This window comes from Allobosea sp. (genome assembly GCF_017308015.1).
Lineage (GTDB): Bacteria > Pseudomonadota > Alphaproteobacteria > Rhizobiales > Beijerinckiaceae > Allobosea.
This window is the reverse complement of sequence record NZ_JAFKFW010000003.1, coordinates 1-55,643: the sequence shown is the minus strand read 5'-3', so window position 1 is coordinate 55,643 and position 55,643 is coordinate 1. Positions and strand designations below refer to the sequence as shown.

General features: G+C 65.3%; 54 protein-coding genes (1 of these 54 running past the window's edge). 27 read left to right on the top strand and 27 right to left on the bottom strand.

Features of this window, described 5'->3' with window-relative positions; translation table 11 throughout:
• The 4 genes from J0I42_RS03315 to murI form a co-directional block, all read right to left on the bottom strand.
• Positions 1–334: the 5' portion of a hypothetical protein gene (locus tag J0I42_RS03315; protein ID WP_291652798.1), read on the bottom strand. The gene continues 38 nt to the left of window position 1, outside the view; the window shows 334 of its 372 coding nt (coding positions 1–334); its start codon is at positions 332–334; the stop codon falls past the left edge of the window.
• A 45-nt stretch (positions 335–379) separates the two neighbouring features.
• Positions 380–997: a 30S ribosomal protein S4 gene (gene rpsD / locus J0I42_RS03310; protein ID WP_047576477.1), complete on the bottom strand. Its 618-nt coding sequence runs from the start codon at positions 995–997 to the stop codon at positions 380–382.
• Positions 998–1,200: 203 nt separating this feature from the next.
• Positions 1,201–1,437 carry a hypothetical protein gene (locus J0I42_RS03305; RefSeq protein ID WP_291652793.1) on the bottom strand — a complete coding sequence of 79 codons (237 nt, stop codon included), beginning with the start codon at positions 1,435–1,437 and terminating at the stop codon, positions 1,201–1,203.
• A 63-nt stretch (positions 1,438–1,500) separates the two neighbouring features.
• Positions 1,501–2,367, bottom strand: a complete 867-nt coding sequence (gene murI, locus J0I42_RS03300; RefSeq protein WP_291652791.1) for a glutamate racemase — start codon at positions 2,365–2,367, stop codon at positions 1,501–1,503.
• Between the two features lie 135 nt (positions 2,368–2,502).
• On the opposite strand from murI, the gene J0I42_RS03295 reads away from it, so the two are divergent.
• A complete protein-coding gene (locus J0I42_RS03295; RefSeq protein WP_291652789.1) occupies positions 2,503–3,441 on the top strand; it encodes a bifunctional helix-turn-helix transcriptional regulator/GNAT family N-acetyltransferase in 939 nt (312 codons plus the stop codon).
• 6 nt (positions 3,442–3,447) lie between these two features.
• Here J0I42_RS03295 and J0I42_RS03290 read toward each other — a convergent pair whose 3' ends face one another.
• Positions 3,448–4,782 carry a flavin monoamine oxidase family protein gene (locus tag J0I42_RS03290; protein WP_291652787.1) on the bottom strand — a complete coding sequence of 445 codons (1,335 nt, stop codon included), beginning with the start codon at positions 4,780–4,782 and terminating at the stop codon, positions 3,448–3,450.
• A gap of 303 nt (positions 4,783–5,085) precedes the next feature.
• Here J0I42_RS03290 and J0I42_RS03285 point away from each other — a divergent pair, with 303 nt between their 5' ends.
• Positions 5,086–7,356: a TonB-dependent hemoglobin/transferrin/lactoferrin family receptor gene (locus tag J0I42_RS03285; protein WP_291652785.1), complete on the top strand. Its 2,271-nt coding sequence runs from the start codon at positions 5,086–5,088 to the stop codon at positions 7,354–7,356.
• Between the two features lie 56 nt (positions 7,357–7,412).
• Here J0I42_RS03285 and J0I42_RS03280 read toward each other — a convergent pair whose 3' ends face one another.
• The 3 genes from J0I42_RS03280 to J0I42_RS03270 all read right to left on the bottom strand — a co-directional run bounded on the left by J0I42_RS03280 (position 7,413) and on the right by J0I42_RS03270 (position 11,080).
• Positions 7,413–8,237 (bottom strand): RNA methyltransferase, encoded by an 825-nt coding sequence (locus J0I42_RS03280; RefSeq protein ID WP_291652783.1) that lies wholly within the window; start codon positions 8,235–8,237, stop codon positions 7,413–7,415.
• Positions 8,238–8,418: 181 nt separating this feature from the next.
• Positions 8,419–9,558 (bottom strand): dipeptidase, encoded by a 1,140-nt coding sequence (locus J0I42_RS03275; protein WP_291652782.1) that lies wholly within the window; start codon positions 9,556–9,558, stop codon positions 8,419–8,421.
• A gap of 271 nt (positions 9,559–9,829) precedes the next feature.
• Positions 9,830–11,080, bottom strand: coding sequence for an NAD(P)/FAD-dependent oxidoreductase (locus J0I42_RS03270; protein ID WP_291652779.1), 1,251 nt, complete (start codon positions 11,078–11,080; stop codon positions 9,830–9,832).
• Between the two features lie 265 nt (positions 11,081–11,345).
• Here J0I42_RS03270 and J0I42_RS03265 point away from each other — a divergent pair, with 265 nt between their 5' ends.
• The 5 genes from J0I42_RS03265 (at position 11,346) to J0I42_RS03245 (ending at position 15,879) form a co-directional block, all read left to right on the top strand.
• Positions 11,346–12,317 (top strand): hypothetical protein, encoded by a 972-nt coding sequence (locus J0I42_RS03265; RefSeq protein ID WP_291652777.1) that lies wholly within the window; start codon positions 11,346–11,348, stop codon positions 12,315–12,317.
• A gap of 44 nt (positions 12,318–12,361) precedes the next feature.
• Positions 12,362–13,045, top strand: a complete 684-nt coding sequence (locus J0I42_RS03260; protein WP_291652775.1) for a glutathione S-transferase family protein — start codon at positions 12,362–12,364, stop codon at positions 13,043–13,045.
• A gap of 36 nt (positions 13,046–13,081) precedes the next feature.
• Complete coding sequence (gene rpe, locus J0I42_RS03255; protein ID WP_291652773.1) at positions 13,082–13,765, top strand: ribulose-phosphate 3-epimerase; 684 nt, start codon at positions 13,082–13,084, stop codon at positions 13,763–13,765.
• A gap of 38 nt (positions 13,766–13,803) precedes the next feature.
• Positions 13,804–15,111 (top strand): adenylosuccinate lyase, encoded by a 1,308-nt coding sequence (purB, locus tag J0I42_RS03250; protein ID WP_291652771.1) that lies wholly within the window; start codon positions 13,804–13,806, stop codon positions 15,109–15,111.
• Between the two features lie 189 nt (positions 15,112–15,300).
• A complete protein-coding gene (locus J0I42_RS03245; RefSeq protein ID WP_291652769.1) occupies positions 15,301–15,879 on the top strand; it encodes an RBBP9/YdeN family alpha/beta hydrolase in 579 nt (192 codons plus the stop codon).
• Between the two features lie 301 nt (positions 15,880–16,180).
• Here the strand turns inward: J0I42_RS03245 and J0I42_RS03240 are convergent, their stop codons facing one another.
• The 7 genes from J0I42_RS03240 to J0I42_RS03210 all read right to left on the bottom strand — a co-directional run bounded on the left by J0I42_RS03240 (position 16,181) and on the right by J0I42_RS03210 (position 23,553).
• On the bottom strand, positions 16,181–17,698 hold the full coding sequence (locus J0I42_RS03240) for a hypothetical protein (RefSeq protein WP_291652767.1): 1,518 nt from the start codon (positions 17,696–17,698) through the stop codon (positions 16,181–16,183).
• 301 nt (positions 17,699–17,999) lie between these two features.
• Positions 18,000–19,115: a branched-chain amino acid ABC transporter substrate-binding protein gene (locus J0I42_RS03235; protein WP_291652765.1), complete on the bottom strand. Its 1,116-nt coding sequence runs from the start codon at positions 19,113–19,115 to the stop codon at positions 18,000–18,002.
• A 129-nt stretch (positions 19,116–19,244) separates the two neighbouring features.
• Positions 19,245–19,619 carry a DUF6867 family protein gene (locus J0I42_RS03230; protein ID WP_291652764.1) on the bottom strand — a complete coding sequence of 125 codons (375 nt, stop codon included), beginning with the start codon at positions 19,617–19,619 and terminating at the stop codon, positions 19,245–19,247.
• A gap of 2 nt (positions 19,620–19,621) precedes the next feature.
• A complete protein-coding gene (locus tag J0I42_RS03225; RefSeq protein ID WP_291652762.1) occupies positions 19,622–20,377 on the bottom strand; it encodes an ABC transporter ATP-binding protein in 756 nt (251 codons plus the stop codon).
• The gene (locus tag J0I42_RS03220; protein WP_465247637.1) at positions 20,374–21,174 is read right to left on the bottom strand and encodes an ABC transporter ATP-binding protein; all 801 of its coding nucleotides are present in this window, start codon (positions 21,172–21,174) and stop codon (positions 20,374–20,376) included. Before J0I42_RS03220 ends, J0I42_RS03225 begins: the two co-directional genes overlap by 4 nt.
• A 65-nt stretch (positions 21,175–21,239) precedes the next feature.
• Entirely contained in the window at positions 21,240–22,625 is a 1,386-nt protein-coding gene (livM, locus tag J0I42_RS03215; protein WP_291652758.1) for a high-affinity branched-chain amino acid ABC transporter permease LivM, read from the bottom strand.
• 4 nt (positions 22,626–22,629) lie between these two features.
• On the bottom strand, positions 22,630–23,553 hold the full coding sequence (locus J0I42_RS03210; protein ID WP_291652756.1) for an ABC transporter permease subunit: 924 nt from the start codon (positions 23,551–23,553) through the stop codon (positions 22,630–22,632).
• 805 nt (positions 23,554–24,358) lie between these two features.
• Between J0I42_RS03210 and J0I42_RS03205 the strand changes: the two genes are divergently transcribed.
• Positions 24,359–24,874, top strand: coding sequence for a flavin reductase family protein (locus tag J0I42_RS03205; protein ID WP_291652754.1), 516 nt, complete (start codon positions 24,359–24,361; stop codon positions 24,872–24,874).
• Between the two features lie 14 nt (positions 24,875–24,888).
• Here the strand turns inward: J0I42_RS03205 and J0I42_RS03200 are convergent, their stop codons facing one another.
• Together J0I42_RS03200 and J0I42_RS03195 are read right to left on the bottom strand one after the other, a co-directional pair.
• Complete coding sequence (locus tag J0I42_RS03200; RefSeq protein ID WP_291652752.1) at positions 24,889–25,299, bottom strand: aconitase X swivel domain-containing protein; 411 nt, start codon at positions 25,297–25,299, stop codon at positions 24,889–24,891.
• A 5-nt stretch (positions 25,300–25,304) separates the two neighbouring features.
• Positions 25,305–26,564, bottom strand: coding sequence for an aconitase X catalytic domain-containing protein (locus J0I42_RS03195; RefSeq protein WP_291652750.1), 1,260 nt, complete (start codon positions 26,562–26,564; stop codon positions 25,305–25,307).
• A gap of 147 nt (positions 26,565–26,711) precedes the next feature.
• Between J0I42_RS03195 and J0I42_RS03190 the strand changes: the two genes are divergently transcribed.
• Positions 26,712–27,164: a CoxG family protein gene (locus J0I42_RS03190; protein WP_291652748.1), complete on the top strand. Its 453-nt coding sequence runs from the start codon at positions 26,712–26,714 to the stop codon at positions 27,162–27,164.
• Between the two features lie 112 nt (positions 27,165–27,276).
• Here the strand turns inward: J0I42_RS03190 and J0I42_RS03185 are convergent, their stop codons facing one another.
• Entirely contained in the window at positions 27,277–28,632 is a 1,356-nt protein-coding gene (locus J0I42_RS03185) for a methyl-accepting chemotaxis protein (protein ID WP_291652747.1), read from the bottom strand.
• Positions 28,633–28,919: 287 nt separating this feature from the next.
• On the opposite strand from J0I42_RS03185, the gene J0I42_RS03180 reads away from it, so the two are divergent.
• From J0I42_RS03180 to J0I42_RS03130, 11 genes are all read left to right on the top strand, one after another.
• Positions 28,920–29,420: a (2Fe-2S)-binding protein gene (locus J0I42_RS03180; RefSeq protein WP_291652746.1), complete on the top strand. Its 501-nt coding sequence runs from the start codon at positions 28,920–28,922 to the stop codon at positions 29,418–29,420.
• 93 nt (positions 29,421–29,513) lie between these two features.
• Positions 29,514–31,877 (top strand): xanthine dehydrogenase family protein molybdopterin-binding subunit, encoded by a 2,364-nt coding sequence (locus J0I42_RS03175; RefSeq protein WP_291652745.1) that lies wholly within the window; start codon positions 29,514–29,516, stop codon positions 31,875–31,877.
• 17 nt (positions 31,878–31,894) lie between these two features.
• Positions 31,895–32,698, top strand: coding sequence for an FAD binding domain-containing protein (locus tag J0I42_RS03170; RefSeq protein ID WP_291652743.1), 804 nt, complete (start codon positions 31,895–31,897; stop codon positions 32,696–32,698).
• A 5-nt stretch (positions 32,699–32,703) separates the two neighbouring features.
• A complete protein-coding gene (locus tag J0I42_RS03165; protein WP_291652741.1) occupies positions 32,704–33,435 on the top strand; it encodes an HNH endonuclease in 732 nt (243 codons plus the stop codon).
• A gap of 18 nt (positions 33,436–33,453) precedes the next feature.
• Positions 33,454–34,362: an AAA family ATPase gene (locus tag J0I42_RS03160; RefSeq protein ID WP_291653145.1), complete on the top strand. Its 909-nt coding sequence runs from the start codon at positions 33,454–33,456 to the stop codon at positions 34,360–34,362.
• A gap of 32 nt (positions 34,363–34,394) precedes the next feature.
• Positions 34,395–34,739, top strand: a complete 345-nt coding sequence (locus J0I42_RS03155) for a nuclear transport factor 2 family protein (protein WP_291652737.1) — start codon at positions 34,395–34,397, stop codon at positions 34,737–34,739.
• Positions 34,736–35,935, top strand: coding sequence for a vWA domain-containing protein (locus J0I42_RS03150; RefSeq protein WP_291652736.1), 1,200 nt, complete (start codon positions 34,736–34,738; stop codon positions 35,933–35,935). Before J0I42_RS03155 ends, J0I42_RS03150 begins: the two co-directional genes overlap by 4 nt.
• Before the next feature lie 41 nt (positions 35,936–35,976).
• Positions 35,977–36,300, top strand: a complete 324-nt coding sequence (locus J0I42_RS03145) for an XdhC family protein (protein ID WP_291652734.1) — start codon at positions 35,977–35,979, stop codon at positions 36,298–36,300.
• Between the two features lies 1 nt (position 36,301).
• On the top strand, positions 36,302–36,931 hold the full coding sequence (locus J0I42_RS03140) for a LysE family translocator (RefSeq protein WP_291652732.1): 630 nt from the start codon (positions 36,302–36,304) through the stop codon (positions 36,929–36,931).
• Between the two features lie 3 nt (positions 36,932–36,934).
• The gene (locus J0I42_RS03135) at positions 36,935–37,627 is read left to right on the top strand and encodes an XdhC family protein (RefSeq protein WP_291652730.1); all 693 of its coding nucleotides are present in this window, start codon (positions 36,935–36,937) and stop codon (positions 37,625–37,627) included.
• A 10-nt stretch (positions 37,628–37,637) separates the two neighbouring features.
• Entirely contained in the window at positions 37,638–39,239 is a 1,602-nt protein-coding gene (locus tag J0I42_RS03130) for an NTP transferase domain-containing protein (protein WP_291652728.1), read from the top strand.
• 7 nt (positions 39,240–39,246) lie between these two features.
• Here J0I42_RS03130 and bcsS read toward each other — a convergent pair whose 3' ends face one another.
• Positions 39,247–39,978, bottom strand: coding sequence for a cellulose biosynthesis protein BcsS (bcsS, locus tag J0I42_RS03125; protein WP_291652726.1), 732 nt, complete (start codon positions 39,976–39,978; stop codon positions 39,247–39,249).
• 159 nt (positions 39,979–40,137) lie between these two features.
• Between bcsS and J0I42_RS03120 the strand changes: the two genes are divergently transcribed.
• The gene (locus J0I42_RS03120; protein ID WP_291652724.1) at positions 40,138–40,407 is read left to right on the top strand and encodes an usg protein; all 270 of its coding nucleotides are present in this window, start codon (positions 40,138–40,140) and stop codon (positions 40,405–40,407) included.
• Positions 40,408–40,526: 119 nt separating this feature from the next.
• A complete protein-coding gene (locus J0I42_RS03115; RefSeq protein WP_291652722.1) occupies positions 40,527–41,126 on the top strand; it encodes an exopolysaccharide biosynthesis protein in 600 nt (199 codons plus the stop codon).
• 28 nt (positions 41,127–41,154) lie between these two features.
• On the opposite strand, the gene J0I42_RS03110 is transcribed toward J0I42_RS03115, so the two are convergent.
• From J0I42_RS03110 to map, 8 genes are all read right to left on the bottom strand, one after another.
• Entirely contained in the window at positions 41,155–43,332 is a 2,178-nt protein-coding gene (locus tag J0I42_RS03110; RefSeq protein ID WP_291652721.1) for a putative bifunctional diguanylate cyclase/phosphodiesterase, read from the bottom strand.
• Positions 43,333–43,467: 135 nt separating this feature from the next.
• Positions 43,468–44,217 (bottom strand): proteasome-type protease, encoded by a 750-nt coding sequence (locus J0I42_RS03105; protein WP_291652719.1) that lies wholly within the window; start codon positions 44,215–44,217, stop codon positions 43,468–43,470.
• A 67-nt stretch (positions 44,218–44,284) separates the two neighbouring features.
• Positions 44,285–45,112 (bottom strand): transglutaminase family protein, encoded by an 828-nt coding sequence (locus tag J0I42_RS03100; protein WP_291652717.1) that lies wholly within the window; start codon positions 45,110–45,112, stop codon positions 44,285–44,287.
• Between the two features lie 52 nt (positions 45,113–45,164).
• The gene (locus J0I42_RS03095) at positions 45,165–46,106 is read right to left on the bottom strand and encodes an alpha-E domain-containing protein (protein ID WP_291652715.1); all 942 of its coding nucleotides are present in this window, start codon (positions 46,104–46,106) and stop codon (positions 45,165–45,167) included.
• A gap of 73 nt (positions 46,107–46,179) precedes the next feature.
• Positions 46,180–47,595, bottom strand: coding sequence for a circularly permuted type 2 ATP-grasp protein (locus J0I42_RS03090; protein WP_291652713.1), 1,416 nt, complete (start codon positions 47,593–47,595; stop codon positions 46,180–46,182).
• 208 nt (positions 47,596–47,803) lie between these two features.
• Positions 47,804–48,172: a DUF488 domain-containing protein gene (locus J0I42_RS03085; RefSeq protein WP_291652710.1), complete on the bottom strand. Its 369-nt coding sequence runs from the start codon at positions 48,170–48,172 to the stop codon at positions 47,804–47,806.
• Between the two features lie 33 nt (positions 48,173–48,205).
• Positions 48,206–48,943: a RadC family protein gene (gene radC, locus J0I42_RS03080; RefSeq protein ID WP_291652708.1), complete on the bottom strand. Its 738-nt coding sequence runs from the start codon at positions 48,941–48,943 to the stop codon at positions 48,206–48,208.
• Positions 48,940–49,764 (bottom strand): type I methionyl aminopeptidase, encoded by an 825-nt coding sequence (gene map, locus J0I42_RS03075; protein WP_291652706.1) that lies wholly within the window; start codon positions 49,762–49,764, stop codon positions 48,940–48,942. The genes radC and map overlap by 4 nt, the downstream gene beginning before the upstream one ends.
• 205 nt (positions 49,765–49,969) lie before the next feature.
• On the opposite strand from map, the gene J0I42_RS03070 reads away from it, so the two are divergent.
• The 5 genes from J0I42_RS03070 to gpt all read left to right on the top strand — a co-directional run.
• Entirely contained in the window at positions 49,970–51,151 is a 1,182-nt protein-coding gene (locus J0I42_RS03070) for an HD domain-containing phosphohydrolase (RefSeq protein WP_291652703.1), read from the top strand.
• 63 nt (positions 51,152–51,214) lie between these two features.
• Positions 51,215–52,066 carry an FkbM family methyltransferase gene (locus J0I42_RS03065; protein ID WP_291652701.1) on the top strand — a complete coding sequence of 284 codons (852 nt, stop codon included), beginning with the start codon at positions 51,215–51,217 and terminating at the stop codon, positions 52,064–52,066.
• Between the two features lie 95 nt (positions 52,067–52,161).
• Entirely contained in the window at positions 52,162–52,932 is a 771-nt protein-coding gene (locus J0I42_RS03060; RefSeq protein ID WP_291653143.1) for a competence/damage-inducible protein A, read from the top strand.
• A gap of 318 nt (positions 52,933–53,250) precedes the next feature.
• Positions 53,251–55,050: a methyl-accepting chemotaxis protein gene (locus J0I42_RS03055; protein WP_291652699.1), complete on the top strand. Its 1,800-nt coding sequence runs from the start codon at positions 53,251–53,253 to the stop codon at positions 55,048–55,050.
• A 119-nt stretch (positions 55,051–55,169) separates the two neighbouring features.
• On the top strand, positions 55,170–55,643 hold a 474-nt coding region (gene gpt, locus J0I42_RS03050), incomplete at its 3' end, for a xanthine phosphoribosyltransferase (protein WP_291652697.1).

Here is a 55,643-nt window from a genome sequence, read left to right as displayed (position 1 = left end):
CGCGACGGCCATCCGAGCGCCAGACGCAGCCCGAGCGTGCCGGAGTGCGATCATACAGATGAATCTCTGCACGCCGCTTGCGGTTGAAACTCCGGTTCGAAAAGTCGTGTCCGCCGACGCGGACATTGCGCCCGAAGCGGACTTCGGCCGAGGCCGCTGACGACAGCACGAGGTTCCATCCGACGGCCATCACGAGCAGGCATGCGACTGTCGCCCCTGCGCCGACCGTCGCTTTCAAAAGCCTCATGCCATTCTCCCGGCCGCGATCGGCGGCCCACCATGCCGGCAAACCCGACAGGACCCGGAACGAAAAAGGGGACGGCCCGAAGGCCATCCCCTGAACTCTCTCCGCCCCGGAAGGCGAGGGCGTTGCCGCCGATCAGCGCGAGTAGAACTCGATGACCAGGTTCGGCTCCATCTGCACCGCGTAGGGCACGTCCGACAGGGTCGGCGTGCGGGTGTAGGTGGCCGTGGACTTGCCGTGGTCGGCATCAATGTAATCCGGCACGTCGCGCTCGGCGAGGGCGGCCGACTCGATGACGATGGCGAGCTGGCGCGAGCTCTCCTTGACCGCGATCACGTCGCCCGGCTTGACCTGATAGGAGGCGATGTTGACGCGCTTGCCGTTCACGGTGATGTGGCCGTGGTTGACGAACTGGCGGGCGGCGAAGACGGTCGGGACGAACTTGGCGCGGTAGATCACCGCGTCCAGACGACGCTCGAGCAGGCCGATCAGGTTCTCGCCCGAGTCGCCCTTCAGGCGGATCGCCTCGGCGTAGTAGCGGCGGAACTGCTTCTCGGAGATCGAGCCGTAATAGCCCTTCAGCTTCTGCTTGGCGCGGAGCTGCGTGCCGAAGTCGGACGGCTTGCCCTTGCGGCGCTGGCCGTGCTGGCCGGGGCCGTATTCACGACGGTTGACCGGGGACTTCGGACGGCCCCAGATGTTCTGACCGAGGCGGCGGTCAATCTTGTACTTCGCCTCATGGCGCTTCGACATGTCGCGTGTCCTCTCAGGTTCGCGAGTTGAGGACCGCGCCCTCCTGCTCCCCGGCATTGGCCGGGGCGACAGATCCAGCTTCCGAAGAAGAGCGGATCACGGGTGCGGAAAAAGCCACGCGGCCCCGTGAGGAGCCGCGCGACGAGAGGGCGTATGGCGGAAAGCCGGCTTCGAGTCAATTCCGGGAAGACGAAAAGCCGCAATCAGCGCCAGTAGCCATAGGGTCGATCATAATGATGGCGGCGTGGACGGTGCTTGTACCAGCCATAATGATTGCCGCGATTCCAGCCGTAATGCCGGCGTGGGCCGTGACGATAGAAGCCGTGATGCCCATGGCCCTTGTGCCAGCCATGCGGTTTCGCCTGCGCTTCCGTGCTCGTTCCCGCGCCACCGAAGGCGAGGCCGGCGGCAAGCGCCCACAGCAATAGCAATTTTCTCATGATCTCGCATTCCTCCGCGATGACGAGCCATCGCAGGAACGCGCGGGGGAAAGGGCAGGTTCCTCAGTTTGCCAAGGGCATGGGCTCGACGACGATCTGTGCCAGGCCGTAACCGGCGAGCGCTATCCGCAATGGGCCGGTGAGGCCGGAGCCATTGGTGAAGACTGCCGTGGCTTCCGGGCACGCAAGATCGGGCTCACGGGCGCCGGACAGAAGATCGGTAACGCGCCGCGCGATTGCAGGAGCCGGGTCGATCCATTCCACCGGCCAGGGCGCGATTCGCTTCATCCGCTCCAGCAGCAAGGGATAATGCGTGCAGGACAAGGTGACGACGTCGGTGCGACGGCCGCTGGCCTCGACGAAACAGGGGGCGATCTCGGCGGCGAGAACGGTGTCGTCGACCGCCTCTCCCTTCAGCGCCTGCTCGGCGAGGCTGGCGAGCCGCGTCGCGCCGACGAGCGTGACGCTGTGGCTGGCCGCATAGGTCTCGATCAACTCGCGGGTGTAGTCGCGTGCCACGGTGCCGGGTGTGGCGAGAACCGAAATCATGCCGCTGCGGGTCGCTGCCGCAGCCGGCTTGATGGCGGGTACGGTGCCGATGAAGGGAATGGCGAAGCGCGCCCTGAGCGCCGGCAGCACCAGTGTCGAGGCCGTATTGCAGGCGATGACCGCGAGATCGGGATGGAAGCGCGTCATCAGGCGCTCCATCACGACGAGGACGCGGGTGACGAGCTCGTCCTCGCTCAGGCGGCCATAGGGAAAACCGGCATCGTCGGCGGCATAGACGATATCGGCGCCCGGGCAGGCCTGGGTCGTGCGCCCGAGCACGGTGAGGCCGCCGAGACCGGAATCGAAGACGAGAATTGTCGGCCGGGGCCTGGGGATTGCGATGGGGCGGTGGCCCGTGCCGGCGAGGAGATCGACTTGCATGACTGTGCCGCGGAATTCCAAAGCGTGACTCCGCCAGAGACCGGTTAAGGGACGGTCAACGATGGGTTCCGCTGCTGTCTCGAATTTAGTTGACTTTGTCCATTAAATCGCCTGGCCTGATGACGGAGGTGAGTCATGGAAACCACCGATGCCGCCATCGCCGCGATCCGCCGCTTCAATCGCTTTCACACGCGCTGGGTCGGGGCGCTCGGAGGTGGGCTGCACGGCTCGGGCCTCGCGCTTACAGAGGCGCGCGTGCTCTACGAACTGGCGCAGCGGGACGACTGGCAGGCGGCGGAGATGGCCAAGGCACTGGATCTCGATCCGGCCTATCTCTCCCGTATCCTGAAGCGCTTCGCGGGGGAGGGCTGGCTCGGACGGAGCCGTTCGACGGCTGACGGGCGGGCCTGGCGCCTGCACCTGACGACGAAGGGCCAGGCGGCTTTTCAGCCGCTCGATGACGCTTCCAGCAGGCAGGCAGGAGCGATCTTGCAGCGTCTTACGCCGTTCGAGCAGGCTCGTCTCGTCGATGCGCTCGCCGATACCGAGCGGCTTCTTTCGGGAGAGGCGTACGAGCGTCCGGCCCCGCTTATCCGCGAGCACCGCGCCGGCGACATGGGTTGGGTGATCGGCGCCCATGGCCGGCTCTATGCCGAGGATTACGGCTGGGACGGGACCTTCGAGGCGCTCGTCGCGGAGATCGCCGCCAAATTCCTCCGGGAGTTCAGGCCGGGCCGCGAACGCTGCTTTATCGCCGAGCTCGGTGGTCAGCCGGTCGGCTCCGCCTTCGTGATGCAGGAGGATGGAGCGACCGCCAAGCTCAGGCTCGTTCTGGTCGAGAAGCGGGCGCATGGAATGGGGCTGGGCAAATGCCTCGTCCGCGAGGCGATCGGCTTCGCCCGGAATGCCGGCTATGAACGCATGGTGCTGTGGACCAACGATATTCTGCATGCGGCGCGCGGCATCTATGTCGGCGAGGGTTTTCGGCTGGTGGCCGAGGAAAAGCACCGCTCCTTCGGCCAGGATCTCGTCGGGCAGAACTGGGAACTGGTGCTGCGGCCGAGCACGACCTGACGCCTGTCAGGCCTTCAGGCGAGCAACGGTGGCCGCTGCGGTGCGCCCGGCGAGCGTCGCGCCGCCGACCGTCATCGCGCCACCGCCCGCCGTGGCCTCTCCGGCGATGAAAATCCGGTTGCCGATCGGCTGGGCGAGAGCGTCGCGCGCCGCTTCGTGGCCGGGGTCGCAGATCGAATAGGAGCCGCGGGCGAAAGGATCGGTCCACCAGGCCGGGAAGGAGACCTGCTTCACTGCCTTGCGGAAATCGGAGCCGACCATCTTCACCAGCAGGTCGACGATATGGGCGCGTGCCTCGTCGGTCCCCGCCTCGGAGAGCGTCCGGGCATAGTCGCCGCCGCAATAGCCGATGACGATGTCCTGGCCGCCCGGGAACATGTCGAGATTCATCAGGCGCTCGGGTGCGGCCGCTTCGAGGAAGCTCGCGCCCGGCGTGATGCCGAAGCGGTCGCCCTCGACCTTCAGTGCGATCTTTGTCAGCGCCCCCATATGCAGGCCGGCCAGCGCGTCGCGCGTCGCGGCGGGCAGTTCCGGGATGAAGCGGATCGCGCCGGCCTTGAGCACGCCGACCGGCACGGTGACGATGCAGGCATTGGCTCGCAATGTCCCGGAGCGGGTGGTGACGGTCACGCCCGGCCCGTCCCAGCGGATCGTCTCGGCTGGCTCATTCAGGCGGATATCGAGCCCGGCCGCCGAACGTCCGACCAGATTGCCGTAGCCTGAGGGCACGATGAGATCGTCTCCTGACCAGAGGCGCTGATAGTCGCGCGCCGAGATGCGGCTCGATTCCTCGCCGATCGAGAGCAGCAGGCCGGAGGCGGCCACGGGCGCAAGTTCCGGACCGAGATCGCCCAGCAATTCGGCGATCGACATGTCGCGCCGGGTCAGATCGACCGCTTCAAGCCGGCGATCGATCTGGCCGAATGCACTGCGGCGACGGCGGCGCTCCGGCTCCGCCATTGGCTGGCCGTCGGCGAAGACCCTGAAGCCGCTGCCCCAGGATTCGGCGGGGGTGGCGATGCCGAGGTCGCGGGCGATCTGAACCCAGGGGTTACGCTCGGCCCAGTGGATGAACATGGCGCCCGCATCATAGGCCGGGCCGAGCGAGGCATCGGTGAAAGCGCGCCCGCCGACGCGATCCCTCGCCTCGAGCAGGACGGAGCGTCGTCCGGCCGCGTGCAGAACATGGGCAGCGGCGATGCCGGCGGCGCCTGCGCCGATCACGACGACGTCGGCATCCGTGGCGGCCACCGCCCGGCCGGCAATGGCGAAGCTCGCCGCCAGGGCGCCGCCTCCGGTCAGCAGCCTGCGACGGTCGAACTGAAGATGGCGTGGGTCCATGACAGGAGAATGTGCGCGGATGCCGGCATTGCAATGGCGTCCCGGCCGGTTCCGCGCGTTACCCGATCACGAGATCGGGAGCGACGATCTTGTAGCGATTTTCTGCTCAGCGTATTTCTAGATTAGAATATTTGTTATTTGGAGGGATTCTATTGTTATCGTTGATCAGTATTCGAAATTGACATGAGTTGATGTGATCAATATTCGTGATTTTGCTTTATACGAACGTATAAGCTTCTCTTTTTACTCATTTTAAACTGTCGTCGAGCCCTCGGGCCGGCGGCGGGAACGGGGTTCGGGGCTATGGAGACTCTTTCCGGTCAGTTGCGCGGCAGCGCGGCACTCGGAAGCCTGATGCTGGTGCTTCTGGGTTCTTCCGCGGCGGCGCAGCAGCAGGGGCGGCGGACGACGCCGCCCCCGACAGCGACCGCTGCCAGCGAGGCGCCGGTCGTTCTCGACCAGATCAATGTGCAAGGCGAAGGCCAGCCTGGCGGAGCGCTGCTGGGTGGTCCGACGACGACGCGCACGACGCGCGAGGAGCTCGACCGCCAACAGATCCAGAGTGTCGCGGACCTGTCACGGCGGCTCGAGGCCGGCATCTCCTTCAACCGGGTCAACGGCTCGGTGAACATCCGCGGCCTGGACGGGGCGCGCGTGCTGACGACGGTCGACGGCATCCGCCAGCCGTTCATCCAGGACAATCGCATCGACCGCAGCATCGGCACGGCCTTCGACTTCGATGCGCTGTCGACACTCGATCTCCTGCGCGGCGGCAGCGGCAGCAGCATGCTCGGTTCGGGCTCGCTCGGCGGCGCGCTGGCGGTGCGCACTCTCGACCCGGAGGACCTGATCCGCTCGGGTAAGACGATCGGTGGCCTCGCAAAGACCGGGTTCGATACGACCGACAAGGCCTGGTTCGGCAGCGGCGCGGTGGCAGGCCGGTTCCACGATACCTGGCTGCTGTTGCAGGGCGGCTTCCGGAGGGGCCACGAGACCGACAGTCGCGGCACGAATCCGGCAATCGGGGCGGCCCGCACTGAGCCCAATCCGGCCGAGTTCAATCAGTACAGCTTCCTGGCCAAGCTGCATCAATACGTGAACGAGGCACATCGCTTCGGGCTGACCGGCGAGATCTTCAAGCGCGGCGAAAAGATCCAGACACGCACCAATGCGGTCTCGCTCACCGGCAACTACCGCCCCGGCGCGCACCAGACCCAGGAAGACGTGGAGCGCAAGCGCGTTTCGCTGACCTATGACTACAAGCAGCCCGGCGGCTTCATCGATGAAGCGCACGCCAATCTCTACTGGCAGGGCGTCACGCGGAACTCGATCCTCAATGCCTATCGCTACACGAGCGTGATCGGGCCCTACAGCCGCAACAACGAGGTCGAGGAGAAATCCTTCGGCTTCAACGGGCACCTGATCAAGAGCTTCATCACGGGCCCCGTCTCGCACAAGCTCACGCTCGGAACGGAACTGCGTGCATCGACGCTAGACCAGTATTCGGCGGGACTGGACAATTGCCGCCGTCCGTATATGGGCGCGTTCACAGCCTGCAACAACCTGCACACCAACCAGTCCGACACGCCACGCGTCGAGGGCAAGATGATGGCGTTCTATGCGCATCACCAGTTCGGTTTCCTCGACGATACGCTGCGCCTGACGCCGGGCATCCGCTTCGACCGGTATGAGGAAAAGCCGAAGGCGACGGCGGCCTATCTCGGGAGCTCGTCTTTCTCGGGGATGCCGGCCACGTCCAGCGATGATGCCTGGTCGCCGCGCGTGCGGCTGGAGTACGACATCATCAAGAACGCGCCCTATCTGAAGGACGTCACCCTGTTCGCGCAATGGTCCAAGGGCTTCCGGGCTCCGACCGCCAGCGAGCTCTATGCCAGGTTCGGTGCTGTCGGCACTTATCTGCGGGCCGGAAACCCGGACCTGCGGCCTGAAACCAGCAACGGCATCGATGTCGGCTTCCGCTTCGGCGACAAGGCGTTTGGCGGCTCCGTGACCTATTTCCACGCGAATTACCGCAACTTCATCGAGACAGTGCAGATCGCGCCGGCAGGCGGGCTGTATCCGCAGGGCGGCATTTCGGGTTACCAGAATGTGGCACGCGTCGAGATTTCCGGCGTCGAGGCCAACATGCAATACGCTTTTGCGCCTAACTGGCTGGTGCGGGGATCCTTCGCCTATACCGACGGCAAGAACAAGCTCGATGGCATCGGTCTCAATTCGATCCCGCCGGTGCAGGGCATCCTTGCGATCGCCTACGGCAACGAGAACTGGGGCGGAGAGGTGTCGACGAAACTGGCCGGGGCCCGCAAAAGCGTCGCGACAACCGGCTCGATGCAGGGCTTCCAGGCTCCGGGCTATGCGATCTTCAACGCGATGGCCTGGTGGAGGCCGATGCCGCAGATCGCGGACCTTGAGCTGCAGGTCGGCGTCTACAACATTTTCGATCGGAAATACTGGGATGCCGTGACGGTGCCGACAGGCGTTCTGGCCCAGTCTCGCGACTATTACAGCGAGCCGGGCCGTACCGTGAAGGCGACCTTGAAATACCAGTTCTGACCGGGCGTTTCGAGACCCCCCGACCAGACGAGCCGGCCTTTCGGGGCCGGCTTTTTTTATTCTTCGCTCTGCTCGCGGGTCTGCTGCCGCGCCAGGAGACGTTCCTTCTTCGGGCCTTCGACCAGCGACTTGAAGACGCCACGCAGCGTGCGGGCCTCCTGCTCGGTCATGTCGAGCCGGTGCAGGATGTCGCGCAGGTTCGCGGTCATCACCGGCTTCTTGCCGGCCGGGAAGAAGCCGCAGAGGTCGAGCTCGCTCTCGAGATAGTCGAACATCGACAGGATCATCTCGCGCTTGGCCGGCGGGGAGAGGTTGCTCTCGCGGAAGGGCGGCTCGCCGCCCGTCGTCTTGAACCACTCATACCCGTTGAGCAGCACGGCCTGGGCGAGGTTCAGCGAGGCGAAGGCGGGATTGACCGGGAAGGTCAGGATCGCGTCGGCGAGGCTGATCTCTTCATTGGTGAGGCCGATGCGCTCGCGCCCGAACAGGATGCCGACGCGCTCGCCGGAGCCGATCCGGCTGGCGAGCTCCGGCATCGCCTCGGCCGGCGTCAGCACGCGCTTCATCTGGCCGCGCTCGCGGGCCGTGGTCGCGAGCACATGGTTGAGGTCGGCGATCGCCTCGGCCGCGCTGTCATAGAGCCGGGCGTTCTCCAGGATATGCGTCGCGCCGGAGGCGGCCGCGGTCGCGCCCTTCTTGAGGCCGCCGCCGGTGGGCCAGCCGTCGCGCGGGGCGACGAGGCGCATTTCGGACAAGCCGAAATTCGCCATGGCGCGGGCGCACATGCCGATATTCTCGGCGAGCTGCGGCTCGACCAGGATGACGATGGGGGCGGGGGCCTGGACGGCCGGGCGGGTGCGGTCGGTGCCGGAACCGGTCATGGGAAATCTGGTCTTGTCTTTGCGATGAGGCTTGCTTCGCGCTCGGGAGGGCCGGGCGCGCTGGGCAAGCTCATACGTCATGCTCGCCCCCGTGGCGAGCATCTGCGTCTCGAACCCACGCCCGACAAGCCGAAGACGTGGTTGGTCGGGACAAGCCCGACCATGACGCGGCAAGGGGCGATCAGCCCGCTGCCTTCTCCACCGCACGCAGCACGCGCAGCATGTTGCCGCCGGCGAGCTTCGTCAGGTTCTCCTCCGACCAGCCGCGGCGGATCAGCTCCGCGATCACCGACGGAAAGGTCGTGGTGTCCTCGAGCCCGTCCGGATTGACCCAGCCGAAGAAGTCCGAGCCGATGCCGACATGGTCGTGGCCGATGCGCCTGGCGAGATAGTCGACATGGTCGCAATACTCCGGCAGCGTCGCCTTCGGGCGCGGGCCGGACTTGGCGGTGATCTCGGCCTCTGCCTTGGCGCTGTCGATGCCGTCCGGCGTCTTGCCGTACTGGTCCTTGGCCGGGCGGTGCCAGTCGCGCGAGGCCTGGCTGATGAAATCAGGCACGAAGGTCGCCATCACGATGCCGCCATTGCCGGCGACGCGATCGAGCACGTCGTCGGGGACGTTGCGCGGATGGTCGCAGAGCGTGAAGGCATTGGAATGCGACCAGACCAGCGGGGCGCCGGAAACGTCGAGCGCGTCATGCATCACCTTCGGCGAGACATGGGCGAGGTCGATGACCATGCCGAGCTTGTTCATCCGGCGCAGCACGTCCTTGCCGAAGCCGGTGAGGCCATTGTGGCGCGGGGCGTCGGTGGCGGAATCGCACCAGTCGGTGGTGTCGTTGTGGCAGAGCGTCATCAGGCGCACGCCGAGGTCGTAATAGGCGTCGAGCGAGTCGATCTCGCCATCGACCGCCGAGCCGTTCTCGATGGTCATGAACAGGGCGATGCGCCCCTTGGCCTTGGCGGCCTCGACATCGGCGGCGGAGAGGCCGGGGCGGAAGGCATTGGCGTGGCGCTTGAGGATGTCGCGCATCAGCGCGATCTGGGCAAGCGCGAAGCCGGCGGGGTTGGGCTGCTTCGGCGGGACATAGGCCGCGAAGAACTGCGCCGCCATCTTGCCGGCCTGCATGCGCGGGATGTCGGTGTCGCCCTCGGCATGGACCTTGTCGAGCCCGTAGGTCGCGACATCGCCCTTCGCCTTGCCGTCCTTGCGGATGACATAGGGCAGGTCGTTATGACCGTCGATCAGCGGGACGCGATCGAGCAGGGCGAGCGCGGCGGCGTAGGCATTGTCCTGGACGGGCGGTTTGGCGAGGGCCATGGCGAGATCTCGGTCGGGAATCGGGAGCCGGATCGTGGCAGGCTGCGAGCCGGGAGGCGAGGGGGCGGGGCGCAGGTCTGTCATCCCGCACGCGCTACCGTGGTGTCATCCCGCACCGCGCTGCGGCGCGAAGCACCGCTGCGGAGCCGGGCGATCGCAAGACGAGAAGGCACCTTTTCCTGAGAGCGGTCCCGTGTCAGCGCAGCAGCATTTCATGCTGTGCGCACACGGGATGACAGGTGCTCTCCAGCGGGTGCCCGATGGCGGCGGGTCAGACGAACCGCGCCGGGGCGAACGGCGTCGGGTCGACGAAGACCTTCTGGCCCGTGACCATTTCCGAGATCATGCGGCCGGTGACGGCAGCGAGCGTCAGGCCGTGATGGGCGTGGCCGAAGGAGAACCACAGACCCTTGTGCTTCGGGGCGGGGCCGATGATCGGCATCATATCCGGTGTGCAGGGCCGGGCTCCGAGCCAGGGTTCGGCATCGAGGCGCTCGCCGAGCGGAAAGAGCTGTCTGGCGATCGGCTCGGCGCGAGCGAGCTGCACCGGGGTCTTCGGGGCGTCGCGTTCGGCGAATTCAGCACCGGTGGTCAGGCGGATGCCCTGCTGCATCGGGGCGAGGAAATAGCCGCGCTCGGTGTCGAGCACCGGATGGTTGAGCACGGCGTTGCCCTGCGGCTTGTAATGCATGTGGTAGCCGCGCTTGACCGCGAGCGGCAGGCGGTAGCCGAGTTTGTTGCTGAGCACGTCGGCCCAAGGGCCGAGCGCGACGACGACGTCCCTGGCCTCGGCCTTGGTGCCGTCGGCGAGAGTGACCGTCCAGCCGGCGCCGCTCTGCTGGAGCGTGCCCGCATCGCCGATGGCGAGTTGGCCGCCGAGCTTCTCGAACAGCGCGACATAGGCCTTCGACAGACCGAGCGGATCGACGACGGTCGTCGGATCGGTCCAGTGCAGGCCGCCGATCAGGCTGACATGGTCGAGATGCGGCTCCTCGGCCTTGAGGGTCGCCATGTCGAGCGTGCGGTAGTTCAGGCCGAACTCGCGATTCCAGCGCGCGGCTTCGGCGAGGCGGGTCTCGCGCTCCTTCTCGGTGCGGAACACCTTCATCCAGCCGTCGCGGCGCAGCAGGTTGGTGGCGCCCGCTTCCTGTGCGAGCGCGTCATGCTCGGTGACGCAATGCTCGATCAGCTTGGCGTATTTATGCGCGATCACCTCGTGCTGGGAAGCGCGCGAATGCATCCAGTAGGAGAACAGGAACGGGGCGAGCTTCGGGATCGCGCTCCAATGATAGGAGGCGTCGATGGTGTTATTCATCGCGTAGCGGATGAGCGCGCCGAAATCATGCGGGAAGCCGTAGGGGTAGACGCCCTCGCGCTGGATCAGGCCGGCATTGCCGTAGCTGGTTTCCTCGCCCGGCGCGCGCCGGTCGACCAGCAGGGTGGCACGTCCGGCCTTCTGGAGATGAAGCGCGACCGAAATGCCGACGATACCGGCGCCGAGAACGATCGTATCCACCTTCATGGCCTGCTCCTGACAACCCCTTTTCCCGCAAGGATACCGGTTTGCGCGTGGTTGTCAGCGTCGCGACCGGATTTTGCGCGGAACGGCGTAATCTTTCGCAGTTTGTGCGCCGGTTCTCTGAGAACGATGGCGTGGGGCAGGTTTCGATGATGCAGGGCGCAATTTTATGCCGGCGCAGGATCGGCCTGCGTCGCTGGCAGGTGACGCTGCGCCTAGCTTCAGCCAGTCTGCCTTCGTTTCGAGAGCGATTCCAGAGCCAAAGCCGATGCATCCCGCCGCCTTAATCGCTGCCGCGCTCGCGTGGCTCGGCCGCCATGGCACCCAAGGCTTCGCGCTCTCGATCTTTCTCGGCCTGGCCCTGCCGCAATTCTCCGCGATGGCGCGGCCGGCGCTGCCGATCACGATCTTCTGCTTCACCACCGTCGTGTTCATGCGGCTCGACATGAGCGTGACGCTCGGGTTGTTCCGGCGTCCGGCCAAACTCGCTGCAAGCTGCCTCTGGCTCATCGCCGGTCCGGTGCTGCTGATCGGCGCGGCGCTGCTGCTGGTGGGGCGCGAGAACCTCGATCCAGGCATTGTGCTGGGGCTCGCGATGATGGGAGCTGCGCCGCCGATCATGTCCTCGCCGGCGGTGGCGATCCTCTACGGCTTCGAGCCCTCGCTGATCATCGCGAGCGTCATCCTGACCACGATCGCGAGCCCGATCGTCGCGCCGATCCTGGTCGAGCTGCTTGCGGGGGCGGCGGTGCCGCTCGATCGCTGGGTGCTGACGCTGCGCCTCCTGATCTTCATCGGAGGCGGCATGGCTGTCGCTATCGCGATCCGGCTCTGGCTCGGTCTCGCGCGCGTCAAGGCGATGAAGGCCAATCTCGATGGCTTCGGCGTGCTGATGTATTTCATCTTCGCCATTGCCGCGATGGACGGCGTGACGAAAGCGGCGCTCGACGATCCCAGGCTCGTGCTGTTCGTGCTCGGATGCGTCTTCGCCGTCTCTGCGGCAGGTTTGGTGTCGAGCTGGCTCGTGCTGCGGCTGCTGCCGGCCTCCGAGCGCTTCATGATCGGCTATGGCACCGGGCAGCGGAACATGGGTCTTCTGGTCGCAGCCCTGGGAGCGGGCGTCTCGCCGACGACCTTTCTCTATTTCGCGCTGGCGCAGTTCCCGATCTACCTGCTGCCCTGGCTGCTCGCGGGCGTCGCGGCCCGGATCAGGCGCCGGGAGGCTGCTGACGGGCATTGACGCTGGGGCTTGCGAGGCTTTCCCCGTCGCAGGAGAGCCGCGCCATGATCACCCTCTATTCCGGACCGCTGAGCCTGTTCTCACGCAAGGTCGAGATCGCGCTGGCGGAGAAGGGGCTCGCTTTCCAGCGCGTCGTGGTGCCATTCAACCAGACCACCGGCTACGATCCCCGGCATCCGGAAGTGCTGGCGCTCAATCCGAAGCGGCAGGTGCCGGTGCTCACCGATTGCGGACTGGTGCTCTACGATTCCACCGTGATCAACGAATATCTCGACGAAGCCTATCCCGAGCCGAAGCTGATGCCGGATACGCCTGTCGAGCGGGCGCGCTGCCGGATCGACGAGCTCTATGGCGACGAGATTCTGTTCCAGGCACTGAGGCCGCTGATGCATCGCACGGAGCCGCCTTCGCCGGATCGCGACCGGCGCATTGCGCAGGAAGCCGACGCGCTGATCGCAGAAGAGGGGCTGCTGCGCCATTACGACGTGCTGGAGCAGAAGCTGGCGGGACGTCCGTTCTTCGGTGGCCGGTTGTCGCTGGCCGATATCTCACTGTTCATGGGGGTGCTCTTCATCCGCCGCCTCGGCGGACCATCGCTGGACGGCTATCCGGGACTGGCGGAGTGGTATGCCCGGCTGAAGCTGCGTCCGGCCTTCGCGCAGGTGGTGGCGGAGATGGCGGAAGCGGACCGCAGACTGTCCTTTCCGGTGAAACTGCGCTCCGCCTGATTGCGATAAACGGCTGCCGGGGCTAAACCCCCGGCCATGAGCAGCCCCATCCGCATCGCCCCCTCGATCCTCTCGGCCGATTTCGCCAAGCTCGGCGAGGAGGTGCGTGCGGTCGATGCTGCCGGCGCCGACTGGATCCATTGCGATGTGATGGACGGGCATTTCGTGCCGAACATTACCTTCGGCCCCGACGTGCTGAAGGCGATCCGCCCGCACACCAAGAAGTTCTTCGACGTGCATCTGATGATCGCGCCCGTCGACCCTTACGTCGAAGCCTTCGCCAAGGCCGGCGCCGACCTGATCTCCTTCCATGTCGAGGCGGGCCCGCATCCGCACCGCACGCTGCAGGCGATCAAGGCGCAGGGTAAGCAGGCCGGCATCGTGCTCAATCCCGGCACGCCCGCGAGCGCGGCTGAAGCGCTGATCGAGGACGTCGACCTCATTCTGCTGATGACGGTCAATCCCGGCTTCGGCGGGCAGAGCTTCATCCGCTCGGTGGTCGAGAAGGTTTCGCAGGTGAAGGCGCTGATCGGCGACCGGCCGATCTCCATCGAGATCGATGGCGGGGTGACGCCCGAGACGGCGCCGCTGGTCGTCAAGGCCGGCGCCGATACGCTGGTCGCTGGCTCCGCCGTGTTCAAGGGCGGACCTTCGGCCTATGCCAGCAATATCGAAGCGATCCGTGGGGCGGCCGAAGCCGCGCGCGGGTCGTGGGTTTGAAGATCTGAAACGCTGACATCATCAGTGGAAGGCCAGAGATGATCCCGCGCTATTCCCGCCCCGAAATGGTCGCCATCTGGGAGCCGCAGACCCGGTTCCGCATCTGGTTCGAGATCGAGGCGCATGCGACCGACAAGCTCGCCGAGCTCGGCGTCGTGCCGAAGGAAGCGGCCGCGACGATCTGGGCCAAGGCCAAGGACGCCGTCTTCGATGTCGCGCGCATCGACGAGATCGAGCGCGTCACCAAGCATGACGTCATCGCCTTCCTGACGCATCTGGCCGAGATCGTGGGGCCGGAGGCACGCTTCGTCCACCAGGGCATGACCTCGTCAGACATCCTCGACACCACGCTTTCGGTTCAGCTCGCGCGCGCCACCGATCTCCTGATCGCCGATGTCGATGCGCTGCTCGCCGCCATCAAGCGCCGCGCCTTCGAGCACAAGCTGACCCCGACGATCGGCCGCTCGCACGGCATCCATGCCGAGCCGGTGACCTTCGGGCTCAAGCTGGCACAGGCCTATGCCGAGTTCGATCGCTGCCGCGCCCGGCTCGTCGCGGCCCGCGCCGAGATCGCGACCTGCGCCATCTCCGGCGCCGTCGGCACCTTCGCCAATATCGACCCGCGGGTCGAGGAGCATGTCGCGGCCAAGATGGGGCTGACCGTCGAGCCGGTCTCGACCCAGGTGATCCCGCGCGACCGGCACGCGATGTATTTCGCGACGCTCGGCGTCGTCGCCTCCTGCGTCGAGCGTCTGGCGACCGAAATCCGCCATCTGCAGCGCACCGAGGTCTATGAGGCGGAAGAGTATTTCTCGCCGGGCCAGAAGGGCTCCTCGGCGATGCCGCACAAGCGCAACCCGGTCTTGACCGAGAACCTGACCGGCCTGTCCCGGCTTGTGCGCGGCATGGTCACGCCGGCTCTGGAGAATGTCGCGCTCTGGCATGAGCGCGACATCTCGCACTCCTCGGTCGAGCGCATGATCGGCCCCGACGCCACGGTGACGCTCGACTTCGCGCTGGCCCGCCTCACCGGCGTCGTCGACAAGCTGCTGGTCTACCCGCAGAACATGCGGAAGAACCTCGACCGGCTCGGCGGGCTGCACAATTCGCAGCGCGTGCTGCTGGCGCTTACCCAAGCGGGCGCGAGCCGCGAGGACAGCTACTCCATGGTCCAGCGCAACGCGATGCGCACCTGGGAACATGGCGAGGATTTCCTGACCAACCTGATGGCCGACAAGGACGTCGCCGAGAAACTCTCGCCCGGCGCGCTCAAGGCGATGTTCGACGAGGGCTATCACTTCAAGCACGTCGACACGATCTTCCGCCGGGTGTTCGGGGACGCTTGAACCCGCTGGCGGGCCAACTTACTTTGATGGCCGGTTCGTCATCCCGCACGCGCCGCAGCACGCAAGCGCTGCTGCGCCGAGGCGGGACCGCATGACGGAAAGGCGCTTCTTCGTGAGACGGTCCCGTGTCTGCGCAGCAGCGTTTCAAGCTGCAGCGCGCACGGGAAGACAGCTCTACACTGACCCATCATGAAATCCTCCGACGTCGACATCCTCCTCGTTCCCGGCTGGTCGGGCTCTGGCCCCGATCATTGGCAGAGCCGCTGGGAAACCCGCCTGAAGACGGCGCGCCGCGTCGAGCAGGCAGACTGGTACAAGCCCTCCCGCCATGTCTGGGCCGACGAGATCGTGAAGGCCGTGCGCAGGGCGACGCGCCCCGTGGTGCTCGTGGGTCATTCGGCAGGTTGCAGTGCCGTCGCCTTTGCGGCCGAGCATCTCCATCCCGGCGAGGTCGCGGGGGCCTTCCTGGTCGCGCCGGCTTCCGAAAAGGCGAAGGGCGCGGTACCCGGAATGGGATCGGATTTCATCGCCCATCGCCGGGAGAGGCTGCCGTTCCCGTCAGTGCTGATCGCCAGCGCGACCGATCCCTATTGCACGCAAGATGAGGCGAGGCAGCTTGCGGAAGCCTGGGGCTCGGAATTCGTCGATGCCGGCGACAGTGGCCATCTCAATAGTGAATCCGGGCATGGTCCCTGGCCGGACGGAATTCTGCGTTTTGCAGGCTTTCTCAAGAGCTTGAGCGTAGTTTCGCCGACGTTAAATCAATAGGCGGGGCGCTGGCCGCCGGGAGCGGCGTGCTCCTGCGCCGCCTTATGCGGCCACGCTCGCCGGAGGCGGTTCGGCACGGGTGCCGCGAGCCGCGATCGTTTCCAGGCTAAGGCAACAAGCCAGGATCGAAGGCTCGCTCGCAGGCCTGTGGACGGGACCCGTCGGGATTGCAGGGATATCCTCGACGGGCCGGCGGCATCTGCCGTGCTCAAGCTGGTCGCTTGCCATGGATCAGCGGGCTCGGCTTCGCCGATCGGGTCTGCGCGGCCCGATCGGCTTTTGTCTCGCAGCGACTGCCATCCTATTGGAATTGCAGCCGGATATTTTGCATCAACGTGGGGCGGGCGAAATCCTGAAGCGCTTTTGCGCCTCGTTCGGCTGTCCAGATGGCTTCGATGTTCTTGAGGCCGCGTGTCATCTGTTCCGCGCTCACCAGGGGCGCTGCAGCCGCCGCGGGCTTGATGCTGCCGGCCATATATTTCACGGCCATTGCGATGACTTGTGGCCTGCCGCTCAGATCGCTGAAGGTAATCCTGTCCGAGAATCGTTTGACCTCGATATTCTCCTTCGTCGTCGAGTATTCTCCGCTGCCTCCCAGTTTCCACCACCCGATCATGACGCCGGCATCTGCGGATGCATGGAAGTGCTGATACAGGTAGTCCAGCGATTGGCTGTCGGCAAAGACCGTGAAGGACATGCCCTTTCCGACGAGAAGGTTCATCGGGACGACCTCGAGCTGCCCGCCGGGGCCGAACACCGCATTGAATTCACTCGGTTTGAGTGTGGGCCCAAACTTGTCGATGACGTTCTGGCTGTACCATTCTCCGCGCGTGATCGGGAAAACGTCCAGGTTCTCAAACCCGATCTGTATATTCGTCGTATTGGTCCTGACGTGCTTTTCGCGTGTGATCTGCTCCGCACTGGCCCCGCCAGCGCGGAACAACCCCAGGAAGCTGACGCTGACATTGACCTTCCAGCGTGATTCGAAATACTGCGAAGACGATTGCGCTTCATTTATTTCTTGTGTTTGCGGCTTGTAGTCGTTGATGAACGTGTTCATCGATTTATCTATTGTCGTGATATAATATTCCTGCCAACGGTCTGGATCGTTGAGCAGCTCGTTCGATGCAGGCAGCCGGATTTTCTGGTTCGGATTGGTGAGCCTGATCTGGGCGTCCTTGAGAAGGGCGATATCGGGGTCGTTCAGGCCGCCGGATATGATGTCAAAGGTGCCGGCCGCCTCCTTGAGCGCCCTGTCTTTGACCTTGATCTGGACGTCATAGGCTTGCTGCTTGAAGAATTGCGCCTTGGTGAGCCGTTGGGGTTTTGGGGTTACGCTGGCGTAGCTCTCGTATGCGGCGTCGGCCTGCTCCACGGAGGCCTTGTAGTCCGAACGGGCGAATTCAAGTTCGTCCAGGGCTCGCCGCGTCGCGTTCTTCAGATCTTCGCTGGCATTCCCCTGGCCAATCCGCTGCAGCATCGCGGCATTGAGAAAGTATTTGTAGCCGTCGCTGATGCGTTTGGAGCTGTTGCGAAGATAGGTCCATTGAAGCGAGGGCATCAATTCGCCCCAGCCATTCATGGCGACCAGGCGCCGCGTCTGATTGTTGCTGCTCCAGTCGGCATTGGTGGGTGTGGGAAGCAGGATGGCCAAGTCGCTATTCGAGGGGGCCGGCCCGATCAGACGGTTTTCGATCGCCTTGAAGTATCGGCTCCATGCCGGATTTCCCCAGTCCCCGAACAGCGGCTCCTGCGCCTTGGCGCCGAGCGGGGCAAGAAGCGTAAGCGAAAGCAGAGCTGAGCTGACAGTTCGAGACATGTTTTCCTCCCGGGCCACCGTATCGGGGCTGCCGCAAGGTAACGGTCAAATCAGTTCTATGCAACCAATGGTTGTGTAATATTCATTGATAGGAGTTATGGTTGTTGCGGCCTCGCTGCTGGAGTTCGCCGGACGCCTGCAGGTCAAGCCTGGTGAAACGGCACAAGGGAGGGCATTCCAACGTCTCTCGATCCGGCGTCGCTGATTTTACTCGCCGCAGCCGCTGCAGCCCATGAAAAAGCCCGCTCCGGAGGTTCCGGGGCGGGCCGTCGTGTTCAGGGGGCGGGATCAGCTCTCGAGATCAATTCTCGACATAGGTGATCTTGCCGTCGGCACCCTTCTTCCAGGTGTAGACGGTGTAGTCCGGACGGGTGATGTCGCCCTTCTTGTCGAAGCCGATATCGCCGATCACGGTCTTGACTGGCTGGCCGCCATGCAGCGCCGTGGCGATCTTCTTGGGGTCGACCGAGTTCGCGCGCTTGGCGCCTTCGGCCATGATCTGGACCGCAGCGTAGCTGTAGAGCGTATAGGCTTCCGGCTTGAAGTTCTTGGCCTCGAACTTCTTGAGGACGGAGGCGGCTTCGGGGCGCTTCTGCGGGTCCGGCGGGAAGGTCATCAGCGTACCTTCGACGCCCGGGCCGCCGATCGTGGCGAACTCGTCGGTGGTGATGCCGTCACCCGAGACGAGGATCGTCTTGAGACCCTGGTCGCGCATCTGGCGCACGATCAGGCCGCCTTCGGTGTGCAGGCCGCCCCAGTAGAGGTAGTCAGCGCCCGAGGCCTTGATCTTCGAGACGAGGGCCGAGAAGTCCTTCTCGCCGGCGTTGACGCCTTCGTAGAGCACTTCCTTGACGCCGCCGGCATTGAGACCCTTCTTGGTCTCGTCGGCGAGGCCCTGGCCATAGGTCGTCTTGTCGTGGACGACGGCGATCTTCTTGTCCTTGAAGTTCTTCAGGAGATAGGCCGAGGCGACGCCGCCCTGCTGGTCGTCACGGCCGCAGGTGCGGAAGGTGTTCCACAGGCCGCGCTCGGTGATCTTCGGATTGGTGGCCGAAGGCGAGATCATCAGGATGCCGTTTTCGGCATAGACTTCCGAGGCCGGCATGGTGACGCCGGAGTTGAAGTGGCCGAGCACCCATTTCACGCCGTCGCCGACGAACTTGTTGGCGACCGAGACGCCCTGCTTCGGATCGGAGACGTCGTCGCCGATCGAGATCGTGATCTTCTGGCCGAGGACGCCGCCGGCGGCGTTGATATCCTCGACGGCCTGCTCGGCGCCGTTCTTGAGCTGCGCGCCGAACGCGGCGTTCGGGCCGGTGATCGGGCCGCCGACACCAAGCTTGATCTGCGCGTTGGCCATGCCGGAGAAGGCAAGGACCGCGCCGAGCGCAATGCCGCCCAACAGCAGTTTCTTCATGTGATGCAACTCCCCTGTATTGATTGATCAACGGGCTGGACGGGCCGCCCGTCTCGGCGCGTTTTGGCCACCGTGAACCGCAGTCTTGCGCTTTTCCGATGGTCTGTCACGCGACAAGCTCGTTAGCTTTTAGAGCAATTCAGGCCGGATCACGGCGCCTGCGCGCGGCTTCCAACCGAAGGGGCCGGCGCGCTCGAACAGCCAGTGATATTGCCGCGTCATCTGCTTGGCGCGGGTGTAACGCCACCCGGCATAGCCGAAGGCGATCAGCACGATCGTGTCGACGATGTAGTAGTGCGGTGTCAGCAGCGTCGCCTGGAACAACGCGAAATGGATGAAGCGCACGAACAGGCCGAGCACCAGCATGTAGATGAAAAGCTGCCAGTTCGGCCGCCAGGTCACCGCGATCGCGCGGCCGGCCATCCAGGCGAGCCAGCCGCCCATGACGACGGTCACCAGCAGGAAGAGCCAGATCGTCGGTTCTTCGTAGAGGATGCCCTGCATCGTCAGTGCCTCCCGCCTTCGAGATAAGCCGCACGCACCTGCGGATTGGCGAGCAGTTCCTTGCCGGTGCCGCTCATCGTGACGACGCCGTTGACCATGACATAGCCGCGATGGGCGAGCTTCAGCGCATGGAAGGCGTTCTGCTCGACCAGGAAGACGGTCAGGCCCTGCGTCTTGTTGAGCTCGCGGATCGCCTCGAAGATCTGCTTCACGATCAGGGGGGCGAGGCCCAGCGAAGGCTCGTCCAGCAGCAGGAGCTTCGGGCGGGCCATCAGGGCGCGGGCGATCGCGACCATCTGCTGCTCGCCGCCCGAGAGCGTGCCGCCGCGCTGTTGCAGACGTTCCTTGATGCGCGGGAACAGCACGCAGATCTTTTCGAGATCCTCGTCGAAATTCTCGAAATTGCGGACGGCTGCGCCCATCTGCAGGTTCTCGAACACCGTCATGCGCGGGAAGATGCGACGCCCTTCGGGCGACTGCGCTATCCCAAGACGCGCGATCTCGTGGCTCGGCAGGCGGGTGATGTCGCGGCCCTCATAGGTGACCGAGCCTTCACGGGCCTGCGGATTGCCGAAGATCGTCATCATCAGCGTGGATTTGCCGGCGCCGTTGGCGCCGATCATGGTGACGATCTCACCGGCATTGACGTCGATATCGACCCCCTTCAGCGCGATGATCTTGCCGTAATAGGTCTTGACGCCGCGAACGGCCAAAAGGGGGCCGCCCTGAGTCTGAGTTTGAGGCTGGGCTGCAGTCACGAGATGCCGACCTCCGCTTCGACCTCTTCGACCTCATCGTCGTCGACACCGAGATAGGCGGCGATGACCTTGGGGTCGGCCTGTACTTCGGCCGGCGTGCCGTCGGCGATCTTGGTGCCGTAGTCGAGCACCACGACATGGTCCGAGATTTCCATGACGACGGACATGTCGTGCTCGATCAGCAGCAGCGCCGTGCCGATATCCTTGCGGATCGAAAGCAGCAGCGTGTTGAGATCGAGGCTCTCGCGCGGGTTGAGGCCCGCCGCCGGCTCGTCGAGGCAGAGCAGGACCGGGTCGGTGCACATGGCCCGCGCGATCTCCAGCCGGCGCTGGTCGCCATAAGGCAGGTCGGCGGCGGGGTCGTCGGCGCGATGGGTCAGGTTGATCTTGTCGAGCCAGAACTTGGCCTTCTCGATCGCCTGCTTCTCGCTCGCCTTGTAGCCGCCGATGCCGAGCACGCCGAGAAAGGTGAAGCCGGAGGCGAGCATCAGCGGGTTGTGCTGGGCGACGAGCAGATTCTCCAGCACAGTCATGCCGCCGAAGAGGCGGATGTTCTGGAAGGTGCGGGCGACCTTGGCCTTCCAGGAGATGCGGAAGTCCGGCATGCGTTCGAGCAGGTAGCTCGTGCCGTCGTCATGGTTGAGCGAGACCATGCCCTGGGTCGGCTTGTAGAAGCCGGTGATGCAGTTGAAGCAGGTGGTCTTGCCGGCGCCGTTGGGCCCGATCAGCGCGGTGATCTCGCCCTTATGGGCCTGGAAGGAGAGGGCGTTGACGGCGGTGAGGCCGCCGAAACGCATGGTGACCTGCTCGACCTCCAGCAGGGCGCGGCCCTGTGGTGTCGTCCGGTGTGGGATCGTGGCCATCAGCCGTGCCCCTCCTGGACGAGATCGGACGAGATCGCCTTCTTCTCCTTGAGGAAGGCGGTGGGCTCGCGCGTCGAGATCAGGCCGCGCGGCTTCCAGATCATGATGACCACCATGGCGAAGCCGAAGATCAGCATGCGGTACTTCGTCGGGTCGAAGTCGTTGCCGAAGATCTGCTTCATCCATTCGAGCTCGCGCAGGAGCTCGGTGCCGCCGATCATCGCGATCGCCGCGATGGCGCAGCCCCAGAGCGAGCCCATGCCGCCGAGCACGACGATGGCGAGGATCACGGCCGATTCCATGAAGACGAAGGATTCAGGCGAGATGAAGCCCTGCCGTGCCGAGAAGAACGCTCCGGCGAAACCACCGAACATGGCGCCGATCGAGAAGGCGGTGAGCTTGGTGTTGGTGGTGTTGATCCCGAGCGAGCGGCAGGCGATCTCGTCCTCGCGCAGCGCCTCCCAGGCGCGCCCGACCGGCAGCCGGCGCAGGCGCAGCGTGACGAAGGCCGTCAGCAGTGCCAGGCACAGGATCAGGTAGTAGAGGAAGATCGTTCGGTAGAGGGGTGTGAACTCCAGACCAAAGACGGCGGCGAAACCATTATCCGCCGCCGTGAAGGGTATGCCGAAGAAGGTGGGGCGCGGAATGCCGGAAATGCCGGCGTAACCGTTGGAGAATTCGGTCCAGTTGATCAGCACGAGGCGGATGATCTCGCCGAAGGCCAGCGTCACGATGGCGAGATAGTCGCCGCGCAGACGCAGTACGGGGAAGCCGAGCAGCATGCCCCAGAAGGCGGCGAGAATGCCGGCGAGCGGCAGCAGCAGCCAGAAGGACAGGCCGAAATTCTTGGCCAGCAGCGCGTAGGAATAGGCGCCGACGGCATAGAACGCGACATAGCCGAGATCGAGCAGGCCGGCGAGGCCGACGACGATGTTCAGGCCCCAGCCGAGCATGACGTAGATTAGGATCTGGACGCCGAAATTGTCGATCCATTTCAGTGCGCCGCCCCAACCGGCCAGCCCGATCGCGATCGCCGGGAAGGTGACGAGGAAGCCGAGCCCGAACAGCGAGAAGACGCGCGAATGGCGCTGGAAGAAGGCGATGGTGCCGTGCGGCAGGATGCGCACCGCGGCCTTGCCCTCCTGCCGGCCCTGCTTGCGCAGCGCGACCAGGAAGCGGCCGACGAAGACGATGCCGACAGCCCAGGCGACGGCATCCCAGCGCGGGTCCAGCACCAGGACATTGTCCATGTTCTGGCGCGTGCCCCAGGCGATGATCGGGATGCAGAGGCCGAGCGTCACGAGGGCGGCGAAGGCGGCCTCCCTGAAGGCCGCCTTCAGGTCGCGGCCGGAGGCAGCCGTGTTTGCTGTCGAATTGCTCGCCATGGGCTCAGACCTTCTCGACTTCCGGGCGCCCGAGCAGGCCGGAGGGCATGAAGACCAGCACGATCGCCAGGATGGCGAAGGCGGCGACGTCCTTGTAGTCGATGGTGAAATAGGCCGACCACATCACCTCGATCAGCCCGATCAGCAGCCCGCCGATCACCGCGCCGGGCAGGGAGCCGATGCCGCCGAGCACCGCCGCCGTGAAGGCCTTCACGCCGGGGACGAAGCCGTCGGCGAAATTCACGACGCCGTAGAGCACGAGGTACATTACGCCGGCCACGGCCGCGAGCGCCGCACCCATGATGAAGGTGATCGAGATCGTGCGGTCGACGTCGATGCCGAGCAGCGCGGCCATCTTGCGATCCTGCTCGCAGGCACGCTGGGCCCGGCCGAGCGGCGTCTTCTGCACGACGTACCAGAAGGCTGCGAGCAGCACCGCGGTCGTCAGGATGATGACGATCTGCTTATAGGAGATCTGGACCGAATAGGTCGCGCTCTCGATCAGGGTGATCGACTTGTTGAGCAGCGGCGGGATCGACTTGTTGCGAGGGCCCTGCACGACCTGCACGAAGTTCATCAGGAAGATCGACATGCCGATCGCCGAGATCAGCGGGGCGAGGCGGAAGGAGCCGCGCAGCGGCCGGTAGGCGACGCGCTCGATCGTCCAGTTCCACAGCGAGGTGACGAACATCGCCAGCCCCAGCACCACCACGAGCGCCAGCATGACCATGCCGGCGCCGGTGCCGACCACCGCGGTGATCAGCATGAAGAAGATCAGCGCGATGAAGGCGGAGAGCATGAAAATGTCGCCATGGGCGAAGTTCACCATGCCGATGATGCCGAACACCATCGTGTAGCCGATGGCGATGAGACCGTAGATCGATCCCAGTGTCAGCCCGTTGATGAGCTGCTGCAGGAAAACTTCCATGAAAACGCCGACCCCTCGAACCAGCTCCCGTTCTCGTCACCGGCATGACACCGGCGCATGCGGGATGCGATTGCTGTGCAGAGCTACCAATGGCTCGTGCCGGGGACAATCGCTCCGCGCCAAATTTCTGTCAAAAGCAATTACGAACCAAAAGGGCAAAAAATGTGCGGAATGCTATGCGGTGTATACGGTATTTTACGCATGAACATTGCGTTGCAGGGCATCAAAGCTCCGCCAGACCGCATTTCCTGCCGCTGCCGCGGTGACGGTACGCCATGCGTCAGGGGGGAGATCATCCCAAAGACGAATACGAAAAGTCGATCGCTGGATCGGAAAAATGCATGGTTCAGTGCCGCAGCGCGGCGGGTCGCGACCTGTCCGTGAGGCCTGTTCCGCGTTCGCCGCGTGACGCAAGGGTGAGTCTCTCGAAGGCGCCGGGCTCGATATCCCGACGCGTGATCCGGGGCGGTTCCGTGGTCCTGCCGGAGGCGGCTTCGCGGGAATCGGGGGTGAAGGCCTCCCAGGTCTTCGGGATGCAATGCCGGCTTGCGCGCCCTCCGATCAGGTTTCGGCCCGGCTGCCGTCTGCCGAGATGCGCCGGGCCTGCTCGGTCGCCCTCGCGATATCGCGCTCCGGCAGCGGCCAGTGGAAGAAGGCCCGTTAACGGAGAGGGATAAGGCTGCCTGCCATGTTCGACGGCGTGTGGAGGCGACCCGCCGGCTCCGCCGTGGCTGGCGCCGGCGGTTTCGAATCTCTACATGGACTGCGGTTCCGCCGCAGCCTGGACATCGAACTGATCGAGCCGATGACGAAGACCGCCCATCCCTTGCCGCCGCTGGACCATCCGGAGGCCCATGCGTTCCGCGATGCCATGGCGCGGGTCGCGAGCGCCGTGCATGTGGTGACCACCAGCGGCTCCGGCGGACGCATCGGGCTGACGGCGACGGCCGTCGCTTCCGTGTCGGATGCGCCGCCGACGGTTCTCGTCTGCATCGCTCGCGGCAGCCGCACGCTGGCGGCGATCGAGGCGAACAGAATCTTCTGCATCAACACCTTGCCGGAACAGTTCGTGGATCTCGCGGAAATCTTCGCCAGCCGGCGCGGAATCGAGGGCGAGGCGCGCTTCGATACGGCCCGCTGGGGCACGCTCGCCACCGGGGCGCCTGTCCTGCTCGATGCGATCTCGGCCTTCGACTGCCGGATGGTCGCGGCGCATGATGTCGCCAGCCACCGCATCGTCATCGGCGAGGTCGTCGGCCTCGGCGGCGCCGGGCGTGGGGCGGGACTGATCTACCGCCATCGCGGTTTCAGCGCGGTGTAGCGGCACTCTCCATCTCACTCGACGCTGATAACCCCCTGGGCCGAGATCGCGACCCTGCGATCGGCGAGAGCCTTCTGGTCGGCGGCCGGCAGGCGGAAGGCCGGCGGCGTCGACCAGCCCATCTCGCGGGCGACGACGAGGCCGAGCAGGAGGATGGCGTCCGGCGCATCCATCAGCAGGGCTGTCGGCGCCCTGCCGGCATGGACCAGCTCCAGCAGCACGGCCGAGGCCGAGGACGAACCGATCGTGCCCGGCAGGGCGAGGATACGGCCCGCGACGTTACGGCCGCGCTCGGGATGGCGGGCATCGATGATCGCGCCGCTCGCGGGGTCGACGCCGCCCCAGAAGCTGATCGGGGCGGTGAGGGCCAGGCAAACGCCCGCGACGGCATGGCCGGGCAGCAGGATTTCCGCTTTCAGCTCCATGCCAGTCATTTCCAGGCCCATGGCTCCCTGACAAGGCGGCCGGCCACCGCGCTCTCGACGCATTCCGCGAGCGAGCCATAGGTCACGGCGTAGCCGGTATTGCCGGGTGCGTAATGGGCGAACTTGCCGGAATTGGTCATCAGCACCGCATTCTCCAGCTCCGGCAGGATCGGGGTGACGACGACGCAGGTATCAACGACGAAGACGACGCCAGCCGCCTCCAGCGCTGTGCGTCGGCCCTGCGCTTCCAGCGGGCCGACCACGTGGCGGCCGGTATTGGCGTAGAGCGGCACCTTCAGCTTGCGGCCCGCCATGAGGGTGTCGAGCGCTTCGATCTCGGCCAGCGACAGATGCGGCGAGCCGATCGCGACAGCGTCGACACGGCCTGTCGCTCCGGCCGTCGAGAGTTGGGCGAGGGCGGCGGCGATGTCGTTCGGCGTCAGCACGCTCGTTTCGCGCGGCGCGGCGCCGCCCAGCGCGGTCGCGACGTCGGGGGCCTCGGGCGTCACGCCCGCGACATGGAAGAGCCCGACGCCGCCGGCGGAGGCGGCGGCTGCGCCGAGCGCCTTGAGCCGGTCTTCGGTGGTGCAACCCTGCAGACCCTCGAGCACGGCGACATCGCTGCCGGCCCGACGGCCGAGGATGGTGCCGAGCACGGGATAGAACACGTCGGAGGAGCGGAGCGCGCGGGAGAGGCTGCCGACGTCGATCAGCAGGGTCGCGACCCGGTTCTCCGGGCGGTGCAGGCCGTAATCCGGCGCGCGGGCGCTGATGGCGCAGGCGATGTCGAGGAAATCGCCATAACGGTTGGTCCGGGCGCCGAGGACCGAATTGCAGAATGCGACCGCATTGGATTCACCCCAGGCGACGTCGCTGCCCTGCGCGGGGCGATGGCCGGCCTGATAGGGTGCGCAGGTCCAGCTCGGCTCGCAGCCCATCGCCTCATAGGCCCGCATCATGCGCCGGGCCATGTCGCGCTCATGTGCGGCCAAGCGGATCGCGGCGCAGCCGGCCGGCGCCAGCGAGCCGACATTCAGGCTGGCGCGCACGCCGACGCGGGCACCGCCTGCGACCAGGTTCTCGGCGAAAAGCGTGCCGGAATCGCCGTGGTAGAGCGCGCCGTCGATATGGGCGGAGGCGATCGGGATCAGCCGCGGCGCTCCCATAAGGCGGGCGGCCTCGGCCACGATCCGCATCGCCATGGCCGCGCCGTGGCCGGCTCCGCCGTCGGCGACAGCGCGTTCGTCGGATGTGAGTTCCAGCATCGGTTCTCCCCGATGTGCCGAGGCTTCCGGCCTGACGCCTCTTGTGCAAGCGGGCGCTTTGCGACCATGGATAGGGAACTGGATAACCTTTGAACCGCGCCGGCCGCAATCGTCCGCGCCGCGGTGACCCTATGCTGGAGACATGCCATGGCGATGACGATGAACGGCGAGGCGACATTGCCGGCCGCCAAGGACGTGGTCTGGGCCAAGCTCAACGATCCCGAGGTGCTGAAGGCCTGTATTCCGGGTTGCGAACAGCTCACCAAGGACGACGACACGCATCTTTCGGCCGTGGTGAAGGTCAAGCTCGGCCCCGTGAAAGCGACCTTCAAGGGCAAGGTCGAGCTCAGTGAACTCGATCCCCCGAACGGCTACCGGATCTCCGGCGAGGGCGAGGGCGGGATCGCCGGCTTCGCCAAGGGCGGGGCGCGGGTCAATCTGAGCGACGCGGAGGGCGGCCAGACCCTTCTGCGCTACGAGGTCGAGGCCCAGGTCGGCGGCAAGCTGATGCAGCTCGGCTCGCGCCTGATCGATTCGGTGTCGAAAAAGCTGGCCGACGAGTTCTTCGCCAATTTCGCCAAGGCGGTGAGCGAGGGCTGAGCCCGTCCCATGCTCGCGCCCGCTCCGGCATCTGCGCAACGACGGGTGTCCCGTTTCCGCGCGAGCTTTCAGGGGCCGGGCCTTGCTTCTCCCAGACTGACGGGGGAGTGCTTCAGGAGGCTTCGCGCAGTGCGGCCAGAGCCTGGGTGACGGCAGCCTCCGCTGCCCCGACCTGACGCGCGATGCCTGCGGCGGCGGTGTTTGCCCGTTCCAGCGCGGTTTGGGTCAGGTCGATAGTGCCGTTGACGGCATTGGCGCTTTCGATCGCCTCGGCCGAGCTGTCGGCAACCGTCGCGGCATCATGCGCGATCGAGGCGGTGACCGTGCTCTGCTGGGTGACGGCTTCCGAGATCGCCTCGGAATCGAGGCGGATCGCATCGACCGTGGCGGCGATGGCGGCGGCATGGGTGCCGCAGGCCTCGGCGCTGGCTGCGAGCTCGGCGATCTGGCCGGCAATATCCTGCGTCGCGCTGGCGGTCTGGGTCGCGAGCGACTTCACCTCGGCGGCGACGACGGCGAAGCCGCGCCCTGCCTCGCCGGCACGAGCGGCCTCGATAGTGGCATTGAGCGCGAGCAGATTGGTCTGCGCCGCGATGTCGGCGATCATGCCGACGACCTTCCCGATATTGCCGGTGGCTTCCCGCAGTCTCACGACCGCCTCGTTCATCTCGCCGGCATCGATCACGGCCTGGTGGGTGATCGTCAGGCTCTGCCGGGCGCGCTGGCCGATATCGGCGATATTGGCCGACATCTCTTCGGTCGCGGCGGCGGTCTGGAGCGATCTCTCGCGCACGACCACCGAGGCGCTCGCGACTTTCCCGACAATCTCCTTGATGAAATCGGTGGTCCGCCCGGTCTCGGCGGCCGTCGCGACGAATTGTTCGACCGCGTCGCTGATCGTGTCGTCGAGATCGGCGATGCGGATCTTCAGCTTTGCGGCAGCTTCATCGAGCGTGGCAGTGCGGCGACGGGCATCGTTTGCCTCGATCTCCTGACTGATCGTCATCGCAGTGTTGACGTCGTAGGTCAGGATGCGCTCGATGATGAAGATATCCTCGGCGAATTTCCGGGGCGAGACGAGCGAGCGCCTCCGGTTCGCGAGGCAGATTTCGCGCACCAGAGAGAAGGCGATCGAGGCGCGGGCACGGCTGCGGACATTGGCCTGCCGCTCGATCTGGCAGAGACGGCCCATCGATGCGATGTAGCTCGCGTCGAAGGCACCGGCGAACAGCAGGCGAAAATGGTTCGCCTCGGCGGGGTAGAGCGCCTCGGCGACCGGGAGGACAGTGTCGCGGAGCGGGGGGTGGATGACGAAGGCCCGCTCGAAATCGGTCCTGACCAGTCCCTCGATCAATTGGTCGACGAGCGGGCGATAGCGCTGCAAGCGCTCGCGCTGTGCCTCTCCAAAGCCGATCGCCATCAGGCGACGCTGGATCTGGTCTATGATCAGAGACACAAAATCGCTCATGTTGGAGCACTGGCCATGGGCCCGATCCTGACGTCAGGTCATTAAGATTTCGCCAATATGAGCTTTCTGGAGATCGCGGCGGCGAAATTTCGCGGATTTCGGCAAAAATCCGGGCTTTCGGAATCCGTCCTTCGGCTTGACCGCGGAAAAACGCGGGTCCACATTCGATTTTGAGCTGTTCCAAGGAAGGCCGGCCTGATGAGACCGGCCTTCCTCAGGCATCAGCCCGGCCCAATCCCGGGGAGGGGATGGTCCGGCGTCAGAGACGGGTCACAGGAGATGTGCTCATGGCCACTGTTTCGCTGACGGTGAACGGCAAAGCCGTCACCGCCACTATCGACCCGCGCACCCTTCTGGTGCAGTTCCTGCGAGAGAACCTGCGGCTGACCGGAACCCATGTCGGCTGCGACACCAGCCAGTGCGGCGCCTGCCTCGTCCATCTCGACGGCAAGGCGGTGAAATCCTGCACGACGCTCGCCGTCTCCGTGGACGGTGCTTCCGTCACGACGATCGAGGGGCTCGCCGCCGGCGACAAGCTGCACCCGATGCAGGAAGCCTTCCGCGAGCATCACGGCCTGCAATGCGGTTTCTGTACGCCGGGCATGATCATGTCCGCCGTCGACATGGTGAACCGCCGCGGCCACGAACTCGACGAGAAGACGATCCGCGAGGATCTCGACGGCAATATCTGCCGCTGCACCGGCTACCACAACATCGTCAAGGCGATCGCCGCCGGAGCCGAGGCCATGGGCAAGGGCGCGGTACCGGCCCGCCAGGCCGCCGAGTGAGTTCGTGCCCGCGCTGGAGCGCGGGCATTTCGTCCTTCATGCGTTCCATGCAGTGAGGCGCCCGGCAGAGGCGCCGTGCGAGGAGGGAACACCATGTCCGCCACGGGAATCGGCGCCGCAGTCCGCCGCAAGGAAGATCACCGTTTCATCACCGGCCAGGGCCGCTATACCGACGACGTCAACCGGCCGGGCCAGGCCCATGCCTATTTCCTGCGCTCGCCGCATGCGCATGCGAAGATCAAGTCGATGGACACGAAAGTGGCTGCCGGCATGCCCGGCGTGCTCGGCATCTTCACTGGAGACGACCTCGCCACCGACAAGATCGGCGGACTGATCTGCGGCTGGATGATCCACAACAAGGACGGTTCGCCGATGCGTGCCGGTCCGCATCCGGCGCTGGCGCAAGGCAAGGTGCGCTATGTCGGCGACCATGTCGCTGTGGTGGTGGCCGAGACGCTGGCGCAGGCGCGCGACGCGGCCGAGGCGATCGCGGTCGACTATCAGGAGCTGCCGGCGGTGGTCGACACCGCCAAGGCGATCGGCGCCAAGACCGTGGTCCATGACGAGGCGCCCGACAACAGCGTGTTCAACTGGCATCTCGGCGACAAGGACGCGACCGAGAACGCCTTCAGGGCCGCCAAGCACGTCACCAAGATCGATCTCGTCAACAACCGGCTCGTGCCGAACGCGATGGAGCCGCGAGCGGCCGTCGGCGACTACGATGCCGGCGACGGCATCTTCACGCTCTACACCACCAGCCAGAACCCGCATGTGGCCCGGCTCGTGCTCTCGGCCTTCATCGGCATCGCGCCGGAGAACAAGCTGCGCGTGATCGCGCCGGATGTCGGCGGCGGCTTCGGTTCCAAGATCTTCATCTATGCCGAGGAGACGGTCTGCGTCTGGGCGGCGAAGAAGGTCGGGCGGCCGGTGAAATGGACGGCGGACCGGACGGAGGCCTTTCTCTCCGACGCGCATGGCCGCGACCATGTCACCCATGCGGAACTGGCAACCGATGCCGAGGGCAAGATCCTCGGCATGAAGGTGCACACGACGGCCAATCTCGGCGCCTATCTCTCCACCTTCTCGTCCTCGGTGCCGACCTATCTCTACGCACCGCTGCTGTCGGGCCAGTACGACATTCCGGCGATCTATTGCGAGGTCGACGCGGTCTATACCAATACCGCGCCAGTCGACGCCTATCGCGGTGCCGGGCGCCCCGAGGCGACCTTCGTGGTCGAGCGGCTGATCGAGGTCACGGCTCGCCAGCTCGGCAAGGACCCGGCCAAGTTCCGGATGCAGAACTACATCAAGAAGTTCCCGCACCAGACGCCGGTCATCATGATGTACGACACCGGCAATTACGGCGCCTCGATGAAGAAGGCGCTGGAGATGATCGATTACAAGGGGCTGGGCAAGCGCAAGCGCGACTCGGCGCGGGCCGGCAAGCTGCGCGGCATCGGCTTCTCCTCCTATATCGAGGCCTGCGGCATCGCGCCGTCGGCCGCGGTGGGCTCGCTCGGCGCAGGCGTGGGTTTGTGGGAATCGGCCGAGGTCCGGGTCAATCCGGTTGGAACCGTCGAGGTCCTGACCGGCTCGCACAGCCACGGCCAGGGCCATGAGACCACCTTCGCCCAGCTCGTCTCGGACCGACTCGGCATTCCCATCGACAATGTCTCGATCGTCCATGGCGATACCGACAAGGTGCAGATGGGCATGGGCACCTATGGCTCGCGTTCCGGCGCGGTCGGCATGTCCGCGATCTTCAAGGCGCTCGACAAGGTCATCGCCAAGGGCAAGAAGGTCGCCGCCCATGTGCTGGAGGCCGACGAGGCCGATATCGACTTCGCGGACGGGCATTTCTCGGTGAAGGGCACCGACCGCAAGCTCGATTTCGGCTCCTGCGCGCTGCAGGCCTATGTCGCGCACAAGTTCAACGGTCAGGAGCTGGAGCCTGGGCTGAAGGAGGGGGCGTTCTACGACCCGACCAACTTCACCTTCCCGGCCGGCGTTCATATCTGCGAGGTCGAGATCGATCCCGAGACTGGCGTGACCAGGATCGAGCGCTGGGCTGCCGTCGACGATTTCGGCAATGTCATCAACCCGATGATCGTCGAGGGGCAGGTCCATGGCGGCATTGCGCAGGGTGTCGGCCAGGCGCTCCTGGAAGGTGCCCGCTACAATGCCGATGGGCAGCTCGTGACCGCGAGCTTCATGGACTACACCATGCCGCGCGCCGACGACCTGCCGTCCTTCGATGTCGGCATGACCGTGACGCCGTGCCCGTCGAACCCGCTGGGCATCAAGGGTTGCGGCGAGGCCGGGGCCATCGCCTCGCCGCCCGCCGTCATCAACGCCATCACCGACGCGCTCGGCCATGAGGACATCGCGATGCCCGCCACCCCGCAGGCGGTGTGGCGCGCGGCGCAGAAGTCGATCAGCCGCCAGGCGGCCGAGTGAGCTGAAAGGACAGGTCCATGTACGCTTTCACCTACCACAAGCCCACCAGCGCCCGGCAGGCGGCGACGCTGCTCGCCAAGAAGGAGGACGCCAAGCTGCTGGCCGGCGGCCATACCCTGCTGCCGACGATGAAGCAGCGGCTGGCCTCGCCGACAGCGCTGGTCGATCTCGGCGCCTGCGCCGATCTCAAGGGCATCGCTCGCAAGGGCCGCAACATCGTCATCGGCGCGATGACGACTCATGCGGAAGTGGCGAACTCGGCCGAGGTGCAGGAGGCGATCCCCGCGCTCGCCTTCCTCGCAGGCAGCATCGGCGACCCGCATGTGCGCCATCGCGGCACGATCGGCGGCTCGGTCGCCAATAACGACCCGGCGGCGGATTATCCGGCGGCGCTGCTGGCGCTCGGCGCCACCGTCGTCACCAACAAGCGCAAGCTGACGGCGGAAGAGTTCTTCACCGGGCTCTACGAGACGGCGCTGGACGAAGGCGAGATCATCACCAAGGTCTCGTTCCCGCTGGTTTCGAAGGCGGGCTATGCCAAGTTCCGCAACCCGGCCTCGCGCTATGCGATGGTCGGCGTCTTCGTCGCCAAGCGTGGCAGCGACATCCGCGTCACTGTGACCGGCGCGGGCGAGGGCGGCGTCTTCCGCTGGCCGGAAGCGGAGGCGGCGCTGAAGGCGCGCTTCGCGCCGAAATCGCTGGACGGGCTGAAGCACACGGCCAAGGGCATCAATGGCGATATTCATGCCGATGCCGAATACCGCGCCCATCTGATCGGCGTGATGGCCAGGCAGGCCGTGGCGCAGGCGACGGGGAAGTAAAAGGGATGCTGAGGCTCGCGCTCTCGGAGCTCGAAGCGAACGAAAGCCTAATCGCCCAATTGAAGAGTTCGCCGCGTCCGGCGAGCTCAGCCTTTTCGATGGTTGGCCTGAATCAACGCCATCTCCCCAAAAGCTGGGGAGTTGATTTGCGCTTATCTGAGTTAATTCCTTTAAAGGCTGCGTACAACTATATTCAGAGATATATTAAAGATGAAGGTCTAATTTATAATAGTGAATTCAATACGATTGAGGCCCGAAAGTACTTCGAGAGGCATGGATTTAGGTGTGTTGAGATATCCCGTTCTGATTGGGCTGAACTGATATTCGGCAATGGTGGGCGCCCATACGCGTATGTAGAAAATGGTGATCAGCTCAGAAAACTGGCATTGACCGCGTCGGAGGCAAACCAGCGGGACCGCGGAATATCCATAGTCTCATCCGTCCGCTATGAGCGTGATCGTCGCATTCGTGCTTGGGCACTTGCTCGAGCCGGCGGCGTCTGCGAGCTTTGCGCCAACGACGCGCCTTTCAAGCTGGCTAATGGCGAGCCTTTTCTTGAGGTTCACCATATAAAATCCCTATCCGAAAGTGGTTTCGATACCCTGTTAAATGTCGCTGCTCTTTGTCCTAACTGTCATAGGAAGAGCCATTTTTCTGGCAATAGGGAATCTATAGAAAGAGTTCTGATTTTTAGGGTCAATCGATCTGAAGAAGCATATGGCGGACAAGCAGGGTAGTTGATCAGCGTGCCAGAACTGTCGCTTCCCATTTCCATCGACGCCACGCTCGCGCTCCTGCAGGGCCACGGCTATGTCGCCGATCGCGCACTCGCGACCGTGCTGTTCCTGGCGCTCCGGATGAAGCGACCGTTGCTGCTGGAAGGCGAGGCCGGCACCGGCAAGACCGAGATCGCCAAGGTGCTGGCAGCAGGGCTCGGCCGCCGATTGATCCGGTTGCAATGCTATGAGGGGCTTGATCTCGCCTCCGCCGTCTACGAGTGGAACTATGCCGGCCAGATGATGGCGATCCGGCTTGCGGAGGCGGGCGGCGTCGCGGACGACCGCGAGCGGCTGGAAGGCGACATCTTCTCCGAGAAATATCTGGTGAAGCGGCCGCTCTTGCAGGCGCTGGAGCCGCAGGAGGGTGGGGCGCCGATCCTGCTGATCGACGAGCTCGACCGCACCGACGAGGCCTTCGAGGCCTTCCTGCTCGAGGTGCTGGCCGATGCGCAGGTGACGATCCCCGAGCTCGGCACGATCCGGGCGGCCGAGCCGCCGATCGTGATCCTGACCTCGAACCGCACCCGCGAAATCCATGACGCGCTGAAGCGCCGCTGCCTCTATCACTGGGTCGGCTATCCCGATGCGACGCGCGAGCTGGCAATCCTGAAGGCGAAGGTGCCGGAGGCGCCGGCGAAGCTCTCCAAGCAGCTCGTCGCCTTCGTGCAGGCGATCCGCAAGGAGGAATTGTTCAAGGCACCGGGCGTCGCCGAGACGCTGGACTGGGCGACGGCTCTGGTCGAGCTCGATGCGGTGGCGCTCGATCCGGCCATCGTTTCGGATACGCTGGGGGCGCTATTGAAGTATCAGGACGATATCCAGGCGATGCAGGGCTCGCAGGTGAAGGAGCTTCTGGATCGGGCCAAGGCGGAGGCGGGGCGCTAGTCTCCTGCGTCGCGAAGCGAGAGGGTGCTGCCATGAACGCCGACATCAAGGCCGTCGAGGCGACGGTCCGGACCTATCTCGACGGGCTCTACGAGGGCGATGCCGAGAAACTCGCGCATGTCTTTCATCCGACCAGCGCGCTGACCACGGTGCGCGAGGAGAACGCCGTGCGCAACCGGCCGTCGCCGCAGGCGGCGGGGATGCAGCGCGACGACCATATCCTGACCATCGACCTCGTCGGGCCGACGCTGGCGCTGGTCAAGGTGAAGTGCCAGATGCCGCCGCGCTATTTCACCGACCTGCTCTCGCTGCTCAAGATCGAGAGCCGCTGGCAAATCGTCCAGAAGGTGTTCATGACGGAGACGTTGGGCGCGTGAGCGGCAAGCTCGCCGAGAACGTCGCCTATTTCGCGCGCGCCCTGCGCGCGGCGGGACTGCCGGTCGGGCCGGGCGCCGTGGTCGAGGCGATCGCTGCGCTGGAGGGCGGCGCGCTCGGCGGGCGCGACGACGTCTACTGGGCGCTGCACGCGATCTTCGTGAAGAAGCATGAGGATTCACCTGTCTACGATCAGGCCTTCCGGCTGTTCTGGCGTCGGCGCAATCTGATCGAGAAGATCATGGCGCAGATGTCGCCGGTCTCGCCCCGCGCCGACAGTCAGCCGGAGAAGGCCGAGGCCGGAGCTTTGCGGGTAGCCGAGGCCTTCGCGCCGCCGCCGCGCGAGGACGAGCCGCCGAAAGAGCTGACCGAACTGACGGCGCGGCTCACCGTCTCCGACCGCGAGATGCTGAAAACGCGCGATTTCGCCCAGATGAGCGCGGCCGAGATCGCGCGCGCCAAGCAATTGATCGCGGAACTCAGGCTGCCCGACGACAGCATCGTGACGCGTCGCTTCCGGCCAGCGCACCGCGGTGCGCGTATCGACCCGCGCCGGACTTTCCGGCAGTCTCTGCGCGGTGGCGGAGCATCGATCGATCTCGCCTTTCGCGAACGGCGCGAGGTCCATCCGCCCATCGTGGCGCTGGTCGATATCTCCGGCTCGATGGCCGAGTATTCGCGCATCTTCCTGCATTTCCTGCATGCGCTGACGGAGAAGCGCCGGCGCGTGCATTCCTTCGTCTTCGGCACGCGCCTGACCAATGTCACGCGGATGCTCAGAGCGCGCGACCCGGATGAGGCGCTGGCGCTCGCCGGCAAGGCTGCGCCGGACTGGGAGGGCGGCACGCGTATCGCGACGGCCCTGCACGACTTCAATCGCGTCTGGTCGCGGCGCGTGCTGGCGGGCGGAGCGATCGTGCTGCTCTTCACCGACGGGCTGGAGCGCCATCTCGACGACAGTCTGGGTTTCGAGATGGACCGCCTGCATCGCTCCTGCCGGCAATTGGTCTGGCTGAACCCGCTGCTGCGCTACGATGCCTTCGCGGCGCGTGCGAGCGGCATCCGGGCGATGCTGCCGCATGTCGACTCGTTCCGGCCGATCCATAATCTCGCGGCGATGGCCGATCTCTGTGCCGCGCTTTCGCTGGATGCAGGGCGGGAGAGCGATCCGCGCCTGTGGTTGAAGAAGGCCGGTTGAGGCATGATGTCTGGCGCCAGATTCAGGCGTAAGGTGACATCATGATCAGCACCGAAACCGACATCCTGCGCGCGGCCGAGGACTGGGCGCGCGCAGGCCGCGGCGTCGCCATCGCGACCGTGGTCGAGACCTGGGGCTCGGCGCCGCGTCCCGCGGGCTCGCATCTCGTCATCGACGGCGCCGGAAATTTCCTCGGCTCGGTCTCGGGCGGTTGCGTCGAGGGCGCCGTGGTGGCCGAGGCCGCCGACGTCATTGCAGACGGCAAGGCACGCCTGCTCGAATTCGGCGTCGCCGACGAGGCGGCCTGGCAGGTCGGCCTCTCCTGCGGCGGTCGCATCAAGGTCTATGTCGAGAAGGTGAACTGAGATGGCCTCCTGGGAAACCCTTGTCGCTTTCGCGACGGTAACGGCCCTCGTCGCCTATTTTCCGGGGCCGGCGCTGCTCTACACCGCCGCCCAGACGATCAGCCATGGCCGCAAGGCCGGGCTGATGGCGATGCTCGGCATCCATCTCGGCTGCTACCTGCACGTCTTCGCCGCGGCCTTCGGCCTCTCGGCCGTGTTCAAGCATGTGCCGGAACTCTACATGGCCGTGAAGATCGCGGGCGCGCTCTACCTGATCTGGATCGGCATCGGCATGATCCGCTCGCGCATGGGCTCGCCCGACCAGCCGGTCGCACCGCCCAAGACGGTGAAGCGGGCGCTGCTCGATTCCTTCATCGTCGAGGTGCTGAATCCGAAGGTCGCGCTGTTCTTCATCGCGCTCCTGCCGCAGTTCGTCGATCCAGCCGCGTCACTGCCAGTGTGGGCGCAATTCCTGATCCTCGGCACGGTCGTGAACTTCGCGTTCTCATCGGCCGATCTCGTGACCGTCTTCGGCGCCTCGCTCATCGTCGGGGCGATGAAGAAGACCAGGTCGAGCTTCGCCTTCGGGCGTTGGATCGGCGGTTCGCTGATGATCGCTCTCGGCCTGAAACTCGCGACGGATAGGGGTTGACCGGTGGAGCTTTCGACCCTCGCTGCGCTCAACGAAGAGCGGCAGGCGCGCCGCGCAGCCGTGCTGGTGAGCGATCTCTCCGCCGGAACGCAGAGGCTGGTGAAGCAGGCTGCGATCGCCGGTGATCCGCTGGCGGATGTGCTGGAGCGGCAATTGCGATCCGGCAAGAGCGGCATGGTCGAGGCGGGGGACAGATCCTATTTCCTGACCGTGCAGGCACCGCATCCGCGCGTGGTGGTGACCGGCGCCGTCCATATCTCGCAGGCGATGGCGCCGATGGCCCGGGCGCTCGATCTCGATCTCGTGGTGATCGATCCGCGCACCGCCTTCGCGACGCCCGAGCGTTTCCCCGATGTGACGCTGCTCGCCGAATGGCCGGAAGAGACGATCGGTCGGATCGGGCTCGATGCCTACACCGCCTTCGTCGCGCTGACCCATGATCCGAAGATCGACGATCCCGGCCTTGTCGCGGCCTTGCGCTCGGACTGCTTCTATATCGGCGCGCTCGGCAGCCGGAAGACGCATGGCAGGCGGCTGGAACGGTTGACGGAAGCAGGTTTCGAAGCTTCGGCGACGAGCCGTATTCATGCGCCGATCGGGCTCGATATCGGTGCGGTCTCGCCGGCCGAGATCGCGCTCGCGATCCTGGCCGAGATCGTCGCGACGCTGCGCGGCCCGCGCCGCAAGCCGGCCTGAGGATCGGGACATGAAATTCGGACCGGTCGCCATCGCCGATGCCGTCGGCAGCATCGCGGCGCATACCATCCGCGCCGACGGGGCCATCGTGAAGAAGGGCGCGACCGTGACGGCCGAGCTTGCCGCGAAGCTTGCCGCGGCCGGGGTCGCCGAGATCGTGGCGGTGCGGTTGGAGCCTGGTGATATCGACGAGAATGCCGCCGCGGCACGATTGGCCGAGCGCATGGTCGGAGATGCGATCAGCGCAGAGCCGCCCTTTACCGGGCGGGTCAACATGTTCGCGACCCAGGCGGGCGTCCTGCGCATCGATGTCGCGGCGATCGACGCCTTTAACGGGGTGGACGAAGCGATCACGGTCGCGACCTTGCCGGCACTCAAGGCGGTCGTGGCGGGAGAACTCGTCGCTACCGTGAAGATCATTCCCTATGCGGTGCCGCAGGCGCTGGTGGAGCAGGCGCTCGACGCGCTCGGCAACAGGTCGCCCGTTTCGGTCGCGGCATATCGCCCGTCGAGCGTCGCGGTGATCTCGACAATGCTGCCGGGACTGAAGCCGAGCGTCGTCGACAAAACCCTGCGCATCATGCGCGACCGGCTGGAGCCGGCGGAGGCGGTGATGGCGGCGGACCGGCGCGTCCCGCACGAAGCCGAGCCGCTGGCCGCGGCGATCGCCGAGCAGGCGGCGGGGAAGGCGGATATCATCGTCGTCTTCGGCGCTTCCGCCATCACGGACCGGCGCGACGTGATCCCGCAGGCGCTGGTCGAGGCCGGCGGCGAGGTCGAGCATCTCGGCATGCCGGTCGATCCCGGAAACCTGCTCATGCTGGGCCGTATCGCCGGCAAGCCGGTGATCGGTGCGCCGGGTTGCGCCCGCTCGCCGAAGGAGAACAGTTTCGATTGGGTGCTGCAGCGTTGTCTCGCCGGACTTCCCGTCGGACGCAGCGATATCCAGAAGATGGGTGTCGGCGGCCTGCTGATGGAGATCGTCTCGCGGCCGCAGCCGCGCGCGCCGGGCTCCGTAGCGAGCGGGCCATTGGCGGGAATTGTGCTGGCTGCCGGACAATCGACCCGGATGGGCGCGGAGAACAAGCTGCTTCAGCCCCTGCGCGGCAAGCCCATCCTGCGCCACGCCGTCGAGGCGCAGATCGAGGCGGGCCTGAGCCCCGTCATCGTCGTGACCGGGCACCAGCGCACCGAAATCGAGGCCGTAGTGTCGGATCTGCCGGTGCAACTCGTGCATAATTCCGACTACGCTTCCGGATTGGCCGGTTCGCTCAAGGCCGGCGTGGCCGCGTTGCCGCCCGAGGTTGCGGCGACGGTGATCTCGCTCGGCGACATGCCGAATGTGACGCCGACGGTGATCGAGCGCCTGGCGGAGGCACATCGTGCGCAGCCGCAGACGCTTGCGGCGGTGCCGACGCTGTTCGGCCAGCGCGGCAATCCGGTGCTGCTTGCCCGGGCGATTTTTCCCGCGGTTTCGCTGCTGAGCGGCGACCGTGGGGCACGGCGACTGCTCGACGAAGCGGGGGATCGCGTCATCGATGTTCCCTTCGAGGACCCTGCCATCGCCATCGATGTCGATACGCCGGAGGCCCTGCGGGCGTTGCGAGGGTGAGTGTTCCTCAGCGGAGCCAGTGCACACCGAGTGTGCCGTAACAGGTGGCGGATCGGTCGCTCGTCGACTGCAGGCCGCCAGAGAGGCGCCATTCCAGCCCGAGGAAGCGCAGGCCGGTGAGATGCAGTCCGAGACGCAGCTTGCGATAGTCGCGCTCGCGATAAATCTCGATTTCGGGGCCTAGATAGAAGCCGGCCGGCATCTGCCAGCCCGGTGCGAGGCGCGTCCAGAAGCGCCCGTTCAGCGAGGAAACGTAACCATTGGCCTGGACGGCTGTTCCGGGCGAGGGGACGATCCAGAGATCGGCCTGCACTCTCGCGCCATAGCGGGCGGAGATGAAGGACGGGCCCAAGGATTCGACCCGCTGTTCGCTCTCGGCATCCGATCCGGCATAGAGCGCGAGGAAGCTGTCACCGATGCGCCATTCGTAGCCGAGCAGGGCCTGCGCCTCGCTCTTGTAGGTGATGCCGCGCGGCCTCCTGCGCCTGGTCTGCTCCTGTGAACCGCCTGCCTTGACGAAGAGGCGGAAGCCGCTTTCCGTGAGGCCGCCGCCGATCGCCCGTTTCATACCGACAGAGGCGAAGGCCTTGGTTGGCCCGGCCTCCATGGAACCGAAGACCACCATTGAGAGAGGGCTGCGCCGGGCGTCTTCCTCCTCGGCGCTCGCGGTGCAGATCGGGGCTGCGGCGAGGCTTATCGCCAGCCCGGCCAGTCCGGCCTTGCTCACCTGGTACGCCACGCAAGCCCCCACGCCCGCCGTCGCGCACGCTGCCCGTTCCGGCAACCTGCCCCAGGATTGCAGCAGTTTGGCTGTAATCTGGCAAGCTTTTGTTAACCAAGCGGGAGCAGGCTCGATCTATCCGGCAAAGCTTTCAGTCCGTAACGGGGGGAGGTGGCGATGGTTTCGACCGATTTCATCCGGCAGCTCGAAGGCTACGGGCTGACCACGGCAACGATCCTCTACCGGATGCCGGATCATCTCAGCGTCCTGCAGACCTTTATCTGGCAGCAGTACGACGTGGCGCCGCGCTTCCCTGTCCTGCAGGACTTTCTGACGTTCTGGAAGCGGGAACTCGAAGGGCCGCTTCATTCCGTCACGGTCGCGCATTCGCATCTGATCAAGCCCGCGGAGATTCGCCATCTGAACGGCGTCTTCACCCTGCACTAAGCGTTCTTCCGATGCGCCGGCCCTGAGCCGAGGGCATTGAAAGCCTGCGTCCGGCTCGCTTGTTGGCGGGTGTCCGGCCGTGCTAGGCGGGCGCTTCCGCTTCGGCACGGCCTGCTCCCTTGTCATCTCCTTTGCGTACATCCGGACTTCTGACGGCGCTGGCGGGTCTGCCCGGGGAGCGCATCACCGTCGGCACGATCGTCGCCGCACTGCAGGACCGGGCCTATGCGCTGCTCGTCGTCCTGCTCGGTCTGCCGAATTGCCTGCCGATGCCGCCGCCGATTCCGCTGGTCTGCGGGCTGGTGCTGGCCTTTGTCGCCGTCCAGATGCTGACGGGGCGGCGGATGCCCTGGCTGCCGCAGGCGCTGCTCCGCCGCAGCATCGGCAAGCCCGAGTTGAACCGCGCCGTGGCCCGGGCGCTGCCGGCTCTCACCTGGCTGGAACGCTTCTCGCAGCCGCGCCTGACGATGTTGGGCGGGCGCTGGGCGATTCCGGTGCTGGGGTTGGTGATCCTGATCCTGGCGCTTGGCCTGATCGTCGCGGCGCCGTTCATCGGGCAGATTCCGCTCGGGCTCGCAGTCTGCCTCGTCGGGCTTGGCCTGGTCGAACGCGACGGGGTGCTGATCATCATCGGAGCCGTGGTCGGCGCCATCGGCCTGCTGCTGAGCGCCGGCTTCGCCTATGCGATCTTCAGCGGCATCCACGAGCTGTTCTTCTGAAGTCCGCCGCCCGTCCGGCTCGTGATCGTCAGGCGGCGGCGAGGATTTCAGCGAAAGGATTGTCCAGGCGGAGCAGGCGATCGATCTCGCTTGCGGGCACGGCCTTGGAGAACAGGAAGCCCTGTAGTTCGTGGCACCCGATCGCCTGCAGGAAGCGGTGCTGCTCGGCGGTCTCGACGCCCTCGGCGCAGACCCGCAGGCCGAGCGCACGCCCGAGATGGGCCATCGAATGGACGAGGATCGCGGACTCGCCGGTCGCTTCCATATATTCCAGGAATGAGCGGTCGATCTTGATCTTGTCGAAGGCGAAGCGGCGCAGATAGATCAGGCTCGAATAACCGGTGCCGAAATCGTCGAGGGCGAGGCCGACGCCATGAGCCCGGATGTCCATCATCGCCGCTTCGGCGGCGTCGGCATCCTCGATCAGAACGCCTTCGGTCAGTTCGAGCTCAAGCTGGGCCGGGTCGAAATCCGTTTCGTCGATCGTGCGGATGACATTCGCGACGAAGTCCTTGTGGCGGAATTGGATCGGCGAGACGTTGACCGCGAGGCGGATGCCCTTCCAGCGCCGGGCCTCGGTGCAGGCGCGCCGCAGCACCCATTCGCTGAGCGGCACGATCAGGCCGCGTTCCTCGGCAATGGCGATGAAATCCGAGGGCGGGATCATGCCATGAGCCGGGTGCTGCCAGCGTACCAGCGCCTCTACGCCGACGATGGTCGAGCCGTCGACGGAGACCTGCGGCTGGTAATGCAGCATGAGCTGGTCGTTGTCGATGGCGTGGCGCAGGTCGTCCTCGACCATGCGCTTCAACTGCATCGAGCGGTTCATCTGCGTTTCGAAGAACGCATAGCGATTGCGGCCGCTGTTCTTGGCTTCGTAGAGCGCAGTATCCGCGAGCTTGAGCAGGGCTTCCCGGCTGGTGCCGTCTCGCGGCGCCATCGCGATGCCGATGGAGGAACCGATGGTGACCTCGGCGCCGGTGATGGCGAACGGCTCGGAGAGGCTGGCGAGAATGCGCTCGCCAAGTACGGCGCAGCCGCTCGGCGTTGCGGAATGGGTCTGGATGATGCCGAATTCGTCGCCGCCGAGCCGCGCCACGGTGTCCCCGACCTGCACCGCGCCGGAGAGGCGGACCGCGACCTGACGGATCAGTTCATCGCCGGCGGTATGCCCATAGGTGTCGTTGACGGCCTTGAAGCGATCGAGATCGATCAGCAGAACGGCGAGGCTCGGGCCGTCATCGTGAATGTGGGCCAGGGTCTGGTCGAGCGTCAGGTCGAAGCTGCGGCGGTTCGGCAGCAGGGACAACTCGTCCTGACCGGCGAGGCGCTGAATCTGGCGCTCGCGCAGCTCGATCTGTTCGGCAGAGGCGCGCAGGCGCTGGACGACGAAGACGAAGATCGCCGAAAACAGCACGGCAACCGCTATGAGCGCCCAGAGAAAGCGGCGCAGCATCACGTCGCCGGGACGTGCCGGCGACCAGGTCAGCCAGGCGCTGACCTTGCCGTCGGCGGCGCGCAGGCCGAGCTTCGACAACGCGTCGGCCGGCTGTCTGATCACGAGCCGTACGTCGGTGACGCGGTTGCGCTCGGCGAGATCGGATAGCAGGGCGCTGGACAGGTGCCGATAGGCGACGAAAGACAGCGGCGCCGAGCCGCTTTCCGAGGCGAAAGAGGCGATCCGCGAGAGGTCCATCACCGTCAGGATCAGGGTTTCGCCGCCATCCGTGACGATGGTCGAGTGGGCCGCACCGAACTGGGGCGTAACCTCGTCGCCGATCACGGTGGCGACGAAGGAGCTTTTCGCGCCGCGCTGCAACGCCTCGATATGATGCGGGCTGCTGCTGCCGGCGTGGTCCACCGAGGCCGGATTCTCGATCCATGCCAGTACGGTTCCACCGGTTCCGCCGATATAGGCGCCGTCGAAATCCATCAATTGCCCGCTCAGCCGTTTGAAGGCCGCCTGCAATGTGGCAATCGAGCCGGGCTGCTGCAGGGCTTCAAGCAGATCCCCGGCGGCGACGAGCCGTTCCAGCCGCTGTTCGCTCAGCTTGATCTGGGTGTTGACCGCGGCCTCGATCCGCTCAGCCTGACGCTGCGCCTCAAGGCGGTTGGCTTCGCGAGTGATCGCAACGACGACGCCGATTCCGGCGGCCATCAGAAGCAGGAAGGCACAGCCCAGCGTCACCACGGTGCTCGCGAACATGCGAGCGGAGGAACCCGCATTCGTCATCTTCGCGGCATTGAATGCGGGCATTATGCGTCCAGGGAAGGTCTTCGTGCTGCGACTTAAGGCGTGAATTATTGACATCCCGTTGCCTGAGGACCGGTTTTCGGGCTGTCAGGACCCCGAAGGCGCATAGGGAGGGCGTGGAATGGCCATATGCGCGGCCCGTAGCGCGGCCGACCAGCGCTCGCGCAGATCGTGAAAATAGGGCTCACCGGCCTCGATCCGGCGGTTCAATTCGAAATCGTCGGCATCGCGTCGCAGGACGACGAGATCGATCGGCAGGCCGACGCCAAGATTGGAGCGCATGGTCGAATCCATCGAAATCAGCCCGACCTTCAGGGCATCGTAGAGATGGGTCTTGTAGGTGACGGCGCGGTCGAGGATCGGCTTGCCATATTTGTGCTCGCCGATTTGCAGGAACGGCGAGTCGATGCCGCATTCGATGAAGTTGCCGGCGCTGTACACCATGAAAAGGCGCATCGGCTGCCCCTTGATCTGGCCGCCGAACAACAAGCCGATCTCGAACTTGACGTTCGCCTCCTCCAGCGCAGGGCCGTCGATATCGCGGACATGCCGGATGCAGCGGCCGACGAGTTGTGCCGCCCGAAACATCGAGCTTGCATTCTGAAGGGTGTCGAGCTCCCCGGTTTCGGGATTCGGCAGGCCTTCGTGCAGGAAGCTGATCACCGATTGTGTGATTGAGAGGTTCCCGGCCGTCATCAGGCCGAAATTGCGATCGCCCGGCCAGTTGAAGACATGGAGCTTGCGGAAGGTCGAGATGTCGTCGAGCCCGGCATTGGTGCGGGTGTCGGCGATCATGACGAGCCCGTCCTGCACGAGGATTCCGGCGCAATAGGTCACAGGTTCGATCCTTGCTTCTTGTCCTGTTTTCTTGCCCCGTGCTTCCGGCGCGCCCGCGAAAGGGCCGTTACTGGTTGGCGCTGCGGCCTTCGGCTTCGCGGGCACTGACGCGGACGTCGAGGTTCTCGCCTTCGCCGCCCTGGCGCGAGCCGCGAACCGGCGCGGCATCCGCGTAGTCGAGCCCTATCGCAACACGCACATGCGTGTCGATCGGGCAAAGCGCATTGGCGCAGTCGAAGCCGATCCAGCCGTAATCGTCGAGATGGACCTCCGCCCAGGCATGGGCGCCATTGCCGTGCGGCAGACTGTCGGACCGCGCGACATAGCCCGAGACATAGCGGGCAGGCAGGCCGAGATGCCGGGCGCAGGCCATGAAGACATGCGCGATGTCCTGCGCGATCGCTTCGCGCGCCGCAAAGGCAGCGGCCGCGCCGACGCCGATGCGGCCGCTGGCCTCGACGCATTTCATGCGGTCGCCGACGGCGTTCATCAATGCATGCATCTGGGAGAGCGGCGTGCCGGCGCCTGCGGTGACCTCGTCCGCGAAATTGCGCAGGGCTTCGTCTTGTTGGGTGAGGAGCGTGTCGCGGTGATAGGCCTCGCAGGGTACACGCTCCAGCCCGCCGCGAACGGCACCCGCGAGGTCGATCGTCTCGATCAGTCCGTCGATGCGGATGACGAGCGAGGAAATCGGCCCATCGGCATAGAAGCTGTGCACGATGTTGCCATGGGCATCCTGCGAAGCCCGCAGGCGGCCGTCGACATTCGGCTCGATACGCCATGACATGACATGCTGGCCGTCATGGTCGCGCGGCGTCAAACGCAGGATCTGCGTGATGTGGCGTGCCGGCTCGGCATAATCGTAGCCGATCGTATGGGAAATCCTGATCCGCATGATCCGGTCCGGGCGGGTTAGGGCAGGCGTGCCGCAGGCGCGCCTGGCTGATTCATTGCAGATACTGCTCGAAGATGGTGTTGCCGAGGCGGTTGTTCTCGGTGATGAATTCCTCGATGAATTCGTGCAGGCCATGCTCGAAGACATCGTCGATCCGGGTATTGCTGAGGTTCGCCAGCGTCTTGCGGGCCTGGCGTTGCGCCGGTCCCTGGCGGCCATAGGCATCGCCGAGTGCATCGAGGAAGCGGGAGATGTTCTCGTAGCAGGCGGCGAGCGAACGCGGCATGCGCCGGTTCAGCACCAGGAGGTCGGCGACGAGGATCGGCTTAACGGCTTCGCGATAGACCCAGTGATAGGCCGTCAGCGCGGAGACCTCACGCAATACGGTGGTCCACTGGAAATAGTCGAGCGAGCCGCCGACCTGCTCGTCGGCCGGCAGCAGCACATGGTATTTGACGTCGAGGATGCGGGCGGTGTTGTCGGCACGCTCGAGATAGACGCCGAGCCGCGAAAACCAGTAGCCGTCATCGCGCAGCATGGTCCGGTAGGCCGAGCCGTCGAAGACCAGCGAGACGTTCTTCACCCAGTCGAGGAAGCGGGCGAATTCCTCACGGTCCATGCGCTTCTTTTCAAATCGCTGCAGCTCCAGCCAGGCGCCGTTGAGCGCGTCCCACATCTCCGAAGTCAGCGCCGTGCGTACCGCGCGCGCATTCGAACGCGCCTGGGCAAGGCAATTGCGGATCGAGGACGGGTTGTCGGGATTGAACGTCAGGAAATCGCAGACATTGCGTTCGTTCGCCTCGGCATAGGCCTTGGCGAAGGCCTCCTCGCAGCCGGCGGTCAGGACCGCGCTCTGCCATTCCGTGCCGGCGCCGCCATAGGTCGTGGGCAGATTGGTCAGGCGCGTCGTCGCGTCGAGGATGCGGGCGAGATATTCGGCCCGCTCGACATAGCGGGAAACCCAGTAGAGGCTGTCTGCGGTACGCGAAAGCATGGTCAGCGAGTGCCTTTCCGCGGGATGGCAGGCTGGTTCGGGAGGAAGGCAGGCGAGGGCGCGGCCGGGTTGCTCATGCGTCGAGCACCCAGGTGTCCTTGGTGCCGCCGCCCTGGCTGGAGTTCACCACGAGCGAGCCTTCCTTGAGCGCCACGCGGGTCAGGCCGCCGGGGACGCAGGAAATGCCGTTGGCGCCGGAAAGCACATAGGGGCGCAGGTCGACATGGCGTGGCGCCACGCCCGAGGCGACGAAGGTCGGGCAGGTCGAGAGCGCGAGCGTGGGCTGGGCGATGAAACCCTCCGGCTGTGCCCTGAGCTTGCGCCGGAAGCTCTCGATCTGCGCCTTGCTGGCGTGCGGGCCTACAAGCATGCCGTAGCCGCCCGAGCCGTTCACCTCCTTGACGACGAGCTTCTCGAGATTGTCGAGGACATAGGCATTGGCCTCGGGTTCGCGGCAGCGGAAGGTCGGGACGTTCTTCAGGATCGGCTCCTCACCGGTGAAGAACTTCACGATCTCGGGCATGTAGCTGTAGACCGCCTTGTCGTCGGCGACGCCGGTGCCGACCGCGTTCGCCAGCGTGACGTTGCCGGCCTTGTAGGCGCCGATGATGCCGGGGACGCCCAGCACGGAATCACTGCGGAAGGCGAGCGGGTCGATGAAGTCGTCGTCGATGCGCCTGTAGATCACGTCGACACGCTTCGGCCCCTGGGTCGTGCGCATGTAGACGACATCGTCCTTGACCAGCAGGTCCGAGCCTTCGACCAGTTCGACGCCGAGCTTGTCGGCGAGGAACGAGTGCTCGTAGAAGGCCGAGTTGTACTGGCCGGGCGTGAGCAGGCAGATCGTCGGATCGGAGGAGGCGCTGCGCGGCGCGACCGAACGTAGCGTCGCCAGGAGCTGGTCGGGATAATTGTCGACTGGCGCGACGCGATGGGTCGAGAACAGCTCCGGGAAGAGCCGCAGCATCACCTCGCGATTTTCCATCATGTAGGAGACGCCGGAGGGCGTGCGGGCATTGTCCTCTAGGACGTAGAATGTATCGGCGTCGACACGCACCACGTCGATGCCGGCGATATGGCAATAGATGCCGTGCGGCACCTTGAAATCGACCATTTCAAGCTGGTAGCAGGCGTTGCGATAGACCAGATCGGGCGGAATGATGCCGGCTTTGAGGCATTCCTTCGGGCCGTAGACATCGGCCAGGAACATGTTGAGGGCGGTGACGCGCTGGCGCAGGCCAGCTTCCAGCCTCGTCCATTCCGGCTTGGTCAGCACGCGCGGGATGATGTCGAAGGGGATCAGGCGCTCGGTCGATTCCTCGTCGCCATAGACCGCGAAGGTGATGCCGATGCGGCGAAAGAACAGTTCCGCCTGGCTGCGCCTCAATGCCAGCGTCTCGGGCGGCGCCTCCTTCAGCCAGCGGTCGAGAGCCTCGTAGGCGGGCCTCAGCTCGGCTCCCGAACCGGTCATCTCATCGAATGCGACCATGCAGCTCTCTTCCCCGTTGAGGTCAGCCTATGCGCATTCGCGGCCGCTCGGGAAGAGGGAGAATAGCCGTACCATTGATCCGGTCTGCCTTTTTTGATCGGCAGTATTGATCAGGTACAGTTTGCTTTGGATCGTCATGGCAAAGAAGAACCCGCCCGCTCGGCGCGGCTGATTCTTCGTTGCGCCGCAGGATGCGGCTGTGCCTGCGCTATTGTTGTACCGGAAACGTGCGTCCGTCCAGCCAAAGCCGCAGAGCCTGCGCATTGTTCCGGTTCTCGTCCTTCGCGGCATAGAGCAGGACGACCGGGCCTTTCTTCCGTTCAGCCGCCAGAGTGGCAAGAGCCGCCTGCGCCTGAGGGCTGCCGAGCTCGGTTGCATAGGCGGCGCAGAACTCGTCCCAGAGGTCGGGACGGCCGTGGAATTCGTGGCGCAGGGCATCGCTGGGTGCGAGATCCTTCAGCCAGAGGTCGATCCGATCCCTGGAGACGCCGCGCGGCCAGAGCCGGTCGACGAGGATGCGCGTGCCGTCGCCGGGAGCAGGGGGGTCGTAAACCCGCTTCATCGTCAGTTTCGTCATTCACCTGCTCCCTGTGAGACGCGCGTCGAAGGGTCAGATCAATCCCAGGCTGCGAAAGCTCGCATGACCGTCGCGGCCGACGATGATGTGGTCGTGGATGGCGATGCCCAGAGGCTTCGCGATGTCGACAAGCTCGCGCGTCATGCCCATGTCGGCGCCGGACGGCGTGGGATCGCCCGAGGGGTGATTGTGGACCAGGATGATCGCGGAGGCCGAGAGTTCGAGCGCGCGGCGCATCACTTCGCGCGGATAGACCGGGGTATGGTCGACCGTGCCGGTCTGCTGAACCTCGTCGGCGATCAGGATGTTCTTCTTGTCGAGGAAGAGGATGCGGAACTGCTCGCGCTCGGCGAAGGCCATCGCCATCCGGCAATAGTCGAGCACCGAAGACCAGGAGGAGAGCACAGGCCGCTTGCCCACAGCGCCCTTGGCCATGCGCTTCAGTGCGGCTTCGACGATCTTGAGATCGAGCGCAACGCCGTCGCCGACGCCCTTCACCTCGGTCAGGCGTGCCGCCGGTGCGCCCAGAACTTCAGCGAAGGAGCCGAAGCGCTGGATCAGTTCCTTGGCGAGCGGCTTGACATCGCGCTGCGGGATCGAGCGGAAGAGCAGAAGCTCCAGCAATTCGTAGTCCGGCAACGTCTCCGCGCCGGCCTCCTGGAAGCGGGCGCGCAGACGGTCGCGATGGCCGTGATAATGTGGTGTGCCGGCATCGGCGGATGCGGCCGGCGAGGGCGCCTTGCGCGGTCCCTTGCCGATGCCGACGCTCATTTCGCGGCGAGCGGATTGCCGAGCCCGGCGGGCGACAGCGTGAAGATTTCGCAGCCTTGCTCGGTGACGCCGATCTGATGCTCGAACTGGGCCGAGAGCGAGCGGTCGCGGGTGACGGCGGTCCAGCCGTCGGAGAGCACCTTCACGCCCGGCTTGCCGAGATTGATCATCGGCTCGATGGTGAAGACCATACCCGGTTTCAGCAGCACGCCTTCGCCGGGGCTGCCGTAATGCAGGATGTTCGGCGCGTCGTGGAAGACCTGGCCGATGCCGTGGCCGCAGAAATCGCGGACGACCGAGCAGCGCTCGGCCTCGGCATAGCGCTGGATGGCGAAACCGATATCGCCGGTTGTGGCGCCGGCGCGCACCGCCTTGATGCCGCGCTGCAGGCTCTCGTAGGTGATCTCGATCAGGCGCTCGGCCTTCCGCGATATCTCGCCCACGCCATACATGCGGCTGGAATCGCCGTGCCAGCCGTCGACGATCAGGGTGTAGTCGATATTGAGGACGTCGCCCTCGCGCAGCGGCTTGTCGTCGGGAATGCCGTGACAGACGACATGGTTGATCGAGGTACAGATCGACTTGGTGTAGCCGCGATAGAACAGCGTCGCCGGATAGGCGCCGTTATCCATGGCGAACTGGAAGGCGAGATCGTCGAGGCGCTGCGTGGTGACGCCGGGCTTGACGTAGGAGCCGAGCATGTCGAGCCCCGCAGCCGTGAGCCGGCCGGCCTTGTGCATGGCCGCGAAGGCCTCGGGGCCGTGAATCTTGATGGCAGGCTCGCGTGAACGCGAGCGGCCGATGGCGTCTTCGAAGGTCATTGCGCGCGGAAAACTCCTCGTCCCCTTATCTATTGCGTTTGATGGCGCACGCAAGCCGGTTGCCGCGCCGGAGGCGCACGCCCCCGCACTGTCGCAAGGTCAGCGATGCATGAGGCGTCCTTGTGCTGACGTTGGGGGAATTGTAACTTTTTTGTGGCAGCTTGCCGCTCGCACCTTTCGTCTGCCCGATTGCTTCCCTGGACACATGAAAGCGTCTGTTTCCTCGGCCCTAACCGATACATCCGATCCGACGCTCAGCGCGCTCGACCAGCTCTCGCTCGATCTCGCCATGGCGCGCGGCATCGACGAGGTCATGGCGGTCGTGCGCCGCAACGCCCGCGGCTTGACCGGGGCCGACGGCATCAGCTTCATCCTGCGCGACAACGGCCGGTGCTATTATGCCGACGAGGATGCCGTCGCGCCGCTCTGGAAGGGCCAGCGGTTCCCGATGGATAGCTGCATCTCCGGCTGGGCGATGCAGCATGGCGAGGTCGTCGTCATCGAGGATATCGACGAGGACGACCGCATTCCCCACGAAGCCTATCGCCCGACCTTCGTGCGCAGCCTGGTCATGGTGCCGGTCCGGCAGGACGACCCCGTTGCCGCGATCGGCGCCTATTGGGCGCATCGGCATCGGCCGGCGCCGGAGGTCATCCGGGCGCTGAGGCGGATCGCCAACAGCGCGGCGGTCGCCATGACCAATATCGCTCTGGTGAATTCGCTCTCGCGGGCGCTGGAGGAGGCGGAGCGCGCCAAGGATGCCGTGATCCTGGCCATGGCCTCGCTGGCGGAGACGCGCGACAATGAAACGGCCAACCATGTCCGGCGTACCCAGCACTACCTGCGGGTGCTGGCCGAGGGCGCCCGCGACCGGGGGCTCTTCGCCGGAGAGCTCGACGACGCGACGCTCGACCTGCTGTTCAAATCGGCACCGCTGCACGATATCGGCAAGGTCGGCATTCCCGACAGCATCCTGTTGAAGCCGGGCCGGCTCGACGATGACGAGCGGGCGATGATGCAGACCCATGCCGAGCTGGGACGGGTCGCCATCGCCAATGCCGAGCGCCATCTCGGCGGCTCCAGCTCCTTTCTGCGGCTGGCGAAGGAGATCGCCCATACCCATCACGAGCGCTGGGACGGGGCCGGCTACCCGCAAGGACTCGCCGGCCGGGCCATTCCGTTGTCCGGACGCCTGATGGCGATCGCCGATGTCTACGATGCCCTTGTGACCAAACGGGTCTACAAGGAGGCGATGACCCATGACGAGGCGGTTGCGGTGGTGATGGGGGAGCGTGGCCGGCAGTTCGATCCCGAACTCGTCGATGTCTTCCGCGAGGTCGCGCCCCGGTTCGGGGAGATCCATCTGCGTTTCGCGGACGGCGGCTGATCGCGAAGCTCTTGCGTCCAATGGCTGGCGCGCCGGAGCGCCGAGGTGTATCAGGCTGGCGCAATGGCCATCATCGAACAGAACCCGGCGGAAGAGCGGCCTTTCGGCACCTTCGCGCCGAAAGCCTATCTCGCCCGCATCATCGCCCGGACGCGCGCAGCCTCGGACAGTTTCCTCGGCCGCAAGATCGCTTACGCGCTGCGGCGCCTGGGATTGCGCTCGCTCGACGGCGCGCCGGTCGACATCGAGTCGCTGGGGGCGAAGATGCGCCTCTATCCGGACGGCAACGTCTGTGAGAAGCGCGTGCTGTTCACGCCGCAATATTTCGACGCGATCGAACGGGACCTGCTGGCCTCGCGGTTGTGCGAAGGCTTCACCTTCATCGATATCGGGGCAAATATCGGTGCCTATTCGCTCTTCGTCGCAGCGAGGGCCGGGCGCAGGGCGCGCATCCTCGCAGTCGAGCCGCAGCCCGAGATATTCGGGCGGCTGGCCTTCAACATCGCGCAGAACCCGTTCGGCACCGTCAAGGCAGTGGCCTGCGCGCTTGCCGACAAGCCGGGCGAACTGACCCTGTTCATCGATCCGACCAATCGCGGGGAATCGAGCGTCCGCATTCTGAATTCGAGCGCCGGGACCTCGGTCAAGGTGCCGGCGATGACCCTGCTATCGCTGGTCGAGGGTGAAGGTTACGAGTGTATCGACGCGATCAAGCTCGATGTCGAGGGAGCCGAGGATCTGATTCTCGAACCGTTCCTGCGCGATGCGCCTGAGGCGCTGTGGCCGGGCTTCATCATCATCGAGGATTCGCGCCAGCGCTGGCAGACCGATCTTGCCGGCCTGCTTGAGCGCAACGGCTACAAGCTCGTCGCCCAGACGCGGCTCAACCTGGTCTTCGAGCGCAAGCCGGCCTGAGCGCCGCGCCCAGGGCATGGCCGGCGCGTCCATGCCGGTGCTTGAGCGTGCCGCCTGGAACGCCTAGCTCTTGTGCGCAAGCCAGGAGCGCCTCCATGTCCGCGAACGAAGCCAGCCCCTCCGCCGCAATCGTCACGGCCGCGATTCTGGTGATCGGCGACGAGATCCTGTCAGGCCGTACCAAGGACAAGAATATCGGCTACATCGCCGAGTACCTCACCAATATCGGTGTCGACCTGCGCGAGGTCCGCGTCGTTCCGGACGTTGCCGAGGATATCGTCGCTGCGCTCAATGCACTTCGCGGCCGCTATACCTACGTCTTCACGACCGGCGGGATCGGGCCGACCCATGACGACATCACGGCTGATGCCGTCGCTGCGGCGTTCGGCGTGACGATCGATCACGATCCGCGCGCCGTCGCGATGCTGTCGGAGCGCTTCTCGCGCGATGAACTCAACGAGGCCCGCATGCGGATGGCGCGCATTCCCGCCGGGGCCGATCTGATCGCGAATGCGATCTCGAAGGCGCCGGGCTTTCGGATCGGTAACGTTTATGTGATGGCCGGCGTGCCCGCGATCATGCAGGCCATGCTCGACGTCATCGGCCCAACCCTGCAGACGGGCGCGAAAATGCTGTCCGATACGGTGCAGACCGGCTTGCGCGAAGGCGATATCGGCGGTCCTCTGGCCGAAATTGCAAATACTCACCCCGAAGTTTCGATCGGTTCCTACCCGTTCTGGTCCGAGGCGGGGCCGGATACGAATATCGTCGTCAGGTCGCGCGATGCAGAGAAATTACTCGCAGCAATGGCAGCGGTGAAAGCGATGGTTGCTTTGGAAAAGCAGCGGCTGTCCAGATCAAATTGATTGCCGCAACTCGTCTGAATTCAATACAACTTTGATGAGAAACTTTTGTTTTTAGGCCCTCTCGTTTAAGTTTCATTGGCTCCCCGTTCATGTATTTTAGTGTTCGGATGTCGCCTTTACGATGCTTTTCTGATCGAAATTAAGCTTCGATCGGAGAGGGAACCATTCATAAACCGGTTGATGCGATATTCGGCACGTGGCCGGATAGCATTCGGCCTTTCCTGCCGCGCTTCTGCGCCGCGGGTGTCGACATGGCTTTCAGGACGATGCGGGCCCGACGAAGCCTCATGCGCGGGCTGCGCCGAGGGGGGATCTCAGATGCCGCTCTTTTCTGGCCTTTTCACGAATCGGTATGCCACGGGACAACTGGATGCGATCAATCGATCGCAGGCGCGGATCGAATTTGACCTCAGTGGCACAATTCTCGATGCCAACGAAAACTTCCTCGCGGCAATGGGTTACACGCTGGCCGAGGTGAAGGGGCAACATCACAGCCTCTTCGTAACGTCCGAAGAGAAGGCGAGCCCCGCCTACAAGCAGTTCTGGGCCGATCTCGGCCGTGGCGAATTCTCGCGCGGGCAGTATCTGCGGCTCGGCAAGGGCGGCAAGGAGATCTGGATCCAGGCGAGCTACAACCCGATCCTCGGGGCAGGGGGCAAGCCGGTCAGCGTCGTCAAGTACGCTTTCGACGTGACCGAGCAGAAGAACCGCCTCGCCGATCTCGAAGGGCAGCGGGCCGCGATCGACAAGGCGCAGGCCGTGATCGAGTTCGATCTTGCCGGCAAGATCCTGACGGCGAACCAGAATTTCCTCGACGTCCTCGGCTATTCGCTGGCCGAGATCGTCGGACAGCATCACCGACTGTTCGTCGATCCGGCCGAGCGCGAGACGCCCGCCTATCGCGCCTTCTGGGAACGTCTCGGCCAGGGCGAATACGATGCCGGCCAGTACCGGCGCATCGGCAAGGGCGGCAGGGAGGTCTGGATTCAGGCGAGCTACAACCCGATCCTCGATGCGCAGGGGCGACCTTACAAGGTCGTCAAGTTCGCCTCCGACATCACCGCGACCTTCAAGGGCAAGCAGCTCGAGGCGGCGGTGCAGGAGACGAGCGCCGTGATCGACCGGGCCAAGGGCAAGGACCTGACCGGGCGCGTGCCGCTCGACGGCAAGACGGGAGAGGTCGCGACGCTCTGCGCGGGCGTGAACGATCTGCTCGACACCCTGGCGGAGGTGGTGGGTACGGTTCGCGACATCTCCGCGCGCATCGATGGCGCCTCGCTCAAGATCACCTCCGACAGCCAGCAACTGGCCGAGCGGACCGAAGCCAATGCCGCAAGCCTGCAGCAGACCGCTGCGACGACCGAGGAGCTTGCCGCGTCGGTCAAGCACAGCGCCGGCAATTCGAAGATGGCGGTACAGCTCGGCAACGAGGCGAGCGAGGTTGCCGCGCGCGGTGGTGCCATCGTCACCGAGGCGGTCGCGGCGATGGGGCGGATCGAGCAGGCCTCGTCCGGCATTTCGGAGATCATTTCGATGATCGACGAGATCGCCTTCCAGACCAACCTGCTGGCGCTGAATGCCGCGGTCGAGGCGGCGAGGGCAGGCGATGCCGGGCGTGGCTTCGCGGTGGTCGCGACCGAGGTGCGGGCCCTTGCTGCGCGTTGCAGTGAATCCGCCAATGGCGTCAAGACGTTGATCGCGAATTCTACGCAACAGATTCAAGCCGGTGTCGGCCTGGTCAAGGATGCCGGAACGACACTGGGCGAGATCGTCGGCGCCGCGTCCAAGGTTGCCTCGACCGTCAGCGAAATCTCGCAGGCGACGGCCGAGCAAGCCAACGGCATCGACGAGATGGCCCGCACCGTCGCCCATATGGACGAGATCACGCAGCAGAACTCACTGCTCGCCGAACAGAGCGCGAAAGTTGCGCGCGACCTCCAGCAGGAGACCGAGACGCTGAGCACGATGGTTTCCGCCTTCCAGCTCGGCGGCGACCGGCACCGGCCTTCGCCGCAGCTCGTCCATTCCGCCGCGCCGGTTCCGGTGCCTGCGGCTCCGGCCCAGCGTGGCCGGCGTGTCGCCGGCGGCGGCGGGGCGGATGGCTGGGCCGAGTTCTGAGGCGGTTTATCGACGCTGAATTGGGGATGTTCGGCGCGCGCCTCTTGTCAGGCGCGCGCCGATAGGCTTTTCGGTCGGAAACGGCGCCTGTCGCGTCGCGCATGTCCGGAGCGCTGTCCATGGCCGAACCGTCCTCGAACAAGGCTTTCCCGGTTTCCTGGGATCAGTTCCATCGCGATGCCCGCGCGCTGGCGTGGCGCCTCGCCGAGAAGGGGCCTTTCGAGGCGATGGTCTGCATCACCCGCGGCGGACTGGTGCCGGCTGCGATCATCTGCCGGGAACTCGGCCTGCGCATGATCGAAACCGTCTGCGTCGCGAGCTATCACGACTACAAGAACCAGACCGATCTCCAGGTGCTCAAGGACATCGCCCCGAACATCAAGGCGATCGGCGGCGGCACGGGCAAGGGCGTGCTGGTGGTCGACGACCTCACCGACACCGGCAAGACGGCGCGCGTCGTGCGCGAGATGCTGCCGAAGGCGCATTTTGCCTGCGTTTACGCCAAACCGAAGGGGGTGCCGACCATCGATACTTTCGTCACCGAAGTGAGCCAGGACACCTGGATCTATTTCCCCTGGGACATGGGCTTCACC

Bases quoted from the DNA above. Each gene is read 5' to 3' on its own strand.
- rpsD (WP_047576477.1), bottom strand. From the start codon at position 997: ATGTCGAAGCGCCATGAGGCGAAGTACAAGATTGACCGCCGCCTCGGT.
- J0I42_RS03305 (WP_291652793.1), bottom strand. From the start codon at position 1,437: ATGAGAAAATTGCTATTGCTGTGGGCGCTTGCCGCCGGCCTCGCCTTC.
- murI (WP_291652791.1), bottom strand. From the start codon at position 2,367: ATGCAAGTCGATCTCCTCGCCGGCACGGGCCACCGCCCCATCGCAATC.
- J0I42_RS03295 (WP_291652789.1), top strand. From the start codon at position 2,503: ATGGAAACCACCGATGCCGCCATCGCCGCGATCCGCCGCTTCAATCGC.
- J0I42_RS03290 (WP_291652787.1), bottom strand. From the start codon at position 4,782: ATGGACCCACGCCATCTTCAGTTCGACCGTCGCAGGCTGCTGACCGGA.
- J0I42_RS03285 (WP_291652785.1), top strand. From the start codon at position 5,086: ATGGAGACTCTTTCCGGTCAGTTGCGCGGCAGCGCGGCACTCGGAAGC.
- J0I42_RS03280 (WP_291652783.1), bottom strand. From the start codon at position 8,237: ATGACCGGTTCCGGCACCGACCGCACCCGCCCGGCCGTCCAGGCCCCC.
- J0I42_RS03275 (WP_291652782.1), bottom strand. From the start codon at position 9,558: ATGGCCCTCGCCAAACCGCCCGTCCAGGACAATGCCTACGCCGCCGCG.
- J0I42_RS03270 (WP_291652779.1), bottom strand. From the start codon at position 11,080: ATGAAGGTGGATACGATCGTTCTCGGCGCCGGTATCGTCGGCATTTCG.
- J0I42_RS03265 (WP_291652777.1), top strand. From the start codon at position 11,346: ATGCATCCCGCCGCCTTAATCGCTGCCGCGCTCGCGTGGCTCGGCCGC.
- J0I42_RS03260 (WP_291652775.1), top strand. From the start codon at position 12,362: ATGATCACCCTCTATTCCGGACCGCTGAGCCTGTTCTCACGCAAGGTC.
- rpe (WP_291652773.1), top strand. From the start codon at position 13,082: ATGAGCAGCCCCATCCGCATCGCCCCCTCGATCCTCTCGGCCGATTTC.
- purB (WP_291652771.1), top strand. From the start codon at position 13,804: ATGATCCCGCGCTATTCCCGCCCCGAAATGGTCGCCATCTGGGAGCCG.
- J0I42_RS03245 (WP_291652769.1), top strand. From the start codon at position 15,301: ATGAAATCCTCCGACGTCGACATCCTCCTCGTTCCCGGCTGGTCGGGC.
- J0I42_RS03240 (WP_291652767.1), bottom strand. From the start codon at position 17,698: ATGTCTCGAACTGTCAGCTCAGCTCTGCTTTCGCTTACGCTTCTTGCC.
- J0I42_RS03235 (WP_291652765.1), bottom strand. From the start codon at position 19,115: ATGAAGAAACTGCTGTTGGGCGGCATTGCGCTCGGCGCGGTCCTTGCC.
- J0I42_RS03230 (WP_291652764.1), bottom strand. From the start codon at position 19,619: ATGCAGGGCATCCTCTACGAAGAACCGACGATCTGGCTCTTCCTGCTG.
- J0I42_RS03220 (WP_465247637.1), bottom strand. From the start codon at position 21,174: ATGCGTTTCGGCGGCCTCACCGCCGTCAACGCCCTCTCCTTCCAGGCC.
- livM (WP_291652758.1), bottom strand. From the start codon at position 22,625: ATGGCGAGCAATTCGACAGCAAACACGGCTGCCTCCGGCCGCGACCTG.
- J0I42_RS03210 (WP_291652756.1), bottom strand. From the start codon at position 23,553: ATGGAAGTTTTCCTGCAGCAGCTCATCAACGGGCTGACACTGGGATCG.
- J0I42_RS03205 (WP_291652754.1), top strand. From the start codon at position 24,359: ATGACGAAGACCGCCCATCCCTTGCCGCCGCTGGACCATCCGGAGGCC.
- J0I42_RS03200 (WP_291652752.1), bottom strand. From the start codon at position 25,299: ATGGAGCTGAAAGCGGAAATCCTGCTGCCCGGCCATGCCGTCGCGGGC.
- J0I42_RS03195 (WP_291652750.1), bottom strand. From the start codon at position 26,564: ATGCTGGAACTCACATCCGACGAACGCGCTGTCGCCGACGGCGGAGCC.
- J0I42_RS03190 (WP_291652748.1), top strand. From the start codon at position 26,712: ATGGCGATGACGATGAACGGCGAGGCGACATTGCCGGCCGCCAAGGAC.
- J0I42_RS03185 (WP_291652747.1), bottom strand. From the start codon at position 28,632: ATGAGCGATTTTGTGTCTCTGATCATAGACCAGATCCAGCGTCGCCTG.
- J0I42_RS03180 (WP_291652746.1), top strand. From the start codon at position 28,920: ATGGCCACTGTTTCGCTGACGGTGAACGGCAAAGCCGTCACCGCCACT.
- J0I42_RS03175 (WP_291652745.1), top strand. From the start codon at position 29,514: ATGTCCGCCACGGGAATCGGCGCCGCAGTCCGCCGCAAGGAAGATCAC.
- J0I42_RS03170 (WP_291652743.1), top strand. From the start codon at position 31,895: ATGTACGCTTTCACCTACCACAAGCCCACCAGCGCCCGGCAGGCGGCG.
- J0I42_RS03165 (WP_291652741.1), top strand. From the start codon at position 32,704: ATGCTGAGGCTCGCGCTCTCGGAGCTCGAAGCGAACGAAAGCCTAATC.
- J0I42_RS03155 (WP_291652737.1), top strand. From the start codon at position 34,395: ATGAACGCCGACATCAAGGCCGTCGAGGCGACGGTCCGGACCTATCTC.
- J0I42_RS03145 (WP_291652734.1), top strand. From the start codon at position 35,977: ATGATCAGCACCGAAACCGACATCCTGCGCGCGGCCGAGGACTGGGCG.
- J0I42_RS03140 (WP_291652732.1), top strand. From the start codon at position 36,302: ATGGCCTCCTGGGAAACCCTTGTCGCTTTCGCGACGGTAACGGCCCTC.
- J0I42_RS03130 (WP_291652728.1), top strand. From the start codon at position 37,638: ATGAAATTCGGACCGGTCGCCATCGCCGATGCCGTCGGCAGCATCGCG.
- J0I42_RS03120 (WP_291652724.1), top strand. From the start codon at position 40,138: ATGGTTTCGACCGATTTCATCCGGCAGCTCGAAGGCTACGGGCTGACC.
- J0I42_RS03110 (WP_291652721.1), bottom strand. From the start codon at position 43,332: ATGTTCGCGAGCACCGTGGTGACGCTGGGCTGTGCCTTCCTGCTTCTG.
- J0I42_RS03100 (WP_291652717.1), bottom strand. From the start codon at position 45,112: ATGCGGATCAGGATTTCCCATACGATCGGCTACGATTATGCCGAGCCG.
- J0I42_RS03095 (WP_291652715.1), bottom strand. From the start codon at position 46,106: ATGCTTTCGCGTACCGCAGACAGCCTCTACTGGGTTTCCCGCTATGTC.
- J0I42_RS03090 (WP_291652713.1), bottom strand. From the start codon at position 47,595: ATGGTCGCATTCGATGAGATGACCGGTTCGGGAGCCGAGCTGAGGCCC.
- J0I42_RS03085 (WP_291652710.1), bottom strand. From the start codon at position 48,172: ATGACGAAACTGACGATGAAGCGGGTTTACGACCCCCCTGCTCCCGGC.
- radC (WP_291652708.1), bottom strand. From the start codon at position 48,943: ATGAGCGTCGGCATCGGCAAGGGACCGCGCAAGGCGCCCTCGCCGGCC.
- map (WP_291652706.1), bottom strand. From the start codon at position 49,764: ATGACCTTCGAAGACGCCATCGGCCGCTCGCGTTCACGCGAGCCTGCC.
- J0I42_RS03070 (WP_291652703.1), top strand. From the start codon at position 49,970: ATGAAAGCGTCTGTTTCCTCGGCCCTAACCGATACATCCGATCCGACG.
- J0I42_RS03065 (WP_291652701.1), top strand. From the start codon at position 51,215: ATGGCCATCATCGAACAGAACCCGGCGGAAGAGCGGCCTTTCGGCACC.
- J0I42_RS03060 (WP_291653143.1), top strand. From the start codon at position 52,162: ATGTCCGCGAACGAAGCCAGCCCCTCCGCCGCAATCGTCACGGCCGCG.
- J0I42_RS03055 (WP_291652699.1), top strand. From the start codon at position 53,251: ATGCCGCTCTTTTCTGGCCTTTTCACGAATCGGTATGCCACGGGACAA.